Genomic DNA, 57671 nt, shown 5'->3' with positions numbered 1-57671 from the left:
TGGAAAAGCCGGCGACAAAATACCGTTGGGAGAGGCTACGCTGGAGTGGTCATTCAACCAGGACGGTGAAGCCCTGCCCGGCCTGGTCGAAAAGCGCGATCAACATATGGACGTCAGCACCAACGAGAAACGTAATCAACGTGCTGACTTAAAGGCCCTGGCCAAGCCACAGGCCGGCGTCGATGCACTGAAAGGCAAATTTCCAGAGCAGACACGCCCGCTGCCCGGCGTCGTGGATAAAAAGGCAGCGGGGCCGAAATAGAGCCACATCTCAAAATACCTGCAATTTTGAGGAACCCTGATGGCCCAGAAGTGTCTCTTTTTACCAGCCCGGTCTCTACCGGGCTGTGATGCTCAACGGAATAATTAAGTTATTCCTAAAGAAATATTGATAAGTTCAAGGGCGAACGATGGTTCCGAATGACTCGTTCCGCAATCGCTGAAAATCCTGGAACGGAGCGTTATCGAGCTGAAGATTTTTAGCCCCCGATAGCGGCAGCATCGAGTGTTTTTGCCTGAATCTGCGCGAATAGCATGGGGCAAGAATGATACGGACGCCGAACGAACCGGAACCGCTGAAGGCTAGGGTTGCCGCGTAATTTTTGCCGTTTGGTTGGGTATTGAAATACCCAAAGCAAACTTTCGCAAACTCATCAATAAACTTCTTGTGAATATGAAAACATTGCAAAAAACTATCCTCGTTGTATTTATGTCAATTGCACTGGTTCTGACAAATTATGCCGTCTTCGCGGAGGTTGATGTTCCTGTTTCCACAACCAAAGAAGATGGAAATAAAGTTGTTACCGGAGTAACTGTAAACAAGAGCCCGAAAGCCAGCTCATCACCATTGACCGGCGGCTGGATTGAATCAAAAAAAGAAGATTCGTCACGTAAATTAAATGTTAATAAAGATGGAACCGTATCTATCAGTGCGCAGCAAGGCCAATATTCAGGTTCGGTTAAACATTCGCCGGATACCGGGAATTCACTAAAGCTCGGGGTGGGCAGCGAGCACGATAAACTCTCCGGCTCTTTCAGCCATTCCTTAGACACCGGACATAGCTCATACGGTGTAGGTGTCGGTCATGACAAGTATTCAGGTTCAGTTACACATTCCCCAAGCACTGGTGATAGTTCACTAGGGGTTGGCGTTGGCAGTGAATTTGGTAAATTCTCAGGTTCCGTCAGCCACTCTTCAGACACTGGCAGCTCTTATGGCATTGGCTGGAAAGCGGCCTGGTAGCAAAGATTAAACGGCTTATATTCGTTCAATGTCAGCCCTGAATAAGGTTGACGGTCATGCAGGCTGGGTTGGAGCCTTAGAAAACCCAGCGGTAGGCTGGGTTGCTAAACCCAGCATTTCGAAGCCGCCCATGCCGGGTTTCCGCTAAAGCTCCAACCCAGCCTACCATGCTGGATTTGGTAACCAGCCTGTCACGCTAAAAGAAAACGGAATCTTCCAACGGGCAAAATGCCCGCTTTCAAAAGGTAATTTTCTCTTTCTGGCCCGACGCCCGCCCAGTAGCATGCAGCTTCACCCTCACAGCCTGTACAGCCAGCGGTGAAGCTTATGAATGCGCTTTAGCTAAACCGAACAGTTGCCGGGGTGAGGATTGCACTTCAAATAAGGAGAACCGCTATGAGCAATTACCTTTTTAATGACAAAAACATCGCGTGGCAGCAACTCGGCGAATTTGAGAATTTTCGTTATTCGATTCTGAATATCGATAAAGACAACAAAACTGTCGACGTCATTTTCAAATTTGAACCTCATAACCCGATAGTCCTGCACCGGCATTGCGCGTTAAATCACCTTTTTGTGATTCACGGCGAACATCGGCTTTATTATGCCAATGGCGAATTAAAAGCCATCCGCGCCGTCGGCAGCTATACTGTCAGCCAGCCGGATCCGGTGCCTCACAGAGAATGCGGCGGCGATGAAGGTGCAATTGTGCTGTTCAGCATCCGTGGAACCGAAGGCGTGATGTATGAAATTCTCGATGACGAAGAAAACAGCATTGCTGCATTGGGCATGCAGGATTTTATCGGTTTATATGAAGTGGCCAACAACCAGGCTGTAAGCGCATAAACAGCCCGTGTCTGACTGACAACCCCGGCATGAACAGTTCTAAATGCCGGGTTTATCGCCCCCATCTCTACTTATCTCGAGCAAGTTCCTCGGTACGATTTCATCGGCACAAATCAATAACGTTTACCTCAGTGCTCCGATTGGGCTATGCTTACCCCCGGCCCATATTTCTTTTCCAAATACAAGGGTTTGAAATATCCAACCAAACATAAACCAATACCACAAAAATATAATAAAGAGGAGCTTAACATGGCAAAGAGTTTCATAGATCAATTGCTTGAAATGGTAGGCCTAAAAACGTCCGGGGCGCATGGTCAATACAGCCCATCTGCATACAGAAATGAACAGCAGCCGAAAATTCCGGAAGACGGCTCGACGGGTGTCGCCAGATACCTGGCTAAACAGCAGCAGGAAGAAGCGGCTGAAGCCGCCAAAGTGACCGGCGTTGCAAGATACCTGGCAAAAATGCAGCAGGAAGATCAGGAAAAAGCGGCAGCGGAGGCAGCCGCACTTGCCAAGATGACAGGTGTGGCAAGGTATCTGGCCAAACGGGAAGAAGAAACGGCAGCCGCCCCTGGCGACGACAAGACCGAATCCACAGAACCCGCTAATGCGCCGAAGCGGCCGACGGGTGTTGAGAAATATCTGTCCAGACAGAAAGAAGACATGATAACCGCTCCTGGCGGCGGTAAAACAGAAACCGCGGAACCCGCAAATACACCGAAGCAGCCGACAGGTGTAGAAAAATATCTGGCTAAACAACAAAGCGCGCCATCCGACAAGCCTCAACCGGAATCGGTCCAACAAGAAGCCAAGGCAAAAGTAACAGAGCAGAAATCTGTTGTCGAACAACAGAAACCTGTTGCCGAAGAGAAGAAAGCGCAACCGGAACAGGCACCTGAAAAAAAACCAGCGCCCGCTGCCAAAAAACCGGACAAAGTCATCGACTTGGCTAAGGATGCCACGCAATGCCAGTCGACCACTTCGAAAAGCACGCAATGCAGACGCAAAACCAACCTGGAAATACTCGATATAACCATCGATCGCCAAAAGTACCGATTTGCTGCCTGCAGCCAGCATCACAGTGATGCATTCGTGCCTTTTGCAGAGCTTCTTCAGGAAGGTTAAGCGAAGCTTTTCGCCTCATCCCGGCAATCGAGCGGCAAAACCCAGAAGCGAAGGACCTCTCCGGCCCGATGCTCATCTGGGGGCCCGACTCGATATGCTGAACGTAAGGAAGCGCATCCAATGCGGCCGATGTGCCGCCCTCCGACCGCGTTCCTTTCGACTGCGCTCAGGACAGTCCTTACGTCGGCAGCATCCTGCGGCTTGCGCATTTATCGAGTTAGGCGGCGATAACACGCGTTCGTCTTTCCCGATAAATGCTGGCGTTAACTGTTTATGGTCTTTTGAGATCGCCGGCTGCGCCCTGACCTTTCCCATGGACGGGACTTGTCATTCGCTTTGTCATATTGAAAACGGCTGTGGCGAGGAAAATGAGAAGGCCCTTCGGATTTACATCATGATGACATTCACAACTATTAAACGTACTGCGAAATGGATTCTTATAGCGCTATGCATCCCGTCAAATGTCTTTGCAGAAATTGCACCGGACCAGCTTGCGGCTGCTGCAATTGAGAGAACTGCGCATAAAGTGGTTTATGACGGCCGGTACTTTCGGATACCGTACCCCGGGGGAGATGTTCCCGAAGGAATCGGCGTCTGCACAGATGAAGTCATCCGGAGCTATCGCAAGCTGGGGATTGATCTGCAAGTTCTCGTACATAAGGACATGGCTGCAAATTTCAGCGCTTACCCCTCGAAGAGACTATGGGGCCTGACGCGGCCGGATCCGAACATCGACCATCGCCGAGTTCCAAATCTGCAAGCTTTTTTCAAGCGTCACGGACAAACACTGCCTGTCTCAGACAAGGCGGAGACTTATAAGCCAGGGGATATCGTTACCTGGATGCTTCCGGGCAACCTGCCTCATATCGGGATCGTCACGGGTGAAATGGCTATAGCTGCAAAACGGCCGCTTGTGGTACACAACATTGGGCAGGGGCCGCGGTTGGAAGATGTCCTGTTTGCCTATCCTGTTACCGGACACTATCGCTATTTGCCGGATAAACGCGGCAACTCGCTGCAGGCCAGACGGTAATTTTTTAAAAATCGGAAATCGCCGGTATTGAACCAAGATCACGCTGCGCCCCCTCTACCTTCCCTGGCTGAATCCGATTTCCCCATTCCGGCAATCAGGATGCATCAGCCAAGGCAGGAAGGATACGGCGAAGTCTTAAATACACTGCCAGGTACGTTAATACGCCTGACAGCGCAAATAACGCACACATCAAAAACACATTGCCGTAGCCTAAGGAGTTGCCAAGAATGGATGCGGCGGCGTTTGGGCCGACGATCTGTCCCAGACCTTGAGCGCACGGTATCAAGGAGGCAAAAGCGCCTGAATGATCGGCATTGGCGACAAAAGCCATCTGATAAACGTCAATGAAGATCCACAAGAGATTGAACGAAAGCATGCTGATGATCAGTTTGGGCGTATCGATGCCTCCGTGCAGCATGCCCACGATTGCAGTCATTGCCAAAAGCGCCATCAGCAAAGGACGAGCCAGTCCAAAGCGGTTGCTTATCAAGGTAGCCAGCAGACAGCCCGCTACACTGCACAATGAACCCCATACCAATAATCTGCTGATGAGTTCGTCGGCTATCGCAGCATCGCGGGCCGCCAGTTCAATATAGGTCCAGTAGCCTCCGATGTTGATATAGGTGAGGAAGATCGCGGCCAGGCAAAGCCAGACGATGTAGGCAGGGACATGACGATGCTCGAAATGACGGCGGCCGCTGCTTTCCTCGACATCCACTTCGACATCCAAGGGTTTGTCTTCTGCATGAACAGGAATCCACCGCAAGCCTAAAAGCCCCGCCATAAATCCGCCTACAAATACGTAGTGAATCCCGTTCATGGATAATTGCGGCAAAACCTGGAGTTCCAGCGCCTGGGAAAAGGCAAATGCGAACAGCATCATGTTATAAGCGCGAGCCGGCTTTGATGTAGCGCCCAGATTGGCGACTGCGACCGACGTATATATGCCGCTGCCGATGCCGGCCAGGATTCTCAAATAAAGCACCGGCTCGAAATGCGTGTAGCGCGTACACAATAAATTGCCCAAGATCGCCAAGGCCGCGCCGATTAAAGCCAGAACGCGCCGGTTTGCGTTCGCCATGAAAAACGAAGCAAGCGCCGCGCCGGCCGCCAATCCTCCAAGGTCGGCGCTTGCGAGCCATCCTACTTCAACTTCAGAAAAACCGAGTAAATGCACCCGGGCAGTGCTGATAACAGGAATGGCGACCAGGACGCCATAGCCTACCAGCGTCATGTATAAGGAAATTGAAATTGAGTGCCAGCTATCGTAGGGGGTATGGGCGTGTTTTAGAGTCGAATGCATGGTTTTCACGGCGTTTTGGGGTTCTGTCGCAAATATTGAATGGGTTCAAGTCACGCTTATCTTACGGGCAAGCTGTCGTGCTTAAGGCATAAACCGCTTGCAAGCCGGCACATTCTATCAGCTGTCCTTTTCGCATCCTATGCGCTACTTCAATCTCATCCGGATAGCGCTGCCTGACAAACTTTGTGCGCCGTTATCTTTTAATCAAATAGCGCGGCGGCTCTGTCGGCCAGGTCCCCCGAAGCCTGGTTTTCCCTTGCTCAAAGGTTAGCCAGGAATAGCGTGCGAGATGGGGCAGCCGTTTGCCGGCAATCTCAAGCGAAGAGCGAGCTTTTTCATCCTGATCATGAACTGAAACCGCGAGAACATGCCTGGCGGGATGATTGACCATCCACACCTGAATGTCGCCTCCGGAAACAACGGCTGGCCGTGGAGGCAGTTTGCTGCGCGACAGCCAGGCATCGACTTCTTGTGACCCGCCCAAAACGATGACAAACTTGTCCTGCGTTGCCTGCTGTTCCGATACTTTTTCTACCTCGCCTTCAGCGAAGGCTTTTGTAAATGACAGCGCGGCCGCCGCCAGTTTATCGTTCAGGGCCAGCAAGGCCAGATGCCTGCTTGCAACAACATCCCGGAGAATAGGCGGGGATTCTTCCGGGGCGAGGGCGCGCCAAACCGTGAATTCAGGATCGATTGACAGCGCGAGCGACTCCGCTTCAGGCGTCAGGGTCGCTTTAAATACCTGGCCGCTGAGGTCCAGAGAAAAGTCTTCATGCGATTTGGCGGAATAAACCCGCACAGGAAGGCGCACTTTATTTTCCGGCAACGTCTGGCCGATAGCCAGATGTAATGCTTTCCCGTCAAAAAACGCCGAGTCCAATGAATACAAAGAGGCGCCGGTCTGCTCAAGCCACTGCGCAAAAAAGCCTGACAGATCTTCGCCCGAACTCTTTTCAAACGCCTGCCTCAGGTCCTTAAAGCCGGCCGCTTTAAACCGATGCTGAAGCCAGAATTGGCGCAGGGCCGCATAAAAGCTCTCTTGGCCGATCCGGTCCCGCAGAGCAAGAAACAGCATGGCCGCCTTGCCGTAACCGACATTTGCCGAGGCGACATAATGCCGGGATTGAAAGGCGGACAACGGCCGCTCTTCGCCGGCCGGGATCGCCTGTCTGTCCCGCAGCCAGCCGTAGCGCATATCCTTCGCCGCTTCGGAACCTGCATCCTCTTTAAAGGCATAGTCGGCCATAAAAGTCGTAAGGCCTTCCGACCAGTTGCCATCGACAGGATCGACGAACACGCCATTGCCCCACCAGTTATGCAGAACCTCATGGCCCAGCGAAGTCGCCTTGATGAACGGCAGTTTGAGCACATCGCGCCCGAGATAAGTCAGTGACTGCATGCCAAGCCCTGCCGGCAATGGACTGGAAACGATGCTGAAATGGCTGTAGGGATACGCGCCGATCTGGCTTGCATAACGCTGCAGATAGTTCTTTGACGCATCAAGATAACCATCCGCGAGTTCGGCGATATCGGGATGAAAATAGGTTCGCAAAGCAATAGGAGCGGTATCGGTCGAAACGACACGCTCCTTCAGGGCGTAAGGCCCGATCATGAGATCGATGCCTTCAACCGGGTGATCCATGGTGAACAGGGCTGTGCGGCTATCTCCCTTTAACGCCTCGCGGCTTGGGGTGCCGGGCGCCACCGCTATCTGGCCTGCAGGAGTCTGGACGGCAAGCTTATAACTGAAAAACGCTCCCGGCTCCGGATACCAACCGCTCCCGGCCGGCAAATAACTGCCCTCCTTCGAAGCCACTGGTAATAATGGTGCGAGTGCATCGCGATATTCCTGAGAATTCAGTTTCAGGAGGCGTCCGTGATAGCGGATCTTCAATTTATGCGCCGAAAATTGCCTGGGCAGCGTAAGCTCAAAGCGCGGCTGATTGGCACTCCCGATGTTGCGCGCAAGCGCCGCAACCTCATCCGCTTCGGCGGAATCAAGCTCCAATCCGGGAGCAAGCCCGAATACATACTTTTCGCTGGCCTCTAATTTAAGCTCGGCCTCGGCAGAGAACTCATTTATGTCCGGATTAATTTTTACCGAAAGATCGATCTCCGGCACGGCTGCCAGAGACGAAAAGGCCGTACAAGCAAGCATTACGCAACAAAGGATTGAGAATCTGTTCATATCTGCTTTGCCGGCAACTTTGAAACGGACATTAAGAAACCTGCAAAATGTGTAGGCTGGGTCGGAGCCTTAGCGGAAACCCGGCTTTGGCGGCTCCGAAACGCTGGATTTAGCACCCCAGCCTACAGTGTTATTACATTTACTCCTGCTTGGCGAGTTGCGCCATACGATCGGCGCGCTGGCCAGGTTCAGGATGAGAAGACAGAATGGAATGCTGACCTCCGCTCAATTCGGCCAGCTTGCGCAGCGCACTCTCTGCGGCTCTCAGATCGCCGCCTGTTTTACGCATGAACTGCAACCCGTAGTCGTCCGAATCCGTTTCCTGGCTCTGGGAGTATTGAGCGTTCAGGACAGATTCCAACAGCCCGCCCAATTCGGAGGAAACAAGAGAGCCGACGGCTGTTCCGCTCGCGGCCGCGCCTTTGCGGGCAGCGCTTAGAGCCAGGGCGGTACGCATTTCTTTTGCGGCGTGGCCGTTTTTGACATGACCTATTTCATGACCAATAACAAACAGCAACTCTTCGTCAGTCATCAGATCCATCAGCGCACTGTAGACACGCACCGAGCCGTCTGCCGTCGCATTGGCATTAACGCTGTCGCTGAGATAAGCCTTGAAGTTGATATCCAGGCCATCATACTTGCGGAATTTGTCGGTCAATTTGGCGAGCCTCTGCGCATACTCGCTCGATGCAGGCGCGACTGTTTCCTTGGATTGTTCTTCATACAACCGCATTTGCCGGGAAGATTCTTTCACTTCTTCCTCCGTCAAAGTTGCAGCCTTCCCCAGATCGGACACCGCCCCCATGGCGGCATCGACATTAACGCCGCCGATGTTGCCCACTTGGACTCCGGGTAAGCCTTGCCCCCCACAGGCAGTTAATAACAAGCATGTTCCAGCTATTCCAATGACTCGATTCATTTTTATTTTCCTTGTTTATTCCATTGATCGATTCTGAATATCAAGCAATTAACATTGCTTTCAGACTAAACTCGATTATTTATAAAAAACGGGCGATCCTTGTTTAACTCTTTGAGTTAATGAACACCACGCCAATAACGCTTCAGAAGAAGCTAAACGAGGTGGCCTGCAGCCTACTTAACAAAATAGCACATCAGGCACCCTAACGGATTCTATCATGGGGAAGGCTCTTTGACGACACTCAGCCTTTTCCAAAAAGGCAATCGCACCCTATCTCACTTTTTTCCGACAATGGGCTCTGCGCGGTGCCCCTGATTGTGCAGCTTCTGCCGCACATAATTGCCATCACTGTAAAAGGCAAAAAAAAGCCCCGGTTAAGGGGCTCAATAGATAGGTCTAAGGAGAGCAATGATTAATGCAATTCTGCTTGATCATGTAAAAGATATAGTATCGGGGAAGCTAATTTTCAACTGCAGATTAAAAATATTTTTTGTGCCCCACTCCCGGCAAAGGATTGCGCCATCAAAATTTGCACACATTTACGTATTAACGGATGCGATGAAAGGGAAACGAAATCCCGCGCAATATGTCAATTTGATAGCTTGCTAAATTTCAGGACGGCTTCGAAATGCCGGGTTTAGCAACCCCAGCCTGCCCGCTAACCGGATAGAACACTGGAGAAAAATCTATGAACCACGCCTTTAAGATATTTACTCTATGCGCAATGGCGCTAAGTGTCCCCGTCACCGCAAGCGCGGAATTGCTGGCGCTGCTCAATTACGAGAGCAAGGTTGGCCGGCCAAACCGGCACGAAGGTATTGCCGTCATAGACGTCGACCCGAATTCGCCGAACTTTAACAAGATTATCAAAGATACCCCGCTGCCCCCGGATTTCGTGGCGCACCATATCTTTTACAACAGGGATATGACCAAGGCTTATGTCACTTCGCTCGGACGCTCCGAACTCTACATCTATGACGTAGCGAAATTTCCCGATTCGAAAACGATCGTGCCGGTTCCGGACTGCAAGGTCGGGGAGGACCTCACCTTCTCGGCCGACAAGAAGCGCTGGTTCCTGAGCTGCATGGGCTCCAGCAACATTATCGTGGGTGACGCCCAGACCGACAAACCCATAGCAACCGTCGACAGCGGCGACTCCACCGATAAATTCATCAAATATCCGCACGGCATCATGCTGAACGACGAGCTGGACCGGCTATTCGTCACCAGCACGGTAAACCCGAACGACCCCAAAGACGCTGGCGAGACCGTTACGGTCATCGAGACATCGACACAGAAAATTCTTTCCACGCATAAACTCTCGACCAAGCCGTCACCTTCGGGAGAAGCGCCCGTTGAGATTCTCTTTGCGCCGGATCAAAATCCTCCGATGGCCTACATCGACAATATGTACGGCGGCACGCTCTGGACCGCGACCTGGCGTCCTCAATCCAGAGATTTCGCTTTTCATCAGGTATTCGATTTTGTCGGCACCGGCCAAAGCCTGCCGTTGGAAATGGGCTTCAATGACAAAGGCGACCGTCTTTTCGTCACCACGGCCAAGCCGGGCGCTTTCAATATCTTCGACATCGCCGAGCCTTACGAGCCGAAGCTCCTTGCGACCATTCCGACCGCAGGAGGCGCCCACCACTTCGTCTTTTCGCCTGATAACCGCTACGCCTTCGTCCAAAACAGCTTCATCAATCTTCCGGAGATGGACGATGGCTCTGTCAGCGTCATCGATATGAGTCGAAATAAAGTGGTCGCGACGATTGACGTCCTGAAAAAGGCCGGGCTGACGCCGAACTGCATCATCGCCATGCCGAGCTGGCATAAACATGTCCAATAAAGAACCGCAGCTCTGTAGATACGTATCGCGCACCTTTTGAAGTTTGGTTCATCGAAAAACTTTGAAAATGGTACGTGATACGTACGAGACTGTGAAAGTATTCGTTTTTTAAAATTTTAACCACAATATATTGTGCATTTTATATTTGCATATAACAGCATATAGACGTCAAAGAGAAAAATTTTGAATACTTTCACAGCCTCGTACCCTACATTGGATTTTGTCTGTCTGATTTATGGGACGCGCCAGAACGCGGCACTTCGACTAACGGTACGAACGCGACATCAAGAATTTCCCGAGTTTCGATTTCCCCATCCGGTTTTTTCTCCACGACCATCAGCTCCTGAGCGCTGTAAGGCTGGCCCAAAGGGATGACCAAACGGGCGCCTGTTCGCAATTGATCAATCAGGGCTTGAGGGATATGCGGCGCCGCGGCGGTGACTATGATGCCGTCATAAGGCGCATGCTCCGGCCAGCCCAGGTTTCCGTCGCCGGCCCGGATCTCTACGTTGCTATAGCCCAACTCACGCAGATGGGCGCGCGCCATTGTCGCCAGATCCTCAATGACTTCAATGCTGTAGACCTGCCTGACCAATTCGGAAAGAATCGCAGCCTGATAGCCCGAGCCTGTACCAATTTCCAGCACAACATCGGAGGGCTTGGTATTCAACAAATCGCTCATCAAAGCGACAATGTAGGGCTGTGATATCGTCTGCCCAAAACCTATCGGTACGGGGCCATTCTGGTAGGCGTACTCGCGCAAGGCATCGGGTATGAATTTGTGCCTTGGCACATGCCTTATGGCGGCCATGACACGATCGCTCAATGCTGCCTTACCGATCATATTGCGGGTTAGCTTGACCTCCCATTCAATATCCGACAGCATTTGCTGCATCTCTCTCATCGTCATGCCCTCGCTATTTTACTCATCAATGCAACCGCCAATGTCGGTTCATAGCGTCCTGCCAGCAGCCCTTGTTGAGAGGGAATACGCGCCATCCAGGTCATTTTAAGCTGTATCTTGACAAGAATGGCGCGGCTTATGTACCGGCTATCGAAATCTGAAATAACAAAGACGCTTATACCGCATTATTGAAAGCCACATAATTCGAATGACTACTTATGCGGTTATCTTAGGTTCAATAGATTTTGATGGAGAGAAACAATTCAAAAACCGGCTGATGAGAAATGCAATTTCAAAGTGACTTGATTATGGAAAGTAATTTCCCTTGATCAGGGAAATTTGCAAGGCATCGAAAATTTCGTTTTTAATGTTCAGGGGCAGACTAAGTTAATTTGCTTTATGCAGTAACGGTTAAAAATCGAAATCAAGGTCAAAATCATCAAACTCGCCTAGCTGTTCTTTCAATCTTTTTTTCTCCCAATACATTTCAATTTTTCTTCGCGCGGCCATCTTCTTGGCTACCTTGTCATTTTCTGCCGGCATCATGATGTAATCTTCACTTAAATCGAAATCTTCGATATCAAGGTCAATTTCACCTTTGGCGTCGCTACTAGCCTCGGGTTCCGGCGCAGATTGATCCTGGGCGGCGTCCTCTAAAAGAGCTTTATCTGATTCAGCTTGAGATGCTTTCATATTCATTTTTCAATCGACCATAAAAAAATTGTTATTCAGTGTCTGCAACAATGCTTGAAACGCAAAATTATACAAACATCATGTTAAAAATGTTACTCGACCAGGAGCCGATCATTGCAGTCTGAGGCAATGACTCAATGCGATATAAACATAACGTAACTGAAGACTCTGAGGTACTTACGTTCGAGTGGCGGTACTTATATCGCATTTGTGCGCGCAACATAATTAGTAAATGTACTTAAGTCAATACCCTTCTCTTTATCGTCAAGGCGCAAATGAACAGATGCGTTATTAAATCTCATAAAGAGCAATATGGAAATAAAAAAATGTCCGGTGATAGATGCCTGTCAATCGGAGTCCAATATTTCAAGACCCGGTACCATCTTGACCGCAATAGCTGCTCAAGGATCAGATCATGGAATTTCCAGACACCATTCCTCCCCTCTTGATTGAGTTTGCCCTGACTGTGGCATTCTCTTTTGTAGTCGGCCTGGAATTTCGCCGTTATCAGCGCATGAATCAGTATAAATTCCATTTTGGCAGCACACGAACTTTTGTTCTGATCGGCTTGTTGGGATTCATTCTGTATACCATCGATGCTACGCATGTTTTGTTCGGCTACGGCCTGCTTCTGCTCGGAAGCATGCTGCTGATCTATTACTGGCGGTTATCCTTGAAAGGGATGCTGTCGCTGTTCAGTGCTTTGCTTGCGCTGCTGATTTATCTGACAGGGCCTATCGTCAGCCTTTTCCCCAGCTGGTTTCTGATACTTTTTATCGTCTTGCTGATTTTAATGCTCGGCGAGAAGCCGTTGATCCATCGTATTTCCGATAAACTGGCCAATGAGGAAATCGTAACGCTGGCCAAATTCCTGATCATTTCCGGCGTCATTCTGCCGCTGCTGCCCAACGAGCCCATCGCGCCGATGATGCCCGTTACTTATGACAAAGTCTGGCTGGCGGTGATCATCGTGTCCGGATTCTCTTACTTAAGCTACCTGATCAATACTTATTTTTTCAAGAGCCGCAGCCTGATGATAACCGGTATTTTGAGCGGTCTTTATTCCAGCACCGTCGCCACCGTTGTTATCGGACGCCGCGCTCATCATCTGGCGGAGGCCGCTCCCTTTGTCTCATCGGCGCTGATTATGGCAACGGCCATGATGTATATCCGGCTGCTGGCCATTATTTTTCTTTTTGCCCCTGCTGCCGGCCAGCGCCTGCTGGCTCCGTTTCTTGCAGCCATTCTGTTGTCTATCTGCACCGTTTTCGCCTTGTTCCGCTTCAAGGATGATTTATCGCAGCCCTCCGCTGCGGGCACTATTGAGCATCCGCTGGAGTTATCGACTGCCATTGTGTTCGCATTGTCGTTTATGATGTTTGCCGCCATCACGCAATACGTAACCAGCAACTATGGCGGCCGCGGGCTGAATTTTCTGGCTATCGTTGTCGGTTTTACCGATATCGATCCTTTTATTCTGTCGCTGCTGAGCGGCGAATTCACCGTATCCGCTTCGGCCATTGTTTCCGCCGTGATATTGGCCAGCGGCAGTAATAATCTGCTGAAGGCGATTTATGCTGTCGTGCTTGCCCGCAACCGCTCGGTTACGGCAGCGGCGGCCTGGCTGATGTTTTTATTCGCGGCTTCGATTTTATATGCATTTAAGATTAATGCCTGATGTGATACATGGACAGCTTGTTATTCACTTTTCCCCGAGTTCTATGCATAGCCTTACCAGCCGATAATAAAACGGCTGTTATTAAGAGAAACTCTTTTAAATATTATGGCTATAGACAAGCTTATCGCTATGACCAAGGGTACCGTGATCACGAAGCCCAAAAATCCCGGAAGGAAATTGTAGCGTTGAAAAACTGATAAATAATCAAAAGAATAAAGTATCCAGGGATGCAGGAAATAAATGGCAAAACTCGCCGCTGATATATACTTTAAAAAAGGTATGTTTTTATGATCAAATTTCTGTGTTACCGATAACAGAAAAAAACACATCAGTATTTTCTGGATAATCATTAAATCAATCCCCTCATAAGAAAACATCGTTTCCTTATGAAAATTTCCATATTTATCATAGATCAGAATTTGTGCCACTGATATCAAAACAACAGAGAATCCCAAAACCAAGCTCTTTCCTTCCAAAAACTTAAATACTCGAGCTCTTTCTATAGAGCAGATAATGCCCAACATGTAAACAGGAATAAAATAAATCACGGAATGCAGGTGCGATAAATTATAAGATGGGCGATGAATCAAGCTGGAAATGCCTAATAGAAAAATAAACAGCCCTACCTGAGTCTTCATAGGCAACTGTATCTGCTTAATGAATAGTGGGGAGAGAGCAAAAATAATCATTATGAAAGGTATATACCAATAAGCATCCAAGATACTTCCCATCCACCAGTACTGAATGAACAGTTTTATATATTGATGCCAGTTATTTAAATGATCAGTGATAAAAACTTCAGCATAAGGCGGGCGATCCAAATAAAAAACAAAACATATAATGCCGGTTAGAGTGAATAAGGTATACGGCAATAAAACATATTTCACTTTTTTCAATATGAATTGTTTATATTGAAATTTGAAGTAAAAAACATGATGAAAAAAGAAACCGGAAATAAAAACAAAAAAAGTGGTGCCGCCTGTTACTAAGTTGGCAAACACTTTTTCATAAAACGTTTCCAAGCCCCAGTAGACACAAGAATGGCCGGCAACGATAAACATAATGGCCAGACCTCTGAAATAATCGAATGAATTTAAGTGCATATTTTTTGCCAAGTGAGAGAGTAGTAAGTGGCAGCCGCCCGAATAAGTCCAACAACATCCTGGAAAATTTGAAGTAACTAACCCAGCGCTCAATTGCCCTTGCAGGAACAGTCTGTTGATTTTTCGGAACTGCTTCAGCTTTATTATCACCAGCCGGCCAATGCTTCTGGGTTTACTTCAAATCTTCAAAGGCAGCCGCCAATTGCCCAGAAGCCATCATGGCGTCGAGCTCGGCCTGAATTTCAGCCGTCAACAGTTCAAGATGATTCAGTCTGATTTCAGTGTTGGAGCGCGAAGAATCCAGCAGTTCCAGAAGGCCGGATCGTCCCAGACGATAAGCATCTTCAGCCATCTGCTTTAGAGTCGGCAGTGGCGCGACGACATCGCGCTCGAATTTGGCCAGTGTTGCCCTACGACTGGCGACCACCTCGACAGCGCGTTCCAGTTCCTGGCGCGTTGAAGACAAAAGCAGTTCCCGCTTGAGCAGCGCCGCATGCTTTTCGGCCGAGGCCCGGGCCATGCCGCCTTGTCCTCGGTCGAATAGCGGCACATCCACAGACAGGCCCGAAAAAACCGCATTCCCATAGGGCTGGTCGGTAAAAGCCGTGCCGAGCATCAGTGAGGGAATGGGCCATCGTTCACGCTTGGCCCGTTCAAGTCCTGAATCGGCGGCAATAATCTCCCTGCGCGCGCTTTCCAGTTCAGGATTGGCCTGCTCGGCCTGTGACCAAAGCGTATCGACATCGGCTTTTATGCCTATCGGTTTCAGTACGCCTTCGGCCTGCGGTTTCCAATTCGGAAATCCCAATAACACGCCGAGTTCGCCCGCCGTGCTGGCATTATCGGTACGCGCGCTTTCCAGCTTCGCTTTCAGGTTCAGGACCTCCTGAGTGATGCGCATGACGTCGTAACGGCTGGCAGTGCCGGCATTTTCTTTACCGGTAATGATGTTCTGCATCCGTTCCAGCTCCTGATCAGCTTCTTCCAATACCGCCAAACGTTGCTGCCCAGTCAGCAATTGCACAAACAGCCGCCAGGTTTCGCGGATCAGGCGATTGTATTCGGCTTCGACATTGGCTTCGGTAACCTCGACCTGCCTTTCCGCAGATTCCCTGCGCGCACCGCGCTGGCCGGCCAGCAGCATAGGTACCTCGACGGTAATGTTCTGTTGCGAGGGCCCATCGAACTGGGTATTCCTTTGCCCGCCCGCCTGATCGTAACGACCATAGCTGATTTTGGGATTGGGCAGCACGCTTGCCGCTACAACTTCGGCTTGCGCCGCCTCAATCTGGCTGCGCGCAACCGCATAGCGCGGGCTTTTTTCCCTGACCACCTGCAACAACTGGCGAATAGACACTACATTAGGCAAGCCCTGATTTGTCGCCGGCTCTTCAGAAAAAGCGAACGGACTGTTCAACAGCATCACGAGCACCGCACCCACCCTGGCCTGTGCCCTGATTGTTTTCATGTTTAAATAATACTTCTTCATTCTTATTGTTTATTTAATAATTCGTCGGCCTCTTCAGGCGTTAACATCTGTTTTGAAGTCACTAGCGTGTAGATAACCGGCAATACGAACATGGCCACCAGGAACGTGGTCAACATGCCGCCGACAATCACGACCGCAAACGGGCGTTGCGTTTCACTGCCGATGCTGGTGGACAGCGCCATCGGCAACAAGCCCAGCAAAGCCAGCAATGAGGCCATCAAGACCGGGCGCAAACGCAGTATTGCCCCTTCCCTGACCGCTGACATCAACTCGGCGCCCCCACGCCGCATTTCTTCTGTCGCACTGATCACCAGCAAGCCCATTAAACAGACCTGTCCCAGCAAGGCAATAAAGCCGATCGCGGCACTGACCGACAGCGGGATGCCGGTCAGCAATAAGGCGAACACGCCGCCGGTCATCGCAAACGGCGTTACAATCAATATCGCCGCCGCGCTGCGCGCCGATTGCAGTGCGCTGTACAGCAAGCCCAGCACGATCAGCACCGCGATAGGCACCACCACGCCGAGCCGCGCCATAGCGCGCTGCTGATTTTCAAACTCGCCGCCCCAGACCAGGAAATGCCCTTCCGGCACTTTGACTTTTGTTGAGACTAGATCCATCGCTTCATGGACAACCGAGCCCAAATCGCGGCCTTCAACATTGAACTTGAGCGCCATATAACGGCTGTTGGCTTCGCGCTCAATAGAAGTCCGTCCGCGCGCGACTTCGATAGCGGCCAGATCATGCAGAGGTATATAGGCGCCCGATGGACTGGCAATGTTGAGGCTGCCGATTTTTTCCGCGTCGCCCCGCTCGGTTGCCGGCAGTATCAGCCGCACAGGCACAGGCCGCTCGGCCTGCCACAGTTCCGAGACCACCTTGCCGGCCATGCCGATTTCAATGGTGTTCTGCGCGCTGTCTATATCAAAGCCGTTGCGGGCCAGTGCAGAACGGTCCAGGTTGACCTGCAGCTGCGGCACGCGCGATTCCCGGTAAAGATCCAGATCAATGACGCCGGAAATATCGGCCAATACAGATTTGACGTCTTCCAGTGCGCTGCGCATTATTTCAAGGTCGGGACCGTAGATTTTCAGCACCACTTTGCCGCGCACGCCGCTGACCGCTTCTTCGACGTTGTCTTTAATCGGTTGCGAGAAGTTAAACCGCACGCCGGGTATTTCCTCCAGCGAGGTGCGCATGGCATCGACCAGCTTTTCCTTGTCCCAGCCTTCCCGCCATTGCTCATGATGTTTGAGATGGACGAAGGTTTCACTCATGTTGACGCCTTCGTTGTCCGTCCCGTCCTCGGAGCGGCCCTGCTGACTCAGGATGCCCTTGACTTCGGGAAACTGCAGCAGCCGGCGGCGCATATCCAGCAAGATTTCCTGGCCTTTTTCCAGCGAAACGCTCGCCGGCATCTCAACGAAGACATGGATATCGCCCTCGTCCAGTTCCGGTAAAAATTCCGTACCCAGCCCAGTGCCCGCAATAGCCCCGGCCAGCAACAATCCGCCGGCCGCCGACAGCACCACGCTCCGTTGGCGCAACGCGTAATCCAGCAGCCGCGCATACCGCTGCCGCAGCCGCTCCAAAAAGCGGGGCTCTTCAATCAAAGCGTGTTTAGGCTGGATAAACGTCGCGCACAGCGCCGGCACTAGAAACAGCGCAAATATCAGACCGCCGGACAAGGCGAAGCTGTAAGTCATCGCCAGCGGCCTGAATATCCGCCCTTCCACCCGCTCCAGCGTAAACACCGGAATCAAGGCGGCGATAATGATCAGCATCGCGAAAAACGCCGGCTTGGCAACATCGACAGCCGCATCGGCGATCAAATGCAGCATCTCCCGGCGCGTCTGCGGTTTGCGGTGCGAAGCCTGGTGAATGACGTTTTCAATCAACACCACGGCGCCATCCAGAATGATGCCGAAATCAATCGCGCCCATAGAGATCAGGTTGGCCGGCATACCCAACTGGTAAAGCCCCAGGAAAGCGACCAACAGGGACAATGGAATCACGGTCGCGACAATCAGCGAACCGCGGATGCTGCGCAAAAACAGCCAGACAACGCCCACGACCAGAATGAAGCCGTGCAGCAAATTGTCAAAAACGGTATGCAGGGTGCTGCTCACCAGATCAGCGCGATCGAGAAACGGCTCTATGCGCATGCCGGTCGGCAGGATGCGCGCATTCAGCTCATCCACCTTGCTGTGCAGGGCATCGAGTACCCGCGAAGGATTCTGGCCGCGCCGCAGCAGAACCATGCCTTCAACCACGTCCTTCTTTTCATCCAAGCCCACAGTCCCTCTGCGCGGCGTGTAAGCCTGGACCAGACGCGCCGCATCGCCCACCGTGACGGGCGTACCGTCCTTGTTTTTCAGCACGATTTTTTTGATGTCCTCCGGCGAGAGCAGATTTCCTATGCCGCGCACGATCATTTCCTGATCGCCGTAACTGAGAAAACCTGCGCCGACGTTGCGGTTGGATCTTTCAACGGCCTTGCCCACTTCCTCCAGCGTCAGGCCCAGCGATTCAACGCGGGCCGGGTCGATTTCGATATGGATTTCCTTGTAATAGCCGCCAAAGGTCAGCACATCGGCAACGCCGGGTATCTGGCGCAGGGTGCGCGAAACGTTCCATTCCATTTCTGAGCGCAGTTCGTAAAGCGAATGGCGATCGCTGACCAGCGTGAATTTATAAATCTCGCCCAAAGGCGTGTAATCGGGCGCCAATACCGGCGTTACCATCTCCGGCAATTCGGCGCCGGAAATACGTTGGGAAATTTCCGTCCGTGAATGGAAACTGTCGACATGATCTTCAAAAGTAATGGTGATCAGGGACAAGCCGAACAGACTCTGGCTGCGCATTTGAATCATGTCCGGCGTACCGTTCAGCACCCGTTCCAGGGGCACCGTCACTTGCCGCTCGACTTCTTCCGGCGCATAGCCGGGCATCAAAGTGATCACAGTCACCTGGGTATTGGTCACATCCGGGTAAGCCTCAATGGGCGTTTCCAAAAAAGCGTGTATGCCAAAAACAGTAATCACCAGCGCCGTTACAATAACGGCAAGGCGTCTGTGCACGCAGTGTTCGATCAAGGGACGCAACATGGCGACTGTCTCCTACAACAACATGGCTGCTGCAGAATCAAGCAGCAGCGTACCTGATGTCACTACCCGCTCGCCCTCGCCGATTCCTTCAAGCACCGGAACCCGGCCGTCCCGCGCCTGCCCGACAGTTACATTGCGCGGCTCGAACATGCCTTCGGCCGTTTCCACATAAACCACTGTTTGTTGTTGATCTTTGATCAGTACGGCCGTGGTCGGCAGTACAATCCGATGAGGCCCTGCCGCCTCTATCGACGCTCTGGCAAACATGCCGGGTTTGAGGATTGAATTGGCATCATCGAGCTCGATATAAACCGCACCGCGGCGCAGGTCGGCCTGCATGGCGGCGCTGACAGCGGCAACACGGCCGGATACCTGGCCAGACTGTGCGCTTGTCTGCACCATGACCTTGACCCCTTTTTCTATCAGCGGCAAATCGCTGTCGAACACATCCGCCACAACCCACAATGCTCCAGGTTCTCCTAGCTCAAACAGCACAGCGCCCGCTTCCACGGCGGCCCCTATTGAGGCATTGACCCGCAATACCACCCCGTCAACCGGAGCCCGTAAAACGATGGATTGGCCTGCGCCGCTGCCGAGCAGTTGCATCGCTTGCGCACTGCGCTCATAGTCCGCTCGCGCCTGTCGCAGCTGAATTTCCGCTTCAGCGCGCTCGACTTCCAGGCCAACGCCGCTTTTTTGCATGATGACCTGACGCCTGGCGCGGTCCTCCGCCCGTTGCAGTTCTGCTTTTGCATGGGCAAGATCAGCGCGCATTTGCGCCGCTTCAGAGCTGTCCAAGGTCGCCAAGGCAGTGCCCGCCTTAACACGATCTCCGACTTGTACGTTGATCTTGCCGAGGCGACCAGCGACGACAGCGCCTACTGTCGATAATGCCTTGGAACGAAACTCCACCCGGGCCGGAGCTTGCACCTTGGCGGTAAAAGCTTGCGGAGCGACGGCTGCCACCGTTATGTAGGGACGAGACTCTAGCGGAATCGAAATTTCTTTCCGCTTGCCGATGTTTTGCAAGCCGGATGATTCATTTTGGGAGGAATGAGCACTGTCTGTTGAAGCGGCTAGCGACTGTCTGTGATCTTTTTCTTCAGTAGCTGGCGTTTTACAACCGGTAAGCAACAGAACTGAAATAAAGATAATAGATAAATATTCGAGCATTATTTTGTATGTATCTGGTGAAGATCATACAAATTAATCAAAAACTGTGCCAATCAAACAAAAATTAGGGCACGTTTCGTTATGTCAGCGCAAATAGAATTCAACCATATGAATTTATTTAACAAATATTTTTAATCGATGAATACAATTCACTTTAATAGTCGCTGTCTCCGATACTTAAAAGTGATTGCAGCAAGCACGAGTGTTGCGATAAAGTACAATGCTGTGGAATATTTCAACAGTTCATTTTCATGCGCATTTCTACAAAGCTTACCTTGTCTTTAACATCCATTGGCTTGCTGATATTTATCGGTTATGGATTTCATCATCTTTCGATTGAGCAAAAAGATCTAACTCGTGTTACCAGACTACAAACGAAATTACTCGGCAAGAGTCTGCAAATCGCCATTGAAAATGCCATGCGGGATAAGCAGTTTGCTGATATCACAGAACTGCTGAAAGGGCTTGAGCATGTTGAGCCGGACCTGAAATTACGGGTTTATGATAAAACCGGCAGGGTTTTTCCGGAGCCTCTCAGCAACTCCTACGCAAGCGATTTCCAGGAAAGATTGCATGTCGCCTTGAAAAACGATGAGAGTAATCAGTTTTTTTATCCGGAAAAGGTTCCCGAATACATTACTCTGCTTCTGCCCTTACAGAATATGCAAGGAGAAAAGGTCGGCAAACTGGTCTTTATACGTGCTTTGCGCGAAATGCGCCGCGACCTTGAAGTGACTAAGCGCAACCTGGCGTTTTCCACGCTTGCTTTTATTTTGATTGCCGCACCGCTCAGCGGATTTATCTATTTGGTTTATATCGGTTGGCCTTTGAGAAGGCTGGAGAACGGCATGAAACAAATACGAGATGGAAACTTCTCGCCACTCCCCCTTGGTAATCAGGAAGATGAAATTGGCGTCCTGTTGAAAACATTCAATACCATGGCGGCAGAACTGGCCAGTGCTCGACAAGAACTTAAAGAGGAAGCGCAATCGCGTCGTCAGGTTCAAGCGGCCTTTCAGGAAGCGGATAAACTGATCACCATAGGCCAGTTATCAGCCGGTCTGGCACATGAAATCGGCTCGCCGCTGCAAGTGTTAAAAGGCCGCGCCGAACAACTGTTGCTCCGTCCAGATCAATCCGAAGAAGTTATTCGTCATGCACGGATACTGGTCTCCCAATCCGAACGTATAACCCATATCGTTCAGCAATTGCTTGAGTTTACCCGTCGTCGCCCCCCACATTACAATTATATTGATCTGTGTGAGCCTATAAGCGCAGTGCTGAATCTATTAGAATACGAAGCTCATAAAAAACAGGTCAGCCTCAACTTCGAAGCCACAGCAGACCTGCCGTTGATTTACGCTGATAGTGACGGCATCCAGCAGATTGTCTTAAACCTGATTACAAATGCCTTGTCTGCGACCGATCCGGGAGGGCAAATCGATGTGCTTATCCAGCCACACCAATTTAGCTCTAGTTCTTATAGTAGTGAAACTGTCGAAGCAGTGCAGGTCATCGTCAGGGACAACGGCTGCGGCATGACTCCGGAAACACTAGAACACTTATTTGATCCATTTTTTACTACGCGTCATGGACAAGGCGGTGTGGGGCTTGGACTCGCCGTTGCCCGCAGTATTGTCATAGCTCATCATGGCGGCATCAAGGCCCAAAGCTCACTCAATCAAGGCAGTACCATTTCCGTTATTTTACCTGTGGATAAACGCTATCATGGCACCGACTAATCAAACTATGCAAAGAAATAAACAATTGCTGATCATTGATGATGACAGCAACGTTGTCGAGTATTTGGTGGAAGTGCTCGCTGCCAGCGGTTACAGGATAAGCGGTGAAATCGATCCCCAGAGCGCATTGCGGCGCCTGGAAACCGAGCATTTTGATTTGGTCATCAGCGACGTGGAAATGCCGGGGATGCGCGGCCTGGATCTGATGTCAGCCATTCATGCCCGGAAACCGGGACAGTTGGTTCTGTTGATTACAGCTTTCGGCAGTATTGACCTGGGCGTGCGCAGCCTGCAGGCGGGCGCCTGCGGTTTTGTCACCAAACCGTTTTCCATAAACGACTTGACTTCCGCCATTGAACGCGCCTTTAGGGATCGGCAAATGCGCCGAGAGGTCGTGCGAATTACAACGCCGGATGAAAAGTTAGCGTCTCGAGAACTGGTTGCAGAAAGTCAGAAGATGCAAAAAATCCTGCAACTTGCCAATCGAGCAGCACGAATCGATTTGCCCGTTCTGCTGACTGGCGAAAGCGGGGTTGGCAAAGGCGCTTTGGCACGGTTTATTCACGATCATAGCTCACGTTGCGATGGTCCGTTTCTTCAAGTCAATTGCGCCGCATTGCCGTTTACTTTAGTGGAAAGCGAATTGTTTGGCGTGCGCAAAGGCGCTTATACCGATGCCAAGGAAAATCGTTTGGGATTGTTTGTTGAAGCTAAAGGCGGCACACTGTTTCTGGATGAAATTGCAGAAATGCCGCTGGCGATCCAGCCTAAACTGCTGCAGGTGCTTGAAACAGGCAAGGTAAGGCCTGTGGGAGCCGGTAGCGAAATCGCCACCGATGTCCGCATTATCGCCGCCACTAATCAACCCATCGAAAAAGCTCTGCAAAATGGACTGATGCGCTCAGACCTTTATTACAGGCTCAATGTGATCCGCTTGGATATTCCGCCCTTAAGAGAGCGCTCAGCCGACCTGGACCAGTTAGTCAATCATTTATTGCAAAGTGCCCAAACAAAACTGAAAAGACAAATTCATGGCATCTCCATCGAAGCCATGAGATGGATTCGCGCTTACTCCTGGCCCGGGAACGTACGTGAATTGGCTAATACACTGGAAAGAGCTGTTGCTTTGGCCGAGCATGATTCGATCCTGCTGGAAGACCTGGCTCAGGCAACTCAGTTACCGATTGATGACAGTCTTTTAACCAAGGCCGCAAATCAGGCAATGACATTGGCGGAATTGGAAGTGGCTTATATCCGTCGCATCCTGGAAATGACTCAGGACAATAAAGTGCAAGCGGCTAAAATTTTGGGCATTGACCGCGGCACACTTTATAGAAAGTTGGGGGATCCAAATTAATACTACAATTGTAACGTGAATTAAGAGCTGGTCCGTGAAAAATTCCAGAAAAATAGAGCCGCCGCGAGTTTGCCGAAGACGTGCACCATCAGTCCATTGTAAGAACGTATTTTACTGGCACATTCGATACCTGTTTTTTTCTTCAATCCAGGCAAATAACGCCTCAATCGGCTGGCGAACGCGAGAAACTGCGGTGGACAGCCATTGATCCTGCGACTCCAGATAGCGCAGCCCTTGTTGTTTTTTAACCGGTGTCAAGACAGTCAGGTTCTGGGCTTGTCTGACAGCTTCGGCATCGGGCCGTGTTGATAAGTTTTGTCGCCGTACCGTTCCAAATCATTCAAGTGGACGAATTTGATCCAGTACCTTGCCATCATGAGCACTGGCACCTGTCATATCGATATATTCTGGCATGGGCAATGCACCCGTTTGACGGCTGCCGATCACCTGCACTGCACACCATAATAGTACAGCTTCTTGATGGCGCAATAGTCCATGTCCACCAGCCCTTGGCCACGCGGGCTTTAAAACAAAGCCCCTGCTTGGCCAAGGCCACGGGAAAGGAATCGATCAGCCAAGCTTGCGGGCGCCTGCTCTTGCTGGATGGTTTCCAGCAAGGGAGCAAATGCCGATCCACAGAGTCATAAATACCCTTGATTGTTCTATGCTTGTCCATCACCCCGAACAGGTAAACGGCGATGACTTCATTATCGGTAAAGCTTAAATCCGCGCAATTACTCATTATTTAGCTGTAAACCCACCGCTTGTCCTGATAATGCTTGCAAACATAGAGATAAATCGTTATTAATCGGTCTTGCCAGTTCATGCGTCACTTTAGATGGATTGAGGGGGAGTGGCGTCTTCCTCAGTAGTTTAACGTTAGCAGTGAACCGGCTTCTATTCAGCTCTTAATTCGCATTGTAATATTAGCTCAGAATTGACAGACATGGCATTAAGGTGAAAAAGTTTTCTTTTCAACCATTACGAGGAAAAGGTCATGAAAGACAATCTTAAAACATTAATAGATTATGTGCTGATCGGCGTAGCCGGCTTTCTCCCTATCGCCTTAGTGTTCCAGATTATCCTCTATGTCGAACACTTATTGAGAGATTTTGTGCTGCTGGTCCATGGCCGCTATGAAAATCCGCTTGTGACTGTCGCTTTATTTATTGTGGCCATAGCGTTACTGGCTTATTTCGGCAAACTGCTCAAGCATGACAGGGCGCATGTTTTATATTATCTGGAAGGCCTTATCCAACGTATTCCGATTATCGGCACCATTTACCGAGTCATAAAAAAACTAATACAGCAGTTTTTCACGACTCAAGAAGCGCAAGTACGTGAAATAGTCTACGTGGAATATCCCAAAGACGGCATGTGGGTACCGGCTTATGTGACTAATCGCATAAACGACAGCTACATCTTATATATCCCCACTTCGCCCAATCCCACTTCCGGTTTTACCGTTATGGTCCATAAGTCCAAGATCGTCAAATCGGCTATGAACATCGGCGAGGTTTCGAGTTTCGTCATCAGTGTCGGCGTCGACTACGCCAGGCCCAACGAAGTGCAGACGCTGTACAAATAATCAGAAACGTGACAATTGGGCGAGAGTTTTTGGGGCTCCTCAAAAATCTCAAACTAAGAAGTCGCAGCCGTAGCTCATAGAGCCGAGTAGAGTTGAATGCACCATGACGATCAGATCAATAAGCATCCTGATACTCGACGAACGTCTGATCGGATTCAATGATCGGCTTTTTTCGGCCATGACTTCCGACAGTATAGATGAAGGAAATAAATCACAGTCATGCTTCTGATTTATTTCATGTTCATTACTTAAAGGGTATTTGCACTAACGTTGAGAACCGGCGGTCCATAGTCTTGTCTCAATGAATCAAAGCTCGTGAAGTGCTTCCATCTGATTAAGCCCGAACGAATCCGCGCGATGTTTTTTGCCAGCAAAAAACCAGTCACTAAGGGGTAGATATGAACAAAAATGCTAAATCGCTTGAACGCATTAATTGGCATAGCCTGCCGGCTTATCAGGTTATCGAGCGACTGCAAACCTCTCAGGACGGCCTGTCCGACCGTGATGCGCAAAAGCGTCTGCGAAGGTTCGGCGCCAATCGCCTGCCGCCGCCGAAAGCCCGCGGCACTCTGTTGCGCTTTCTGGCCCAATTTCATAATCTGCTGATTTACGTGCTGATTTCGGCAGGCATCGTCACGGCGCTGCTCGATCACTGGGTCGATACCTATGTTATTGCCGCTGTAGTCGTGCTCAACGCCATCATCGGCTTCGTACAGGAAGGCAAGGCCGAAAAGGCGCTGGATGCGATCCGGCACATGCTGGCACCGCGCGCGACAGTCATCCGCAACGGCCAGCGAGCCGGCGTGTCGGCCAAGGATCTGGTTCCGGGCGATATCGTGATGCTCGAACCGGGCGATAAAGTCCCGGCCGATTTGCGCCTGATCGCTGCCAAGGGCTTGCAGATCCAGGAAGCCATATTGACGGGCGAATCGGTTGCCGTAGAAAAATCGGTGGATCCGATTCAGGAACAGGCCGACCTTGGCGACCGCTTTTCGATGGCCTACTCGGGCACTCTGGTCGCGGCCGGGCATGGCAAGGCCGTCGTCGTCGAAACCGGTAGCAATACCGAGATCGGCCGCATCAGCGGCATGCTGTCGCGCATCCAGGAGCTGACCACGCCGCTGCTGAAGCAGATCGCGATATTTTCGCGCTGGCTGACACTGGCGATCCTGCTGATCGCGGGCGGCGTGTTCGCGTTCGGCCTGTTGGTCCGTGGCGAGGACCCCTCCGAGATGTTCATGACCGTGGTCGGCCTGGCGGTCGCCGCCATTCCCGAGGGCCTGCCGGCCATCCTGACCGTCACGCTGGCTATTGGTGTGCAGCGCATGGCGTCGCGCAACGCCATCATCCGCCGCCTGCCGGCTGTCGAAACCTTGGGCGCCGTCTCGATCATCTGCTCGGACAAGACCGGCACCTTGACCCGCAATGAGATGACCGTACGCTCGATCGTCACCTCGTCCGAGATGTACGAAACCAGTGGTGTAGGTTATGAGCCATCGGGCGCCTTTTTCTCAGGCGGCAGCCGAGTTGCACCGGATCAACGCCCCGCTCTCGAGAAGGCCCTGCAGGTCGGCGCCTTATGCAATGATTCGGCGCTACGTCAAAAAAACGGCTCATGGGTTGCGGGCGGCGATCCGATGGAAAGCGCGCTGCTGGTGGCTGGGCTCAAAGCCGATATTGATCCGGTTGAAGTGCATCGCAACTATCCCCGTACCGATGTGATTCCGTTCGATGCCCAGCACCGCTTCATGGCGACCTTGAATCATGATCACGAAGGGCATGGTTTTATCAGCGCCAAAGGCGCACCGGAGCGCCTGATCGAGCTGTGCCAATTGCAGCGCGAGGGCGATGCGGAAGTGCCGATTAATGCCCGCTATTGGACCGGCTGGATAGACGAGATCGCCTCGCAGGGGCAACGCGTACTGGCCATTGCTTATAAACCGGTCGAGGCGGACAAGACCGAACTGAATTTTTCTGACCTTGATAGCGGCCTGGTCCTGCTCGGTTTGGTCGGCCTGATCGACCCGCCCCGTGAGGAAGCGATTGCGGCCATCAAGGAATGCCAAAGCGCCGGCATACACATCAAGATGATCACGGGCGACCATGCTGCCACGGCCAGCGCGATTGCCGCACAGCTGCATCTGGCTAACGACAAGGACGTCATGACCGGCCAGGACCTCTCGGCGGTCGACGACCCAACCTTGATCGACGTGGCCGCGCGCGTCGATGTCTTCGCGCGCACCTCGCCGGAGGACAAGCTGCGACTGGTTACGGCGCTGCAGGCCACCGGCAGCGTCGTGGCCATGACCGGTGACGGCGTCAACGATTCCCCGGCGCTGAAACGGGCCGATGTCGGCATCGCCATGGGCCGGACCGGCACCGAGGCCGCCAAGGAGGCGGCTGAAATGGTGCTGGCCGACGACAATTTCGTCTCGGTTGCCCAGGCCGTGCGCGAAGGCCGCACCGTCTACGACAACCTGAAAAAAGCCATTCTGTTCCTGCTGCCCATCAACGGCGGCGAATCGCTCAGCATCATTGCAACAGTCCTGGCCGGCCTGACACTGCCGATTACGCCGCTGCAGATCCTCTGGGTAAACATGGTCAGTTCCGTGGCGTTAGCCATGGCACTGGCGTTTGAACCAGCCGAGCCCAACGTCATGCAGCGCCCACCCCGGCCCAGAAAGGAAGCCATTCTGTCGGTTTTTCTAATCTGGCGCATCGTGCTCGTGTCCGTACTGTTCCTGATCGGCATTTACGGCATGTTTCTGTGGACCCAGCAGCACGGCTCGACGTTGGAGGAAGCGCGCACCTATGCCGTCAACACGCTGGTCATGCTCGAAATATTCTATTTGCTGAATGTGCGCTATTTGAGCGGATCATCGCTGTCGTTCCGGCGATTGTTCGGCTCCAGGGCAGTATGGATCGCAATTCTGATCGTCATCACACTCCAGACCATTTTTACGTATGTACCGTTCATGGAGCGATTTTTCGATACGCGTCCAGTCGACTTCGTGCATGGCATGGAAATATTCGGTGTTAGTTTCGCGCTGTTTTTGATCCTTGAATTCGAAAAGCTGATCCGCCAACTGCTTGCCAAGCGTTGATAGTTAAATCACTCAGACTGGATTAACTGACTGTAAAACGGCGCTAAATGCATTTACCGATCCACTGCTTCCCCAAGTACAGAAGCATTTGCTAGGCGGCGCAAAAGAAAGTAATTTGCCGTCGGATGCGACATCTGCAGGATTGCCGATTTGCACGACATAGTGGTCTATCAAGACGAAAAACAGGGATGTTTTTCGCGAAACCGATTAAATCAAACTATCGTAGCAGCAACACCTTAATTAAACTGATCTCAATTCAACTAACGGCATAACATCGGTTCATTTGTGTTTATAAGAAAATCATCAAAAATCCCGCGCACCGTCTGGACGCTGGGTTATGTCAGCCTGTTCATGGATTTGTCTTCGGAACTGGTGCACAGCATATTGCCGGTGTTTCTGGTTACTGTGCTGGGCGCAAATGCATTGACCGTCGGCTTTATCGAAGGCATTGCCGAGGCGACTGCGCTGATCGTCAAAATATTTTCAGGCGCATTAAGTGATTTTTTCGGCCGCCGGAAATGGCTTATCCTGGCCGGTTATGGCATGGCGGCGCTTACCAAGCCTTTGTTTCCTCTCGCAAGTTCCGTGGAAACGGTCTTTACGGCGCGATTCCTGGACAGAATCGGCAAGGGCGTTCGGGGCGCTCCGCGCGACGCCCTGATTGCCGATGTGGCGCCTTCAGACATCCGCGGCGCCTGTTTCGGCCTTCGCCAATCCATGGATACAGTAGGCGCGTTTCTCGGCCCTCTTGCTGCCATAGTGTTGCTGTATCTTTACCACGACGACATGAAGGCGGCATTGTGGTTTGCCGTTGTGCCCGCGGCAATCACGATTGTTTTAATTATGGCCGGCGTAAAGGAACCCGCTGCGAAAGCCGGACCGCACCAGTTCCGCTCGCCCTTGCGGCTGGCTTTTCTTAAGGATTTCTCCAGACACTACTGGTGGATTGTTGTCATAGGCGCCGTCTTTACGCTGACCCGGTTCAGCGAGGCTTTTCTGGTACTGCGGGCTGAGCAAACAGGCTTGTCCGTCACCTGGATTCCCTTGGTCATGGTCGTGATGAACCTGTTCTATGCCCTGTCGGCTTATCCCGCAGGCGTTTTATCGGACCATGTGAGCAAGAAGTACTTGCTGGCCGCGGGTCTTATCTTGCTGGCTTTGGCGGATTTAGCACTGGCTCGGGGCCATTCGGTTCTGGTCGTCATGTGCGGCGTGGCTTTATGGGGACTGCATATGGGATTTACGCAAGGCATTCTGGCGGCCATGGTTGCCGCCGCCACGCATCAGGAGCTGAAAGGCACGGCGTTCGGGCTGTTCAATTTCGTAACCGGCCTGTTTATGCTGCTGGCCAGCGTCATTGCCGGCTGGCTGTGGGACCGTTATGGCGCGGATATGACATTCTATGCCGGTGCAGCGTTTTCAATGCTGGCATTGTTGCTGCTGATGTTTCATAAAAACCATAAACGGGCAACAACTTAAACTCGAAACAACGTTCAGCTTTACCGTGTATAGCAGGTTGATTAACTGATGTTACGCATGGACTGTTTTTACCCTGCTTGTCTCGCTGGCGGCAGGTTCTCATTCAACTCACCGGATTTCGTCGCATGAATCGTCATGCACGCATAGGTGCGAATTCACTTGTGCCCCTTGCGGGTATTCGCACTGCCTGCCTATCTCAGATTGCCCCGGGTCGAATGAATTCGACCCTACAGTTTACCGTCGCGCTGAAGGTGCTTTTTAAGTCCGCCTCAATTCAACTGATACGTAACACCAGTGATTAAAACAAGGTTTGTTCATCCACGCTTTTCGCCAGCGCTTGCAGTTCGGCAGAAATTACCATCGGATACTCGGGTATGTCAGAAAGTCGGCGTAATGCCTCTGGCAACCGGCTTAACTGTCTTTTGGCATATTCCCTGGATTCCATCAGCGAAGGTTGCGTCGTCACGATTCGTCCGCCCTGCATGACCGGTTGCAGTAATGGCTCTCCTGTGCATGGCGCGTTTTCAACCGTCACGGTATCGCCGCACATGAAGCCATTGTCATCATAATTACGATAAACCTGTTTACGCCCGGGCCAGGTTGCCTTGCCTTCCGAGCGTTTGCGCCTGGCGATGCCTGCATATTCCTGCAATTTATAAGCGCAGTCGAAATAAGGCGCATCGGCCGAGGTATCCAGGTGCGTGCCGATGCCGAAACCGTCTATCGGCGCTTGCTGCGCCGTCAATGCTTCAAGCTTGTATTCATCAACACTGCCGCTGGCAAAAATGGTGGCCTGCTGAAGGCCGCCTTGGTCGAGAATCCTTCTGACCTTTTTGGCGTGTTCGGCCAAATCGCCGCTATCGATGCGCACGCCTTTAATTTTTATGCCTTGCGATTGCAGCGTATCGGCCAGATCGACAACTTTCTGCGCAGCCGCCTCGGTATCGTAAGTGTCGATCAACAGCACGACATTATCGGGATTGGCCTTTGCGAAATCGATAAAAGCCTCGCTTTCACTGCGGTATGTCTGTACGAAGGAATGCGCCATCGTGCCATGAATCGGAATGTCGAAATACATGCCGGCATTCACCGTCGCAGTACCGCCGAAGCCGGCCAGATAACTGGCCCGTGCCGCCAGCAGCGCAGCCTCGCCGCCATGAGCGCGGCGCATGCCGAAATCAACCAGCAGTTTGTCCGGCGCGATCAATACCGAGCGCGCGGCCTTGGAAGCAATCAGGGTCTGGAAATGGAGCAGATTGATGAGCCTGCTTTCGACCAGCTGCGCTTCCGGCAGCGGCGCGGTAATGCGCAAAATCGGCTCATGTGGAAAAAATACGGTGCCTTCGGGCATTGCATGCACATCGCCGGTAAATCTGAAGGCGGCGAGCCGATCAAGCACAGCCGGCTTGAACTGTCCTGTACTGGCGAGCCAGTCAATTTCATTTGAGGAGAATTGCAGATCCTGGAGATAAATCAAAGCCTGGGCAAGCCCCGCCGCGACCATATAGCCGCGGGCCTTGGGCAGTTTCCGGACAAAAAACTCGAAGACTGCGAGTTCTTCCCTGTTCTGTTCGTAATAACCCTGCAGCATGGTCAACTGATAGAGATCAGTCAGCAATGCACTGCCGGAGATCATGGAATCATGGATAAGGTAATGAGTTTAGCGCCCTTTTGAATCATTTCGTCGATGGCCTTTTGACCATCCTGGGGCTGAACATTAATGGCCCGCACGGCATCGGTCAGCAAGAAGACTTGATAGTTCAGAGCCAGCGCATCGCGCACTGTGTTCAAAACGCAATAATCGGTGGCAAGCCCGCCGACGAACAGACGTCTGGCGCCGACGCTGTCGATCTGCTGTTTGCAGACAGGCGTCTCGAAGGCCGAATAACCGTCGCGCTCAACTTCAGTTCCTGCCGAGATAATCTGTACGGAAGCCGGAAGATGCAGGGCGGCCGGGAATTCCGCGCCCTTAGTGCCGATAACGCAGTGCTCAGGCCACGGCCCGCCCTGCTCAATAAAGGAACTGTGATTTTTCGGATGCCAATCGCGCGTTGCGAATATGGGCAGCCCACGACGGGCAAATCGCTCAATATAACCGTTCAGGGCCGGCATCACCTGTTCCCCGCCAGGCACCGGCAGACTGCCGCCAGGCAAAAAATCGTTTTGCAGGTCCACTATGACCAGGGCATCGCCTTCAGACAAATTGATTTTTTCATATCCGCTGTATGTGCTGGTCATAAATCACCGGCGGCGACACCATGGCCTCAGCAGAGCGATTAGGTTGGGCATGGCAACCATCGCAATTACCCGAACCGGGCATATCAAAAGTTCTACCGTCAATCAGATTAACATTCTGCGGCATGTTCGTCCGGGCTTGCGTAACGGCTTCAGGCGCGTCGACACTAAAAGCGTCAACACCAAATTTGACAGTCAGGATTCCCCCAAATAACAGCAGAACGGATAAGACGATTTTTTTTATATTCATAATCGATCGATTTGGTTTGTGGCTTTATCAGTAGAGTTAACAAAGTAAAAATGCCAATGAATTTTTCTAGCCATGATAACGCCCGTCACTGTTCTGTCCCTGGGTGAGATTAGAATCCTGAAAACTCATTTTCATTTATGCTGAATTTATATCGAAAAGCATTTATCCGGTAAATCAGTACAAAAACTTATATGAGTTGACTTGTTGCAGATATTGAAACGGGTTCGCTAGATTCAATCAATCTGAAAAGTGCATTGGGTGCTTTCCAGTTCATCGGTGCAAATAAACCGATGATGGTGGTTTTGCACCTTCGCTTTTTTAATCAAGCCACCGTCCGATAAATTAGTAAATCAATATTTTTCCTAACAAATCATAAGGTTAAGTTTAACCATATAATTGGCATGATAAGTGCTTTCTCAGTGTTCTGAATACACAAATTTTTAACATTGTGAGGACTTAACCATGATCAAGACTTCGCTGTCGGCATTACCTAAAACCGGGCTGGCCGGCTTGAAAGAGCACTGGCGCAGCGATTTGCTGTCCGGGTTTCTGGTATTTCTTATTGCCTTGCCATTATGCCTGGGCATCTCGATGGCATCCGGGTTCCCGCCTTCGGCCGGGATTATTACAGCCATTATCGGCGGCATGCTGGTTTCGCGCATCAACGGTTCATACGTGACAATCAACGGACCGGCCGCCGGCTTGATCGTCGTGGTTCTGGGCGCTGTGCAGACGCTGGGAGAAGGCGATGCGATGGCCGGCTACCGCTATACGCTGGCGGCGATCGTCGTGGCCAGCGTGCTGCAGATTCTGATGGGTGTCTTTAAGACCGGCCGCCTCAGTTCCTTTTTTCCGGCATCGGTCGTGCACGGCATGCTGGCCGCGATCGGCATCATCATCATGACCAAACAGATCCACGTCATGCTCGGCGTGACGCCTGAGGATGGCAGTCTGTTTTCGACCATGGCGCAGATTCCGCATAGCCTGCTGCACCCTAATCCGGAAATTGCCCTGATCGGCCTGACTGGACTGATCATTCTGGTCATCTGGTCGCTGTTGAAAAATCCTACGCTGAAAATGATTCCGGCGCCCATTCTCGTCGTGCTGGCCGGCATGGGTCTGGGCCGTTATTTCGACTTGAATCACGAGCATATGTATCTGTTTTTGCCGGATGCGCCTTTCATAGACCATCATGAGGCAACAGTCGGACCAAGATTTCTGGTGGCGATATCCGACAATTTCATGTCCAGCTTTTACTTTCCCGATTTTTCCAAGTTTATGACGGCTGAATTCTGGGAGGCCGTGGTCAGCATCAGCCTGGTAGGCAGCCTCGAAAGCCTGCTGAGTGCGGTTGCGGTAGACAAACTGGACCCTTATAAACGCCATTCCGATCTGGACCGCGACTTGACGGCGGTAGGCATTGGCAATCTGATCGCCGGCCTGATCGGCGGCATGCCGATGATCGCCGAGATCGTGCGCAGCTCCGCCAACGTCAACAACGGCGCCAAAACCGGCTGGGCCAATTTTTTTCACGGCGCCTTGCTGTTGCTGTTCGTCGTGCTTTTCCCGCGCCTGATCCACAGCATTCCCTTGGCGGCCCTGGCGTCCTTGCTGGTTTATACCGGTTTTCGCCTGGCCTCGCCCAAGGAATTCGCCAAAGTCATGGGCATCGGAAAAGAACAGTTCTTTATTTTTATGGTCACAATAATCGGAGTTCTGGCGACCGATTTATTGATCGGCGTTGCCATCGGCATTATGGTCAAACTGACCATTCATGTTTTGCGCGGGGTCTGGCTCAAGAATCTGTTTAAAATTCATTTTGACATTGATCGGCCAAATAACGATACCGTTGTGGTCAAACTGACAGGTTCGGCAATTTTTTCCAACTTCCTGCCGCTGAAAAAAGCGCTGGCTACGCTGGAACCGGGCAAAACCGTTGTTTTTGATCTATCGGACGGCTATCTGATCGATCATACCGTCATGGAATTCATTCATGACTACATGCACAACTACGAAGCGCACGGCGGCCATTGCCGGCAAATAGGCAGGGCTTCGGAAAAGTTCTCGGATCACGCGCTGGCCGCGCGATTAATGACGGCCGACGAAAGGAAAAACTAAATCTTAGCCTTTTAGCACCAAAGAATGGGCGATCAACCGATCGCCCTGCCCTGAATCGCTTTACGGAGAATTGAATGATTCTTGTACTGGCTTACTGCTCCATCCTGTTTAGCTTCGTCTCCTGCCTGCCGGCGCTGCTCATCCATCAGCGCCACCATATCAATCTCCTGGCGCTTAGCCGGCGTTGGGGGATTGACGACCTGGAAGATCCGCGTATCCCGATTCTGGTGCGGCAAGCCGTATTCGGCTTGCTGGGGCTGTCGGGATTTTTTGCTGTACTGGCCGGTTTGGGCGCGCTGATCAGCAGTGAAATATTTACCGACAAGATCGGTCTCGGCCTGCCCTGGCTACCCTGGCAGGTGCGTTTCGACAATCTTTCGGGCTTCTTCTTTTTAATCATCGGCATTGCCGTCAGCGCCGTCAGCATTTACGGCCCCGGCTATGTCACGACCTTCGAAGAAGACAAACACCCGTTTGCCGTCCTGAGTTTGTTCAGCGGCCTTTTCATTGCCGGCATGCTGCTGGTGCTGTTGGCCGATGACGCCTTCTTTTTCATGATCGCCTGGGAACTGATGTCGGTCGCCAGTTACTTTCTGGTGGCGTTTCAGCATGACAATCCGGCCAACCGGCGCGCGGCTTTTCTTTATCTGCTGATGGCGGAAATCGGGGCGCTGGCCATTATTCTGGGTTTCGGCGTACTGGCCAGCTTTGCCGACGGCTTTACTTTCGATGCCTTGCGCGAGGCCCGGCTGTCAACGGCTTGGGCCAGCATCGCATTCGTGCTGGCATTGCTGGGCTTTGGCATGAAAGCAGGGCTTGTGCCCATACACGTCTGGCTGCCGGAAGCGCATCCGGTGGCGCCGTCGCACATTTCCGCCTTGATGAGCGGCGTGATGCTGAAAGTGGCCTTGTACGGCCTGATCCGGTTCTGCTTTGACCTGATCGGCGAGGTGCACTGGCAATGGGGACTGGTGCTGATGATAGTGGGCACATTGTCGGCCCTCGGCGGCATTTTGTACGCCATGATGCAGACCAATTTAAAGCGGCTGCTGGCCTACAGTTCGGTAGAGAATATCGGCATTATCTTTATGGTGCTGGGCCTGTCGATGATTTTCATGGCGCAGAATCATCCTCAACTGGCGGCTCTGGGTTTTCTGGCGGCGCTGTTCCACGCTTTCAACCATGCATTATTCAAGAATCTGCTGTTCCTGGGTGCGGGCATTATTCATCACCAAACGCATGAATTGAATATCGACCTGATGGGCGGCCTGATCAAACGCATGCCGAAAACCAGCATGCTGTTTCTGATCGGCTTCATGAGCATTTCGTCGTTGCCGCTGTTTAACGGCTTTGTATCGGAATGGCTCGCTTTTCAAACGGCGCTGCAGGTCGATGTCATCGACAATGGCGTTTTGCGCAGCCTGATTCCGGTCGCGGCCGCCGCTTTGGCACTGACCGCAGCCCTGGCGGCGGCCTGCTTCGTCAACGTCTTCGGCATCATGTTTCTGGGGCTGCCCCGCTCGCGGCATTCCGATAAAGCACAGGAAATTACTGATAAAGGCATGTTGATAGGGCCTGCCCTGCTGGCCAGCCTGTGCTTTCTGTTCGGCATCTTTCCCGGCCTGATGATCGGCCTGATCAATAACATTGCAAAGCAAGTGCTGGGGGCGTCTTTACCAGACGGCGCCAGACTGAGCTGGCTGCATCTGGCACCGGTTTCCGCTGAGCAGGCATCCTATTCAGCGCCTTTGGTTCTGGCCGGGGCCCTGATCGCAGCCGGCATCTGTTTCCGCTATCTGCGCCGCAGCCCTGCGACGGTCATGCGCCGAGCCGAAACCTGGGACTGCGGCTTCGGCGGCCTGACGCCGCGCATGCAGTACAGTTCCAGCGCCTTCACGATGCCGTTCAGGCGTATTTTCGCCAAAGTCTGGATTATCGATGAACAGATCAGGAAAGACAGCCAGGGCGCCATGAATCAGGACATCGCCGCTATCCATTATTCCCTGCAAATTCACGACCACAGCTGGCCGCGGCTGTATCAGCCGATTGAGCGGGCCGTCAACAGGACGGCCAAGCTGATCGGGCGCATCCAGACCGGCAATATCCGGACTTATCTGGGCTATTCGTTTGTTACCTTAATCATTATGTTATGGATCATCAGTTAATGAATTGGTTATTGGCAGTTTTTCAAACTATTTTGTTTGTTGCGCTGGCGCCCCTGCTGGCTGGCTGGATCAAAAAATGCAAATGCCGCATGCAAAACCGCAAGGCGCCGTCCTTATTCCAGCCTTACCGGGACTTGCTCAAGCTGACGCGCAAGCAGCCGGTGGTCTCGGATCAGGCCTCCTGGATCTTCACGACCTCCCCGTACATCATATTCTCGGCCATGGTGCTGGCCGCCAGCATCGTGCCGCTGATCGCCGTCGATCTGCCCACCTCGGCCAACGCCGATGTTATCGTGCTGATCGGTTTTTTTTCCTTTGCCCGTTTTTTTCTGGCATTGGCCGGCCTGGACATCGGCACGGCCTTCGGCGGCATGGGCTCATCGCGCGAAATGACGATATCATCGATGGCGGAGCCGGCCATGCTGATGAGTATTTTTGCGCTGACCATGTCCGCCTCCACGACTAATCTATCGTTCGCTATCGATCATGTGCTCGATGAAGGTCTGGTCTTGCGCCCTTCATTCATCTTCGCGCTGCTGTCGCTGATGCTGGTCGCGATTGCCGAAACCGGGCGCATCCCGGTCGATAACCCGGCGACGCATTTGGAGCTGACCATGATCCATGAAGCCATGATTCTGGAATACAGCGGCCGCCACCTGGCGCTGATCGAATGGGCCAGCCAGTTGAAACTGATGCTGTACGGCGTACTGATTGCCAACATCTTTTTTCCCTGGGGCATTGCCAAGACAATGATGCCTGCGGATTTGAGTTACGGTTTATTGGCTATCCTGGGCAAATTGGCCTTGCTGTCGATTCTGCTGGCGTTATCGGAAACGCTATTCGCCAAAATGCGCCTGTTTCGCGTGCAGGAATACCTCAGCTTTGCTTACTTGCTAGGCTTGCTGGGCATGTTGAGCCATATCATTCTGGAGGGCGCTCGCTGATGAATATCGGGCAATTGGACTTTTATACGCAGGCCGTCTTATCACTGGCGGCATTGGTTGGGCTCACGTCTTTTCTGATGCTGGGCCAGGGCCGAGTACTGCGGCTGATTTTCGTGTTCGCCGTGCAGGGTTTTCTGCTGGCTTTGACTACGGCTGTGGCCGCCTATAGTGTGAGTATCCATCATCTTTATATTTCCGCCGTGCTGACGCTGGTCCTCAAGGTGTTTTTTATCCCGTGGATGCTGCGCCGCTTAGTGCTGCAAATGGACATGCACCGCGATGTTGAGGCGTTAAAAAATAATTCTGCGGTGATGCTGGGCGGCGCCAGCCTGATGGTATTCAGCTATTACATACTGCACCCTATCGTGCAAACGTCTTCTCTGGTCATGCTGAATGCGCTGGCCGTCAGTTTGTCCGTAATGTTGTTGGGCATGCTGTTGATGATCTCGCACCGGCAGGCGGTCGCTCATGTGGTTGGTTTCATGTCGATAGAAAACGGCTTGTTTTTTGCCGCCGTTGTCGCCACGCATGGCATGCCGATGGTCGTCGAACTGGGCGTGGCGTTCGATGTGCTGATCGCGGCCGTGCTGTTCGGCATCTTTTTCTTTCATATCCGCACCAGTATCGATTCGCTCGATGTCGACAAGCTGAACCGCCTGAGCGAGGTGGAAAAATGATCGCCGCCTATCTGGTGCTTTTGATTCCACTGCTCGGCATGGCCTTTTTTGCATTGGCAGGGCACAGGGCCGATTCAGGCCTGTGGAATATCCGATTAAACGCCGTCAATCTGGTTGCCACTATCTGGCTGGCCATTAATGTGTTGCGTGAGGGTACAATCCTCTCGTCCGGCAAAGCGTTTTTGATCGATCCGTTCAATGTCTACCTGATCGTGCTGACCGCTTTCGTCGGCCTGACCACGGCCATTTTTTCCGCACCTTATATGGAGCACGAGAAGGAGATAGGCCGGCTCAACGATGCGCGCCTGAAGCTTTACCATGCCATGTACCAGGGCTTCATGCTGTCGATGTATCTGGTGTTGATGACCAACAACATGGGCATTTTGTGGGTCGCGATGGAAGGCGCGACGTTGGCGACGGTGCTGCTGGTCAGCCTGTACCGCACGCCTGAATCGGTGGAGGCGGCCTGGAAATATTTCATCCTCTGCGGCGTCGGCATCGCGCAGGCGCTGTTCGGCACGATTTTGCTGTATTATGCGGCCGAGCAAATAGGCAGCGAAGAAAACGCCCTGCTCTGGTCGGTGCTTTATGAAAACGCCGACAAGCTGAACCCCGAAGTGCTTAAAATCGCGTTCGTGTTCCTGCTGATCGGCTACGGCACCAAGATCGGCCTCGTGCCGCTGCATAATTGGCTGCCCGACGCCCATTCCGAAGGCCCGACACCGATGTCGGCGGTTTTATCCGGACTTCTGCTCAACGATGCGCTCTATGCTGTCGTGCGCAACAAAATGCTGGTTGACGGCGCCAGCCATTCCGATATGGCCGGTTTCCTGATGATGGGATTCGGCCTGCTGTCTTTCCTGGTCGGCGCCTTGTTCCTGCACCGGCAAAAAGACATCAAAAGGCTGTTCAGTTACTCCTCGATCGAACACATGGGCATGATGACGTTCGCTTTCGGTATCGGCGGCCCCTTGGCGACTTTTGCGGCTTTGCTGCATATGACCGTGCATTCCCTGACCAAGTCGGCGATTTTCGTGACGGTCGGTCATGCGTCGCAGCTCGCCGGCACGCAAAGCATGGAAAAAATACGCGGCTTGATCAAAACCCAGCCGGAAATCGGCTGGGGCCTGCTGATCGGCACGGTCTCGATTGCCGGCTTCCCGCCTTTCGGCGTCTTCACCAGCGAGTTTCTGGTGCTGCTGGCCACGATGCACAGTTATCCGTGGCTGGCGCCGTTGCTATTGCTGGGCGTCGGCATCGCCTTTGCGGGCCTGTTTCGGCATATCCAGCCGATCGTCTACGGCGACAAGCCCGAAGGCCAGCAGCCGATAAAAGCCAACCTGTGGCCGGTCATGATTCATTTGGGATTGGTGCTCTGGCTGGGCCTGGCGATTCCGGGCTTCCTGGCTGACTGGTTTTCACAGGCGACGGTATTGATCTCAGGGAGTGCACCGTTATGATTCATTCAAATTCCAGCTGGAAGACCGATTTTTTAAAGCAGGCCAACGAGGCCGGCCTCTCAATTGAACAGCTCGCCATTGGCCCGCTGAGCCTGTGGCAGATCGTCAGCAGCGATTGGCAACGGTTTGCGGAACTGGCCGTTCAGCACGATCTGCGCTGGGCGGCCGGCTGGGCGGAGCAGGAACAGGAATGGTTTCTGATCAATGCCTGTTTCGAGAAGCAAGGCCGCCATGTCCTGCTACGGACCCGAGTCCACAACCCGAAACCGGAACTGCCTGCTCAGGCCGCAGTTTATCCGGCCGCCAGCCGTAGCGAGCGCCATACGCAGGATATGTTCGGCCTGAATTTCGTGGGCCATCCGGACAACCGTCCCTGGATCCGGCACAAGGCCTGGCCCAAAAACAGCTATCCGTTGCGCAAGGACTTTCCTGTTCAGGGCGAGCCGGAAGCCGTTACGCCGCCTGATCGGGATTATCCGTTCGTCAAGGCCTACGGCGCGGGCGTTTATGAAATTCCGGTCGGGCCTGTCCACGCCGGCATTATCGAGCCCGGCCATTTCCGCTTTCAGGCCGTGGGCGAAACCATCCTGAATCTGGAAGAGCGCCTCGGCTATGTGCACAAGGGCATCGAAAAAATCGCCGAAGGCCGGACGCCTGAACAATTGGCCCGCCTGGTCGGACGGATTTCGGGCGATACCACGGTCGGGCATTGCTGGGCGGCCTGCATGGCGATGGAACAGGCCGCCGGCGTTGACATTCCGCCGCGCGCAACCCTGATACGCGGCATTCTGGCCGAGCGCGAACGGGTCGCCAATCATTTGGGCGACATGGGCGCGATCTGCAATGACGTCGGTTTCGCCTTTGCCCAAATGCAGTTCACGCGCCTGCGGGAACTGTGGCTGCGAACCAATGCGCAACTGTTCGGCCACCGTCTGTTGATGGACCGTATTGTGCCGGGCGGCGTGGCTTGTGATCTGCCCGAACAGGCAGGCGTCGCGATCAAACGGGAGATAGCGCACCTGAAAGTCGAATTTGGCGAAATCCTGCCGGCTTTGGACCTGAATTCATCCCTGGAAGACAGGCTCTACACCGCGGGCTTCCTGTCCGAAGACATCGCCGCCGCTCTCGGCACGCTGGGTTATGTCGGCCGGGCCAGCGGGCAGGATTTCGATGTGCGCCGCGATGCGCCTTATGCGCCTTATGACCGACTGACTGTCAAGGTGCCGGTGGAAACGCAAGGCGATATCGCCTCGCGCTTCTGGGTCAGATACAAGGAAATCAGCGTTGCCCTGAAACTGATAGGACAATTCATCGACCTGCTGGCGCCGGGCGAACTGCGCAGCGTCTGGCAAACACCTGAGGAAGGCCGTGAAGGTCTGGGCATCGTCGAAGGCTGGCGCGGCGAAATCATCGCTTATGTCCGTTTTGACGCCGGCAATACCGTCGCCCGCTTCTATCCGCGCGACCCTAGCCTGCTGAACTGGCCGGCGCTGGAAAAACTCGTGCTGGACAACATCGTGCCGGATTTTCCGGTCTGCAACAAATCCGTGAACGGCTCCTATTCTGGACATGACTTGTAGGAAAAATACATGCTGAGACTGTTTAAAAAAATTCTGGCAACCGGCGTGGTCACCGAACGGGTTAAAGCGCCGAAAGATGACGAGCTCGAACAGCTCGGCATCGAGATCAAAAGACATATCGACCGAAAATTCGCCGGCAGTATCGCGATCAGAGAAGTCGATGCCGGTTCCTGTAACGGTTGCGAGCTGGAGATCCATGCGCTCAATAATCCCTTCTATGACATAGAGCGCTTCGGCATTCATTTCGTCGCCTCGCCCCGGCATGCCGACGTGCTGCTCGTGACCGGCCCGGTTTCGCGGCATATGCAGACTGCGCTGCTGCGCACTTATGAGGCAACGCCCGACCCGAAATGGGTTATCGCGGCCGGGGATTGCGCCGCCTGCGGCGGTGAGTTCGGGGTTTCCTACGCTTGTTGCGGCGCGGTATCCAATGTCATCCCCGTGGATATGGTGATTCCGGGTTGCCCACCGACTCCGTTGGCATTAGTGAAGGGATTGTTGGGTTTGATTAAAAAATGATTTTACGGCTGGAATACAACTGACAAACAAACTTCCGGACTCTCGAACTGAAATAAATTCAAATAACTGCATTATGTTTAAGAAAATAATAAAGACATCGGCTATTACAGCATTATTCTTGGGCTCTATCACCGCATCATCAACAGCCTTGGCAGTGGACGAGCTGTTCCAGGATGCGGGCAGTTGGTTACAGATCGTCGGCGAAGGCAGCCTTAAGGCGGTAGATCCACGCCTGGAGAAAGAGCGCATCTGGCTGGAAGGCCAATCCCGCTTTGACGATAACTGGAATCATTGGTATCAAGGCATGGTGCGCGCAGCATTGGGCTATTCGCTCAGTGACCGCGCAACGATTTGGGCGGGCTATACCTGGTTGCCCACCCAAAATGTCGGCAAGTCCTATATTTCCCAGCAGGATATATGGCCGGCATTCCGCTATAACTTACCCACCCGCGCCGGCACGCTCACCTTAAGGACTATGTTCGAAACTAATTTCCTACAAGGCGAGGATGTCCGTTTTCGCCCGCGCCAGATGATACGATTCTTGCATCCGCTGGAGTTTGAACCACGCTTAAGCTTGATTGCCTGGGATGAGTTCTTCATTCGTATTAACTCAACAAAATCCGGAGGCCAGTCCGGCTTCGATCAGAACCGTGCATTTGCGGGGCTTGGCTGGACATTTAATAAAAGTTTTCGCGCCGAAGCGGGATATCTTAATCAGTATCTGGATGATGCAACCCATACCAATAACACGATGCACCATTTAATTATCGGTTCACTGTATATCAATTTTTAATCCCGGATCTGCGTTTCAGGGCAATGGGTGCATGTAGAAATAGGATAAATTCCATATTTTATTTTCCAAACACCATCCCAGGCTCAACAATGGTACACGATAGCCTTTAGGACATAGCCGCTCACTCTATTTGAGTTTTCAATCAGCCGGTATAATCCCTCATGGTGCGGCTCGGCATAGCTGGACGGCGCCCTTTGTCCTTAACAAAAATAAAACACAAAGTTAAACAATGAAGAAATTAAAAATGAGGCTGGTTTTACCCCTACTGATGAGCCTGACGCTCTCGGATCAGGTAACCGCCAAGACAGCCGAAGATTTTCAGACCTGGGGCAATATCACGGCCACGGGCAGCTTGGGCGTCCTCAATCCCGAACTGAAGAGCTTCAAATATTGGCTCGAAGGCCAAGGCCGATTCGGAGAGGATACTTCACGTTTCTCGCAAGGCATGCTGCGTACGGGCCTTGGTTATGCGCTGAACGACAATACCAGCGTCTGGCTAGGCTACGCCTTCATTCCTACAGAGGAACCTTTCACGGTCACGCCGGTTGACGAGCATCGTATCTGGCAGCAATTACTGTGGAGCGAGAAATTTTCGTTCGGCACGATTACCAGCCGCAGCCGCTTCGAGCAGCGCTTCGTGCAGAACGGCGAGGATGTCGGCTGGCGTTTCCGGCAATTGTTGAAGCTGTCGGCGCCGTTGCCCTTCGCGACCGATTTCAGCCTGGTGCTTACGGATGAGTACTTCGCCAATCTCAACCGTACCGATTGGGGCGCCGACGACGGCTTTGACCAGAACCGCGTGTTTGGGGGTGTCGGCTACAATTTCAATAAAAACACAAGAACGGAGATCGGTTATATGAACCAATACATCCGCAAGGCCGTCGGACCTGACAGGATGAGTCATATCCTGTCTGTTAATTTGTATTTGAATTATTGACGCAAATGACGCAAGGTAAAGCTTTTCAACCTCTATCTTGCGTCCTGGCCCCTATTCCGAATGAAATCACTCTTTTATCGTCCTGTCCAACTGCGCGGCTTGGCGTTTCTGGGGCTGCTTTTGCTGGCGCTGGCCATATTAGGCGGCATGATCTGGCGCAATCTGCACCGTTTTGAAACCGTTTTATCGTATGTCACCTATTCTCATCGCATTCAGAATGTATCGGTAGGCTTGCAGCAATCGCTGATCGAATACCTGACCGGAGCAGTGCCGGTTGTACCGCCCGAAGCCTTGTCCAGAACCCTGGAGGAAATGGACGCGTTAATGACCGATAACCGTCATTTATCGGAAAAAACCCGGCAAAGCCTGGAGACGGTCAGAAATCTGCTGAGCGATGTAGGCGAACTGGATCAATTGGAAAAAAACACGCGTCTGATCAAAGCGCTCAAGGTCATGAGCGATACGCTCGAGAACGAGTCACTGCAACGCGAATATTTGCTGGAAAACATCAGCCGCACTACGGAAACCGAACTTTACCTGGCGTTGGTCATCCTGGCCTGGACCCTGATAGTGGCCGTGCTGTTTCTACATAGCCGCATCCTGCACCCGCTCAATGATTTGAAGCAACTCCTGCAACGGCTGACGGAAGAAAATTACACGCCGATCACGACCGACCATCTTGATCCATTGCTGCTGCCGGTGTTCAATAGTTATAACGAAATGGTCAAGCATCTGGCGGAACTGGAGGAAGTCAAACGCCTGCATGCCCAGTCTCTGCAGCAGGAAGTCAAACTGGCCACGCAGGCCCTGCTGGAGCAGCAATTGAGTCTGGCGCGTGCGGAACGGCTGGCGGCGATAGGCGAAGTGGCGGCGGAACTGGCGCATGAAATACGCAACCCGCTGGCCGGCATTCAGATCGCGTTCAGTAATCTCCGCCGCGAAATTCAGGCATCCGACCAGCAGGAAAGGCTGGATATGATCAGCGAAGAACTGAAGCGTCTGGCCCGGCTGCTCAACGAGATGCTGGACCAGAGCCGGCACTTGCCGGAGCCGGCGACCGAGTTCGATGCGGCCTCGCTGATCCGCGATCTGGTCACGTTGACCCGCTATCAGATTGCCGAAACCGTGCGCCTGGAAATCGACGCGCCCTGCCCGCTGCCGGTGCAGTTGCCCGAGAGCGGGCTGCGCCAGGCGCTGCTGAACCTGATCCTGAATGCGGCCGAGGCGCTGGAAAGCGAACCGGGGGTGGTCAGCATCAAAGCGCGCAAGGATGCGCAAGGACTCCATATCGATGTCATAGACAACGGTCATGGCTTTTCAGAAGATATACTGAACTATGGCATTCGCCCGTTCCGTACCAGCCGCCAACGTGGAACCGGACTGGGTCTGGCTATGGTTCAACGCTTTGTCAAAGATATGGGCGGCAGCATCAGACTCACCAATTACCAGCCCCATGGTGCCTGTGTGTCTATCGTTCTGCCGAATAGCCACCTTGCCGGAGATCAATCCTGATGGAAACCCTGCTGATTATCGAGGACGAAAAACTGTTGGGCTCGGAGCTATCACGCCACTATCGGCAATCCGACTGGGAAGTCATGTTGGCAACCTCGCTGGCCGAAGCCGAGGAATTATTGCTTAGGGATGAGATGGAGCCTTTGCTGATCCTGTCCGATATGAATCTGCCGGACGGCAATGCACTGGATTTCATGGAAAAGATGAAAAAAAACGTCAGCTATGCCGAATGGCTGTTTCTGACTGGCTACGGCAGCGTGCCGGATTCGGTCCGGGCCTTGCGTTTGGGCGCTTATGACTTTCTGGAAAAGCCCTGCGATCTGGATCGACTCGATCTGGTCGTCAACAGCGCGGCCCGCAGCGCGGCGATACAACGCCGGGTTATTGATCAGACACGGCAGGAACATAGGCGCTATTCGCCGGAAGCCTATGTCGGATCGAGCCGCCAGGCGCGCAATGTTCGGGAATTGCTGATGCGCCTGACCAAAGTTCCTTTCAGCGCCCTGATCATAGGCGGCGAGACAGGCACCGGCAAAGGGCTGGTGGCACGCATCCTGCATTATGGCGGCGCCAGGGCGCGGCACCCGATGATCGAAGTCAATTGCGCCGCCCTGCCGCGTGAGCTGCTGGAATCGGAATTGTTCGGTCACGAACCTGGAGCCTTTACCGGCGCCTCGGGACGTCACCGCGGCCTGCTGGAGCAAGCCGACGGCGGCACGCTGTTCATGGATGAAATCGGCGAAATGCCGCTTGATTTACAGGCCAAGCTGCTGAAAGCGATCGAGGACCATAAAGTGCGGCGCTTGGGCGGCGAGAAGGAAATCACGGTCGACGTCCAGATTATCGCGGCCAGCAATCAGGATCTCGAACAGATGATACGGGATGGCAATTTCCGCAGCGATCTTTACCACCGCCTGAACGTATTCCGCGTAATGCTGCCCCCTTTGCGCGAAGCCAGGGAAGATCTGGACGAGCTGGTGCCGCTGTTCGTCGCCGAATACAACGCCAAGGCCGGCCGCCATGTCAAAGAGATTCCAGAACAGGTCTGGGATAAATTGCGCGCCCATTACTGGCCCGGCAATGTCCGCGAACTGCGCAACGTCATCGAACGTTGCGTGCTGTTTGCAGACGGTCCGGTTCTTCCGGTCCAGTGGCTGCAATTGCCCGGCCAGGAAAGCACGGCTTCGGAAGACACGGCTTCCGGATCGAAAGACAGGATTTGTTTACCATTGGACGGCAGCATGGCGCTGGAAGACATGGATCGCTTCATTATCAAGACCGCCCTGGAACGGGCCGACAACAATCTGGCCGCTGCAACCCGGGCATTGGGCACTACCCGGGAAACGCTGCGCTACCGGGTACGCAAATATAATCTTAAAACGACGGATTGATTTAAGATTTGGCTAAAAAATAACTTTCCTGTTGAGCGATAAAATCAGCATTTATGCAGAGACGAATGTATTTTTCAAAAGCCAGGGAAATCATTTCCCACCGCATCCTAAATTGATATCGGTTGTGGCTTCGTGGTTACTATCTGTAAACAAGAAGGCAATACCGGCAGCGTTGTTTTAGAGGATCCGATTCCGAAGAAAAATTTCCTCTGAAACTCAGGAGCTTTCTGGGGAGAACTCTACCTACGGGTTAATTTATCTATGAAATTGATTAACGTCCTTGTTTATTGGAGCGTTATTAAGTCCACTATTGGAACTGGTTATCAGCTAACTCCCCGGAATCCGTTATGAGCCAATTCTTTTTTAACAATTCTATGATTGCTGCCTTATCCATTTTATTATCTCAATTTCAAGCTCCTGGATCCTGCTCCATATTTTTCTGATTTTGGAAGGCCGAGTGCTCTGAACTTTGATTTCATTAGGCACTAAAAACCTGCCCTTTTTACAATGAAGGCAGCCGTTCAATTCAGAACTAATGACTAATCTTCGCTTGAGCTAGCCATGCCCATAGCGTGGCGTTATTCTTAACGGCTTGAGGACAGGCTTGTGCCGCGGGTCAATTATGCGTTGGATATAGTCAAGCATATCGGGCTGATTATCCCCTTTTAAAAACATAGGATTAACAGCAACCGGGACAGCTCTGACTTTACCGGTTTCCTTGTCTAAAACTTCAACGGTTATCAATGACACGTCTTAATCTCCTGCAAGGTTGTAACCCGGATCGGGCAAGTATTTACAGCGGTCTATTCTGAGCTTCAGTATGATTTACTATGAATTTAATTCAATTAGGACTAATACTTAAGCGCTAATACTTATTAATTGAGCGTAACTGATTTTATTAGTTGAATCGGTACGATCGTGTTGACTTTCAAACCAGGCAACGGCACGTGCCTCAATGGCGAAAAATGATTGTTCATCCAACTGTCGAGTCTTTTCTGGCCTGCTGCATTTATGACGCCCCGTTGGATGCGTTTTAATCAAATAGACGGCAGTTGCACGGTTAACGATCTGCTCGTGCAGGTGGCGTCAAACCCGACTCGAAACCCACCGAATAACGCTTCTATGAACGGCAGGACATTCGGGTAAACGCCAACCTTTTGATAACAGTTGCTTGTTGACTTAAGAAGCTAACGGGAACGCTGGATGCCATCCCAAGAATAATTCAGAAAAAGCATAACGGCATTGGAATGACTCGTTCCCACATTGATATTCCGCAAATTCTGGAGATTTTGCAGATCCTGACCCTGCTGGTAATCCTGCCAGCTGTAAACATAGCTGCCCTTGAGCTGCCAGTTTCTCGTGGGCTCCCAGGCAATGCCTGCGACCGTTGTGAAGTAGGTGCGATCAAATTGGCTGCCTGTCGACTGGCCGCCGCCGATTGATTGGTTATTTGAGAAATTTCCCGAGAGATCCAGCAAAAGATGTTGGGTGAAACGATAAGAATAATTGGCAACGATGTTGTGATTTTGCAGCGTTTGACCGAGGGAGCTAGGGTCAATAGAGTTGGAATAGCCGGCAGAGAACTTAGTCAGCTTGCCGTCATAGGTTAAATTGATATTGGCGTTACTGCCCAAGGATATTGAGGAATTCTGTTCCTGCGAAACGCTACCGAAATTCTGTCCCACGCCGTCAACCCATACAGGTCCTCCGCCCACACTAAATGACCAGTTTTTATCGATTTCATAATTGCCCCCGAGCACAAAGCCAAACAGATTTTGAGTCGTTGCACCTTGAGCCGATATGCCAAATCCAGTGTATTCGATGTTGGAATAAAAGAGATTTCCAGTTAAGGTAAGTCGTCGGCTCCACTCATGACTCTCGCCCAGACTAACGGCGTAAGTCTCATTGCCGCTGAAATTCAGTGAACCTTGGTTATTGAAGGCAACGCCGACAAATGAATTGCTATAGCTTGTCTTGGAGTAAGAGCCAATCAGGCTCAACTTGTCGCGCTCTGTCCACTGCCAGGCCCACGAAGGTTCTACCCGATACTCTTCAGACTGACTATTAGGCACAAGCAATCCTGTGTCTGTAATTTGCTGGGCATAGGAGCAGCTGACACTGTAACCGCCACTTAAACCATAAACGCTGCGCTTGGTCTTATATTGGTTGTTAAGGCGTAGATTATAGTTATCGCAATCCCAGTTCGAATCATCATATCGGCGAATATCACCCAGCCCTTCAAATGCGATATCCAATACCTCCGTTTTTCGGCTGGCTTGCAGACTGGGCCTCAAAACGTATCCGGCAACAGAGTCCTTGCGAATAGTATTCAATGATATATTGTCATTGTACTCAAGCTGTTGCCCCAGGTCCCCTTTTACTTCCCATTCGGCGGCGGCTACGTCTTTTCCAAAACCAATGCAGGCCAGCGCGAGCATGGCCATTTTTCGTCTGTAGTACATGCTTTCCTTTTAAAATTGTTCATGGCGCCACGATAGTATCGCCGCTTTGCAATAAAATATTCGATTCTATATTTTCGCCGTCTTCAACATCGCCGTACTCAAAAGGCAAGGACTTGGCTCGACCATCTGCTTCGCGCCTCAATACGATAATGCTGTTTTTCTTGGCAAATTCTGTCAGGCCACCGGCCATGCTCAAGGCTTGCATTACATCCGTAGGCCTTGTCATCACGAATGCCCCCGGATGGGCGACCTCGCCGGTCACATAAATCATGTTGCCCGTTGCGGCGAGTAACCTGACGTTTACTTCGGAGTCCGGAATAAATTGTTTAAGGCGTTCCCGTAGTAAACTGACTAACTCCTCAGTCGTTTTACCGGCAGCGGCGACATGGCCGACCAGAGGAAAAGAGATTGTGCCGTCCGGTAGCACCACTACATCCTGTTTTAACTTTTCCTCTTCCCAGACGGTAATTTGCAGCTTATCGCCCGGATTGAGGCGATAATTGCTATCCGCCTGAGCAAAAGCCTGACCAGGCAGCCAAAGCATGCAACCCAAAAAGAAAGCTAAAAGACTGCCTCTATAATTTGGAAATATCAAACTTCTCAAGGTGAATGTATTCATTTGCTCGCTCTCCAAAAACACTACGTTAACTTATCAATATGTATTGACCACTAAACTGAATTTGAAAAACCCCAAACTACCAACCAATGAAAAATCAGCATTTAAGCCTCTCACCCAATCATAACAACTTTTTCTCTTCCAGGGCTCGAGGCACTTCCTGTATTTTTCCAATGTACATTTTAATTGCAGCTCTAACTTCAGCCATAAGCTTATCATTTTTCAAAGGAGGGGCGTTATTTCTTTCCAGTGATTTATTGAATGAATATTTCATGACATTTCTACCCGGCTCTTTAAATTGGCAACTGGCCATTGAAGCTGTAGCAGCAGGGCTGCGGAGTGCCAAAGGCGTGCAATCGGCGCAAAACGGAATTCTGATGAAAATAGTCGGCAGATTGAAAAAGTCACGGTTTTATTACGGAAAAATTTACTCCGCAGAAGGAATAAAATGCGTGTAAGCCGATTTCCCCCTATCAATGAACTGCTCCCCTTTCCAATCATATACATCATTTCAATACCATCGATTTTTTATAATTTTGCTGATGAAACGCTAATCCTGATCAGCAATATTATTCAGACTGCGGCAGCGCTTTGCAGCCTCCGGTTTCATCATTTTTTATGACCATAAAGACCATTTCGCCTGTGTCAGGACAAAAACGGCAATCAATGCGTTGGTCGTCATATGGGCAATGACGGCGTCGCCAAGCTGCCCGCGACGATATAGAGCCAGGGCATAACCCATTCCGGCCAAGATTCCGGCAACCCAGCGTTCATGCATTAATCCGAAAAGTACGGAGGTAGCCATGAATGAAAACCATGAGAACTGCCCAAGCGGCACATTTTCAAAGTCTTTCGCGGTTAATTTGCGAATCAAGTAACCGCGGAAGGCAAGCTCCTCAGCCAAGGGCACCGCGATTGCCGACCCAATCACGCGAAAAGCCAGCCAGATCACAGCCGATCCGCTCGTGAGCTCCGCCAAGCCCTGTGATAATGCAGTCTTGCTGCTGTCAGCGTCGGGCTCCAGCAACATCCAGATCAGGAACACTGCAGTGCCGATTAACAGCGCCTGCCAGGACCAACTCCAGCCGAGGCCTTTATAGGCATCGCGGAAGTAGTAAAGCGCCACCGCGATAGCCACCACGCGGACAGGATATAGTCTATCAAAGCCGCTGGAAAAGGCTGACGACACCATTGAAGCCGCCATCAAAGCCAATAACGGAACAAGCAGAGCCGCAGCAAGAGGCTTGCCGGTTCCAACAACTGGAAAGCCTGAGTTGGCAATGGTAAAGAACTGCATCCTGTTAGACAAAGCAATCGCACCGATAGCAATTAAAGTGAAGGCTATCCAGCCGGCCTGGGCGTGAAAGCCTTGTAGCGCCACTTCAGAAGAGAAGGACGCGCCGATCGCAATCAACATGGCAATACGTACGGCATTGGCCAACCAGATGAATAATATGCCTAGAGGAAAAAGCCAAAAGGCTTGCGGGAAACGCAGTGCCTTACGGAATAGCCAAAGATAAATAGCAAGAAATAAGGTAATTAGGGCAATCCCTTCCAGACCTGAGCAAGGATAAAAGATTTCAACCTGAAAAGAGGCTGTACCTAGCAAGAATTTTTCCGGCTCATAGACGAGGGGCTGATAGACGAGGTCGTCATAAATCCAGCTGAGCAGTGTATGGACGAGCTGCATGGTAGGTATGGACAAAGAGTTCCAGAATTCTTCTTGACCTAAGAATCCTTCTCTTCGATTGAGCACTCTTATGGTCTGCCAAGCACCTACTCCCAGCATGCCTCCCATTAGCAATGCTGTATATTCCTGAATGATCAGCCGCAGCCAGAACCGCCCTGGAGCCAGAGCGAGCAGCCACAGCAGCAAAGTTGCGCTCAACAATGTAAACCAAACTGCAACCCAGAATGCCGTGAGCCGAGCGGGATTGACCGGCGTTGTAAATAGGAATGCAGTAACAACTGCGAACGCAAAAAAAGTGAAAATGTGGAATGCTAACCAAATTGGCCAATGATACTCGCTCGACTGCTCCCGTAAACTGCCAAGCATGACCTTAATCCGCGGACTGAAGATAAGGAGATTGGCGCAGACGATCCAAAGGCCAAGCTGCCAAATCTTGTTCGAAGAATGGAACAGCCGAACTGACCAGCTAACCTCAGTCTCCAGGAGTGGCGGCATTTCATGCCGGATCGTTATCGCCATGAATTCGAACGCCAGAATTGCCAGAAGCAATGACCAGCGAATTGCTAATCGTTTTGAGGTTGCTATGGTGCAAAATTGTGTTACATATTCAGTCATCATTCGGCAAAGGTGAGAAAGAGCGGATCAGCATAAGTAGTATGCTGATCCGGTTTTAATGCTATAGATCAGGAAATGTTAACCCGTCGAGACCGAGTCCTTTCGCCCGCCAACAATAAAATACCGGTTAGCAAAGCGATCGCACTGGTTCCGGATGCGGCATCAATTTCTGGAGCAACGCCTCTTACTACACTACCTGTGGATGTAGAACCATTTGTAACACCACCTGAAGGTGTAGATCCATAAGATTGCTTTGACTCATAATTCCCAACCTGCCACATCTTATTACGCCAAGCATGTATTTTACGCTGTAAAGTGCTTAGCTTATGTACAAGTGTCGATCGAGAGAACCAATCCGATTTACCATTGTTTGTTTTGCTGTCTTCGTCAGCCCAGGCGTTGCCTGTAGTTAAGAACACAACCGCTATACCCGCTAATAACATTTGTCGAATATTCATATAAACTCCTTCGCTTGCTTTCTCATTTATTAATAAAAGACCAAACTACTTTCGTTTATAGATAAAGCCATAAACCATCGAATGAAATTAACGATAGGGCATTCGACTCCTAGTCGTTTCACTTCTAAATCTTTTCTAATGATCGCGTTTCATTTCATGCCTTTGTTTTTGAATTGCTGCTGCTGAATTGAGCCGCAACATTTCAAAATTTTGAGCAATACCATGCACTATTTTTTCCATTATTTTCTAGCAGTCTAAGTTAGCCGCCTAACTACTATGATACATCGCTCGCAACTCATTATTCTTTATCCTGCTCAACCTTACAATGAGTATCAACACTTAAGTAATTTACGTAATAACCTGATTTACGGCGACTCAAAAGCAACAACGATGTATATGTCCACCTCCGCCTGGTTTTAGAATTTTAATGGCCCGGTACAGTTAGCGGGCGCAAACAGGAAGAGATATTTTTCATCTACTTTTTGACTTGATTGAAACATTACAAAATAGCAATACCGATTTCATTAGCCTTCTTATATCGGATGGCTCTATGACAAAAGCTGTTCCAGCCGCACGACTTGCCGCTAAATAGCGTTCCTGATCAGCTAAAATATTTGCCAAATGGGACCATTTTGCAGCTAATCGCCTGTTGGCAATCGTATGAGCTTCCGGATGGACATCTTCGGTCCGAGCTTTGATATTGGAAAAGACTGTTATTAAACTTTGGAGACATTCTTCCCGCTCAGGACCGGTCTGATTCACATGAAAGCGTCTTTTCAGAAAAGGCTCAGGAATATAATGAAAGCGCATTTTCATGGAAGCCCTGCTGAACCAGTCTTCATCCTCTCCAAAGCATAAATTCTCATCAAAGAACCCTACTTCCAAAAATGCACTCTTCCTGCAAAGCAAAGTTCCTAGGTGAAAATATCGTCCCGCGGCTACATCGAGGACGGGGTCGAGCACATAGCCCGAAGTATCGCAACGAGGCCATGTTACACTTTTGCATTGTTTAAGAAATTCCCGATCCTCTTCACGGTCAACAAACCATTCCACCTCTTGAAAGCTCAGAATATCATCACCTAATACCCTATTTATCTGAGCGTTGAGTTTGCCGGGAGACCAAAGGTCATCACTGTCCAGGAAGGCAAGCAGTTCGCCGCTACTTTCCCGAACGCCGCGGTTCCGTGCAGCACTGACGCCACGATTTTCCTGATATATGTAACGAATAACATTCATGTACGGCTTAAGCACATCCTGTGTGCCATCTGTTGATCCGTCATCCACAACAATAATTTCAAGATCATCAATATTTTGATCTAGTACGCTGTTAACGGCTTCAGCGATAAACTTACGACGATTAAATGTAGGAATTATGACCGTAATATATTTTTTACTTTGCATAATAGTGGTTTCTTTTGGGTTTCTGATTGTTCGACTGATGTTCTGCAGTCTGCATTTTTTGCAATTCAAAATAGGCCTTCTAATTGCCCTTATATCTGATCTTCAAGCATTCCAGCTTGAAGATCAGATATAGATGACCAAACACAGGGTTGTTCTGCATGATCACCATGCGGGTTGGAGATTTTGCCAACCATTGGCCTCCAAGGACTTATGTAATTCTTCGACTTGCCATCGTTGCTGGCAAATCGACCTGTTAGCCACCGCATCTTAAATCACTGCACACCAGATTCAGCAAGCCGGTGCTGCCGTCTTTATTTGCAGACCCACCGCACGAAAAGCACTTCCTGCTCGAAGCCCATCAGCCAACCGTGCCATGCCAGCACATGATCCCGCCCTCATCCGTCTATGCTTTCTCCTGAATCCTATCATCAGAAATCAGACAGCCGGCCTCGCGCTCAAGCTGTCGCACCGTCGATTTGACCTCCCGCCATAAATCTTTCAAGGTATAGTCTCGCTCCGATAAAAACCTCGTCAATTAATCATGATTTACTTCGCCGTTCAGCATTGCTGGCAAACCTATTGCTGTCGCATAGCTGGTGTGGCTGATTAAATAATCGGTGCATGACTCAAGCTCATCAATTAAAACAATTTCTACCGTGAAATATTACAACCTCCAGAGTTTAACGCCTTGTGGCACCCTATCTCTCTCAAGCTTGGCTTTAATATCTATCACTATGCCTATTTCATCATGTAATAAACCTAACAAATAAGACCAATCCTTATCTAAAAAGTAATCATGCGGTACAGCTAACAGCACGGCATGAGCGGGTTTCAGTTCATCTTCTGATGATAATTTAACCCCATATTCTTCCATTATTTCATTTGAATCCGACAGGGGATCGAACACCTGCACATGAATGCCGTAGGTTTGCAATTCTCTATAAATATCAATGACTCGTGTGTTTCTTATATCGGGAACATTCTCTTTAAACGTAAAGCCTAAAATAGTGACTACGCTGCCTCTGACGCACTTTTCGGCTTTGATTAATTCCTTTACCGTCTGAGCGGCTATGAAGTTTCCCATACTGTCATTAATACTGCGCCCGGACAGGATGACTTGTGGCGTATAGCCTAAAGTTGCCGATTTATAAGTAAGATAATAAGGGTCAACGCCTATGCAGTGTCCTCCCACCAGTCCGGGATCGAATGGCAAAAAATTCCATTTTGTTGATGCCGCCGCCAAAACATCTCTTGTATCAATATCCATTTTATTGAAAATCAAAGCCAGCTCGTTCATTAATGAGATATTTAAGTCCCTTTGAGTATTTTCAATCACCTTGGCTGCTTCCGCGACTTTGATCGTAGCGGCTTTATGTACACCAGCCGTAACCACGGATTCATAAACAGACGCTACAGTTTCCAGCGTTTCAGGCGTATCTCCCGATACTACTTTAGTAATAGTCTTAAATGTATGTAGTCTATCGCCGGGATTAATTCGCTCAGGCGAGTACCCGACATTAAAATCGATACCCCATATCAATCCCGATTCCTGTTCCAGAACAGGAATGCAATCTTCCTCTGTAGCGCCCGGATAGACTGTTGATTCATAAACAACAATATCACCTTTTTTAAGTTGTTTACCTACAGTTCTTGAGGCCTTGATTACCGGCCTCAGATCCGGCTGTTTGGCTTTATTGACCGGCGTAGGCACCGCAATAATATGAAAATCCGCCTTTTTTAAGTCTTCAGCATTACAGGTATATAAAATATTGGCTTTCGCCAATTCTTCCACATCTACTTCATTGGTGCGCTCAATGCCTTTTTTGAGCTCTTCAATGCGTATCGAATTGATATCGAATCCGATAACCTGTTGATTTTTACCAAATTCGACTGCAACCGGCAATCCGACATAACCTAAACCAACTACTGATATTTTTCTGTTATGCATACGTACCTCCAATTTTGTAAAAATCTCTATACCATTCAACAAAATTATTAACCCCAGTTTCCAATAAAGCGGCGGGCTTATAGCCCAAATCATTTACTAGCGTTTAATTGCGCAAATCGACCGTTTAATTTTCATCATAATCAATTGATATTACATAACTTTTTCTTGAAAAACATAAAATCTGTTAATGCAATTAAACACTAGATAACTGATGTTACGCACGGGCGGTTTCATCCCGTTTGCCGCGCTGAGCACCGCAGTTTTTAGCGGCGGTAGGCTGGGTTGCTAAACCCAGCATTTCGGCCGCCTCTGCCGGGTTTCCGCTAAAGCTCCAACCCAGCCTACACAGGCTGTTAAAAGCAAGCAACTCGCCTTCGGGTGCAAATCTCAACTAAATGCGTAACATCAGCTAGATAAGAAACATCCGGATAAGTATCGGGGACATCTCCAGGCCGAAGAGATAAAAATTCGTTATAGCCTCCTTTTCCAAACATTTTTAAGTTTTTCAATGAAAACCAATAAATTGACGGGATTATTATTGCCCCTGTTATAGAGGCGAAAGGGAATCCGGTTTGTGCTCGGATCCAGTTTATCTCCAGACCAGTCCGTATTTTCCTGTGCCGGTCTATCAATGGCACTGGCTATCCCTCAGCAATGTTATCCCTACAAGTAAAGTCCCATCGGTAATTCTCATAACCTCAATCCGTATACTATAAAAAACGCAAACCCGTAGTCGGCAACCTATAAAAATGACTGTAGATATGAGCCATCAGTTCATTCGCTTTTTTTACTCGTCACATACTGCGAAGCAGGGTGATCGAGATTGTTATTGGTGGAGAAGAGCATTTTGGTATTTGCGCCATAAACAGGATTGGAAGAGATATAAACCAAATGCTCAAATTTATGTCGGCATTCTTCCAAATATATTCATAAGCCCTACCAAATTCAATCCACATAGGTATGCGGATAAATCAATGAACGCCTTGTTCCCGACTGAGCCGCTGGAGGCCTGATTTTTTGCGCCTTTTCTTGCAAAAGAGATTTTTTATCGCTTGTTTATCGGCGACTTCAAATTTTAAAAATTTAAAACACTTACTATTAGGCTTTTATTTGAATATCTCCTCGGGATCCAGTAAGAGCCGAATAAAAAGCTTCGTCCGCAAGGCGAAAGACCGGCTTTGTATTTCTTCAAGCCTTCGCTTGAATACGGCATAGATGACCATAAACACAGGGTTATTCTGTATGATCACCGTGTAAATTTGGAGATTTCGCCAATCCGGCATTGGCTTTCAGGGATTTATGAAGTTCTTCGACTTACCGCCGCTTCTGACAGATCATTGCGACCTGTTGGCCATCTCACTTTTAATCACTGCCCACCAAATTCAACAAACCCGTGCTGCCGTCTTGGTTGGTAAAATCCAGCCGTATACCACTTGTTTATCCGCTAAGTCCAGAGACTTTATCCGTCCAAAGCGCCCTTGTTTCTGGTCTTCCCAGTTGAGCATCATCAGCCTCGTGGCTTTCAGCTCAGTCATGAGGATTCTTACTTTGGCAAAGAGTGGATTGACCCGTCACATGATACCTGCCGATAAGCCCTACCAATATTGTCAATCTCTTTGTTCCAGCCGGAGATCCCTATAGCGCGTCTGTTGCTTCTAAAAACTTGCCAATGCCTCACGCTCATTGTCATCAAGCACCTCTCAGTCATTTGCAGCTTTTCATGCAATCTCTCATCCCACTCTCTGGCATGAAATGGATTCTCTTGATTAGGTCAGTCAGACATTCACTTGATTTCCCGAGCTATAGTCAATTGTGGTGTATAGAGAATCAAGCGGCGTCCTGCTGTTGATCTCCAGTTTGTTTAATGCCGTTGACGAATTTCACGCCGGTGATGACCTCGGCTAACTGTTGATAGCCTCTTAAGCGCAGCCACTTTTTCTGGGCCGTTTCCATCAATTTGAACGCCATCGCCAA

At 51.0% G+C, this 57671-nt stretch carries 45 protein-coding genes and 1 pseudogene (1 of these 46 running past the window's edge); 25 read left to right on the top strand and 21 right to left on the bottom strand.

What is annotated here, in order from left to right:
- The 5 genes from V2P20_RS05920 to V2P20_RS05900 form a co-directional block, all read left to right on the top strand.
- Positions 1 to 262: the 3' end of an OBAP family protein gene (locus V2P20_RS05920; protein WP_331817078.1), read on the top strand. 521 nt of this gene lie to the left of the window's left edge; only the last 262 of its 783 coding nucleotides appear in the window; its start codon lies off the left edge, out of view; it ends in the stop codon at positions 260 to 262.
- A 351-nt stretch (positions 263 to 613) separates the two neighbouring features.
- Positions 614 to 1243, top strand: a complete 630-nt coding sequence (locus V2P20_RS05915) for a hypothetical protein (RefSeq protein ID WP_331817076.1) — start codon at positions 614 to 616, stop codon at positions 1241 to 1243.
- A gap of 396 nt (positions 1244 to 1639) precedes the next feature.
- Positions 1640 to 2089: a regulator gene (locus V2P20_RS05910; RefSeq protein ID WP_331817074.1), complete on the top strand. Its 450-nt coding sequence runs from the start codon at positions 1640 to 1642 to the stop codon at positions 2087 to 2089.
- Between the two features lie 249 nt (positions 2090 to 2338).
- Complete coding sequence (locus tag V2P20_RS05905) at positions 2339 to 3217, top strand: hypothetical protein (RefSeq protein ID WP_331817072.1); 879 nt, start codon at positions 2339 to 2341, stop codon at positions 3215 to 3217.
- 394 nt (positions 3218 to 3611) lie between these two features.
- Positions 3612 to 4250 (top strand): DUF1287 domain-containing protein, encoded by a 639-nt coding sequence (locus V2P20_RS05900; protein WP_331817070.1) that lies wholly within the window; start codon positions 3612 to 3614, stop codon positions 4248 to 4250.
- 94 nt (positions 4251 to 4344) lie between these two features.
- Here the strand turns inward: V2P20_RS05900 and V2P20_RS05895 are convergent, their stop codons facing one another.
- The 3 genes from V2P20_RS05895 to V2P20_RS05885 all read right to left on the bottom strand — a co-directional run bounded on the left by V2P20_RS05895 (position 4345) and on the right by V2P20_RS05885 (position 8582).
- Positions 4345 to 5553 (bottom strand): MFS transporter, encoded by a 1209-nt coding sequence (locus tag V2P20_RS05895; RefSeq protein ID WP_331817068.1) that lies wholly within the window; start codon positions 5551 to 5553, stop codon positions 4345 to 4347.
- A 193-nt stretch (positions 5554 to 5746) separates the two neighbouring features.
- Positions 5747 to 7741 carry a M1 family aminopeptidase gene (locus V2P20_RS05890; protein ID WP_331817066.1) on the bottom strand — a complete coding sequence of 665 codons (1995 nt, stop codon included), beginning with the start codon at positions 7739 to 7741 and terminating at the stop codon, positions 5747 to 5749.
- A 139-nt stretch (positions 7742 to 7880) separates the two neighbouring features.
- A complete protein-coding gene (locus tag V2P20_RS05885; protein WP_331817064.1) occupies positions 7881 to 8582 on the bottom strand; it encodes a M48 family metalloprotease in 702 nt (233 codons plus the stop codon).
- A 766-nt stretch (positions 8583 to 9348) separates the two neighbouring features.
- On the opposite strand from V2P20_RS05885, the gene V2P20_RS05880 reads away from it, so the two are divergent.
- Entirely contained in the window at positions 9349 to 10509 is a 1161-nt protein-coding gene (locus V2P20_RS05880; RefSeq protein WP_331817062.1) for a YncE family protein, read from the top strand.
- A gap of 208 nt (positions 10510 to 10717) precedes the next feature.
- Here V2P20_RS05880 and V2P20_RS05875 read toward each other — a convergent pair whose 3' ends face one another.
- Together V2P20_RS05875 and V2P20_RS05870 are read right to left on the bottom strand one after the other, a co-directional pair.
- Positions 10718 to 11419 carry a protein-L-isoaspartate(D-aspartate) O-methyltransferase gene (locus tag V2P20_RS05875; RefSeq protein ID WP_331817060.1) on the bottom strand — a complete coding sequence of 234 codons (702 nt, stop codon included), beginning with the start codon at positions 11417 to 11419 and terminating at the stop codon, positions 10718 to 10720.
- Positions 11420 to 11824: 405 nt separating this feature from the next.
- Positions 11825 to 12106, bottom strand: a complete 282-nt coding sequence (locus V2P20_RS05870) for a hypothetical protein (protein ID WP_331817058.1) — start codon at positions 12104 to 12106, stop codon at positions 11825 to 11827.
- A gap of 415 nt (positions 12107 to 12521) precedes the next feature.
- Between V2P20_RS05870 and V2P20_RS05865 the strand changes: the two genes are divergently transcribed.
- The gene (locus V2P20_RS05865; protein ID WP_331817056.1) at positions 12522 to 13784 is read left to right on the top strand and encodes a DUF4010 domain-containing protein; all 1263 of its coding nucleotides are present in this window, start codon (positions 12522 to 12524) and stop codon (positions 13782 to 13784) included.
- Positions 13785 to 13837: 53 nt separating this feature from the next.
- On the opposite strand, the gene V2P20_RS05860 is transcribed toward V2P20_RS05865, so the two are convergent.
- The 4 genes from V2P20_RS05860 to V2P20_RS05845 all read right to left on the bottom strand — a co-directional run bounded on the left by V2P20_RS05860 (position 13838) and on the right by V2P20_RS05845 (position 20656).
- Complete coding sequence (locus V2P20_RS05860) at positions 13838 to 14980, bottom strand: acyltransferase (RefSeq protein ID WP_331817054.1); 1143 nt, start codon at positions 14978 to 14980, stop codon at positions 13838 to 13840.
- A gap of 79 nt (positions 14981 to 15059) precedes the next feature.
- Positions 15060 to 16355 (bottom strand): TolC family protein, encoded by a 1296-nt coding sequence (locus V2P20_RS05855; RefSeq protein WP_331817052.1) that lies wholly within the window; start codon positions 16353 to 16355, stop codon positions 15060 to 15062.
- A gap of 23 nt (positions 16356 to 16378) precedes the next feature.
- Positions 16379 to 19483, bottom strand: a complete 3105-nt coding sequence (locus V2P20_RS05850; protein ID WP_331817050.1) for a CusA/CzcA family heavy metal efflux RND transporter — start codon at positions 19481 to 19483, stop codon at positions 16379 to 16381.
- A 12-nt stretch (positions 19484 to 19495) separates the two neighbouring features.
- A complete protein-coding gene (locus V2P20_RS05845; protein WP_331817048.1) occupies positions 19496 to 20656 on the bottom strand; it encodes an efflux RND transporter periplasmic adaptor subunit in 1161 nt (386 codons plus the stop codon).
- A gap of 251 nt (positions 20657 to 20907) precedes the next feature.
- On the opposite strand from V2P20_RS05845, the gene V2P20_RS05840 reads away from it, so the two are divergent.
- Both V2P20_RS05840 and V2P20_RS05835 read left to right on the top strand, forming a co-directional pair.
- Positions 20908 to 22398, top strand: coding sequence for an ATP-binding protein (locus V2P20_RS05840; protein WP_331817046.1), 1491 nt, complete (start codon positions 20908 to 20910; stop codon positions 22396 to 22398).
- Complete coding sequence (locus V2P20_RS05835) at positions 22385 to 23755, top strand: sigma-54 dependent transcriptional regulator (RefSeq protein WP_331817044.1); 1371 nt, start codon at positions 22385 to 22387, stop codon at positions 23753 to 23755. Before V2P20_RS05840 ends, V2P20_RS05835 begins: the two co-directional genes overlap by 14 nt.
- 336 nt (positions 23756 to 24091) lie before the next feature.
- Here V2P20_RS05835 and V2P20_RS05830 read toward each other — a convergent pair whose 3' ends face one another.
- Positions 24092 to 24244 carry a hypothetical protein gene (locus V2P20_RS05830; RefSeq protein ID WP_331817042.1) on the bottom strand — a complete coding sequence of 51 codons (153 nt, stop codon included), beginning with the start codon at positions 24242 to 24244 and terminating at the stop codon, positions 24092 to 24094.
- A 508-nt stretch (positions 24245 to 24752) separates the two neighbouring features.
- On the opposite strand from V2P20_RS05830, the gene V2P20_RS05825 reads away from it, so the two are divergent.
- The 3 genes from V2P20_RS05825 to V2P20_RS05815 all read left to right on the top strand — a co-directional run bounded on the left by V2P20_RS05825 (position 24753) and on the right by V2P20_RS05815 (position 29926).
- Entirely contained in the window at positions 24753 to 25343 is a 591-nt protein-coding gene (locus tag V2P20_RS05825) for a DUF502 domain-containing protein (RefSeq protein WP_331817040.1), read from the top strand.
- A 398-nt stretch (positions 25344 to 25741) separates the two neighbouring features.
- A complete protein-coding gene (locus tag V2P20_RS05820) occupies positions 25742 to 28447 on the top strand; it encodes a cation-transporting P-type ATPase (RefSeq protein WP_331817038.1) in 2706 nt (901 codons plus the stop codon).
- A 285-nt stretch (positions 28448 to 28732) separates the two neighbouring features.
- Positions 28733 to 29926, top strand: a complete 1194-nt coding sequence (locus V2P20_RS05815; protein ID WP_331817036.1) for an MFS transporter — start codon at positions 28733 to 28735, stop codon at positions 29924 to 29926.
- A gap of 298 nt (positions 29927 to 30224) precedes the next feature.
- On the opposite strand, the gene V2P20_RS05810 is transcribed toward V2P20_RS05815, so the two are convergent.
- The gene (locus V2P20_RS05810; protein ID WP_331817034.1) at positions 30225 to 31562 is read right to left on the bottom strand and encodes a nicotinate phosphoribosyltransferase; all 1338 of its coding nucleotides are present in this window, start codon (positions 31560 to 31562) and stop codon (positions 30225 to 30227) included.
- Positions 31559 to 32164: an isochorismatase family protein gene (locus V2P20_RS05805; RefSeq protein WP_331817032.1), complete on the bottom strand. Its 606-nt coding sequence runs from the start codon at positions 32162 to 32164 to the stop codon at positions 31559 to 31561. The genes V2P20_RS05810 and V2P20_RS05805 overlap by 4 nt, the downstream gene beginning before the upstream one ends.
- Positions 32165 to 32213: 49 nt before the next feature.
- Here V2P20_RS05805 and V2P20_RS05800 point away from each other — a divergent pair, with 49 nt between their 5' ends.
- The 12 genes from V2P20_RS05800 to V2P20_RS05745 all read left to right on the top strand — a co-directional run bounded on the left by V2P20_RS05800 (position 32214) and on the right by V2P20_RS05745 (position 46507).
- Positions 32214 to 32375 (top strand): hypothetical protein, encoded by a 162-nt coding sequence (locus V2P20_RS05800; protein WP_331817030.1) that lies wholly within the window; start codon positions 32214 to 32216, stop codon positions 32373 to 32375.
- A 498-nt stretch (positions 32376 to 32873) separates the two neighbouring features.
- On the top strand, positions 32874 to 34529 hold the full coding sequence (locus tag V2P20_RS05795; protein WP_331817028.1) for a SulP family inorganic anion transporter: 1656 nt from the start codon (positions 32874 to 32876) through the stop codon (positions 34527 to 34529).
- 74 nt (positions 34530 to 34603) lie between these two features.
- On the top strand, positions 34604 to 36694 hold the full coding sequence (gene hyfB, locus V2P20_RS05790; protein ID WP_331817026.1) for a hydrogenase 4 subunit B: 2091 nt from the start codon (positions 34604 to 34606) through the stop codon (positions 36692 to 36694).
- The gene (locus V2P20_RS05785; RefSeq protein ID WP_331817024.1) at positions 36694 to 37638 is read left to right on the top strand and encodes an NADH-quinone oxidoreductase subunit H; all 945 of its coding nucleotides are present in this window, start codon (positions 36694 to 36696) and stop codon (positions 37636 to 37638) included. The genes hyfB and V2P20_RS05785 overlap by 1 nt, the downstream gene beginning before the upstream one ends.
- On the top strand, positions 37638 to 38315 hold the full coding sequence (locus tag V2P20_RS05780) for a formate hydrogenlyase (RefSeq protein ID WP_331817022.1): 678 nt from the start codon (positions 37638 to 37640) through the stop codon (positions 38313 to 38315). Before V2P20_RS05785 ends, V2P20_RS05780 begins: the two co-directional genes overlap by 1 nt.
- Positions 38312 to 39775, top strand: coding sequence for a hydrogenase 4 subunit F (locus V2P20_RS05775; protein WP_331817020.1), 1464 nt, complete (start codon positions 38312 to 38314; stop codon positions 39773 to 39775). The genes V2P20_RS05780 and V2P20_RS05775 overlap by 4 nt, the downstream gene beginning before the upstream one ends.
- Positions 39772 to 41355 carry an NADH-quinone oxidoreductase subunit C gene (locus V2P20_RS05770; protein WP_331817018.1) on the top strand — a complete coding sequence of 528 codons (1584 nt, stop codon included), beginning with the start codon at positions 39772 to 39774 and terminating at the stop codon, positions 41353 to 41355. Before V2P20_RS05775 ends, V2P20_RS05770 begins: the two co-directional genes overlap by 4 nt.
- A 9-nt stretch (positions 41356 to 41364) precedes the next feature.
- Positions 41365 to 41874 (top strand): NADH-quinone oxidoreductase subunit B family protein, encoded by a 510-nt coding sequence (locus V2P20_RS05765; RefSeq protein ID WP_331817016.1) that lies wholly within the window; start codon positions 41365 to 41367, stop codon positions 41872 to 41874.
- Positions 41875 to 41992: 118 nt separating this feature from the next.
- Positions 41993 to 42667, top strand: a complete 675-nt coding sequence (locus V2P20_RS05760; RefSeq protein WP_331817014.1) for a DUF2490 domain-containing protein — start codon at positions 41993 to 41995, stop codon at positions 42665 to 42667.
- A 229-nt stretch (positions 42668 to 42896) separates the two neighbouring features.
- Positions 42897 to 43604, top strand: coding sequence for a DUF2490 domain-containing protein (locus V2P20_RS05755; protein WP_331817012.1), 708 nt, complete (start codon positions 42897 to 42899; stop codon positions 43602 to 43604).
- Between the two features lie 60 nt (positions 43605 to 43664).
- Positions 43665 to 45116, top strand: a complete 1452-nt coding sequence (locus V2P20_RS05750) for an ATP-binding protein (protein ID WP_331817010.1) — start codon at positions 43665 to 43667, stop codon at positions 45114 to 45116.
- Positions 45113 to 46507: a sigma-54 dependent transcriptional regulator gene (locus V2P20_RS05745; protein ID WP_331817111.1), complete on the top strand. Its 1395-nt coding sequence runs from the start codon at positions 45113 to 45115 to the stop codon at positions 46505 to 46507. The genes V2P20_RS05750 and V2P20_RS05745 overlap by 4 nt, the downstream gene beginning before the upstream one ends.
- Positions 46508 to 47062: 555 nt before the next feature.
- Here V2P20_RS05745 and V2P20_RS05740 read toward each other — a convergent pair.
- The 3 genes from V2P20_RS05740 to V2P20_RS05730 all read right to left on the bottom strand — a co-directional run bounded on the left by V2P20_RS05740 (position 47063) and on the right by V2P20_RS05730 (position 49588).
- Positions 47063 to 47257: a hypothetical protein gene (locus tag V2P20_RS05740; RefSeq protein ID WP_331817008.1), complete on the bottom strand. Its 195-nt coding sequence runs from the start codon at positions 47255 to 47257 to the stop codon at positions 47063 to 47065.
- Positions 47258 to 47694: 437 nt separating this feature from the next.
- A complete protein-coding gene (locus V2P20_RS05735) occupies positions 47695 to 48969 on the bottom strand; it encodes a hypothetical protein (protein ID WP_331817006.1) in 1275 nt (424 codons plus the stop codon).
- 19 nt (positions 48970 to 48988) lie between these two features.
- The gene (locus tag V2P20_RS05730; RefSeq protein ID WP_331817004.1) at positions 48989 to 49588 is read right to left on the bottom strand and encodes a polysaccharide biosynthesis/export family protein; all 600 of its coding nucleotides are present in this window, start codon (positions 49586 to 49588) and stop codon (positions 48989 to 48991) included.
- Positions 49589 to 49758: 170 nt separating this feature from the next.
- Here V2P20_RS05730 and V2P20_RS05725 point away from each other — a divergent pair, with 170 nt between their 5' ends.
- Entirely contained in the window at positions 49759 to 50043 is a 285-nt protein-coding gene (locus tag V2P20_RS05725; RefSeq protein ID WP_331817003.1) for a hypothetical protein, read from the top strand.
- 158 nt (positions 50044 to 50201) lie between these two features.
- On the opposite strand, the gene xrtE is transcribed toward V2P20_RS05725, so the two are convergent.
- From xrtE to V2P20_RS05695, 6 genes and pseudogenes are all read right to left on the bottom strand, one after another.
- A complete protein-coding gene (gene xrtE, locus V2P20_RS05720) occupies positions 50202 to 51893 on the bottom strand; it encodes an exosortase E/protease, VPEID-CTERM system (protein ID WP_331817002.1) in 1692 nt (563 codons plus the stop codon).
- 65 nt (positions 51894 to 51958) lie between these two features.
- A complete protein-coding gene (locus V2P20_RS05715; protein ID WP_331817000.1) occupies positions 51959 to 52348 on the bottom strand; it encodes a VPEID-CTERM sorting domain-containing protein in 390 nt (129 codons plus the stop codon).
- A 471-nt stretch (positions 52349 to 52819) separates the two neighbouring features.
- Positions 52820 to 53749, bottom strand: coding sequence for a glycosyltransferase family A protein (locus V2P20_RS05710; RefSeq protein WP_331816998.1), 930 nt, complete (start codon positions 53747 to 53749; stop codon positions 52820 to 52822).
- A 664-nt stretch (positions 53750 to 54413) separates the two neighbouring features.
- A complete protein-coding gene (locus V2P20_RS05705) occupies positions 54414 to 55697 on the bottom strand; it encodes a nucleotide sugar dehydrogenase (RefSeq protein ID WP_331816996.1) in 1284 nt (427 codons plus the stop codon).
- A 1382-nt stretch (positions 55698 to 57079) separates the two neighbouring features.
- Positions 57080 to 57232: a hypothetical protein gene (locus tag V2P20_RS05700; RefSeq protein ID WP_331816994.1), complete on the bottom strand. Its 153-nt coding sequence runs from the start codon at positions 57230 to 57232 to the stop codon at positions 57080 to 57082.
- A gap of 292 nt (positions 57233 to 57524) precedes the next feature.
- Positions 57525 to 57671 (bottom strand): annotated as a pseudogene (locus V2P20_RS05695) (IS256 family transposase); the annotation flags it as partial.

Origin of the sequence: Methylobacter sp. Wu1 (assembly GCF_036553575.1) — a bacterium.
Classification (GTDB): Bacteria; Pseudomonadota; Gammaproteobacteria; order Methylococcales; family Methylomonadaceae; genus Methylobacter.
This window is presented reverse-complemented; position numbering and strand designations above follow the sequence as displayed.

Excerpts from the sequence above, each read along its gene's own strand:
- V2P20_RS05900 (WP_331817070.1), top strand. The coding sequence starts at position 3,612 with ATGATGACATTCACAACTATTAAACGTACTGCGAAATGGATTCTTATA.
- V2P20_RS05810 (WP_331817034.1), bottom strand. The coding sequence starts at position 31,562 with ATGATCTCCGGCAGTGCATTGCTGACTGATCTCTATCAGTTGACCATG.
- V2P20_RS05875 (WP_331817060.1), bottom strand. The coding sequence starts at position 11,419 with ATGACGATGAGAGAGATGCAGCAAATGCTGTCGGATATTGAATGGGAG.
- V2P20_RS05795 (WP_331817028.1), top strand. The coding sequence starts at position 32,874 with ATGATCAAGACTTCGCTGTCGGCATTACCTAAAACCGGGCTGGCCGGC.
- V2P20_RS05845 (WP_331817048.1), bottom strand. The coding sequence starts at position 20,656 with ATGCTCGAATATTTATCTATTATCTTTATTTCAGTTCTGTTGCTTACC.
- V2P20_RS05750 (WP_331817010.1), top strand. The coding sequence starts at position 43,665 with ATGAAATCACTCTTTTATCGTCCTGTCCAACTGCGCGGCTTGGCGTTT.
- V2P20_RS05755 (WP_331817012.1), top strand. The coding sequence starts at position 42,897 with ATGAAGAAATTAAAAATGAGGCTGGTTTTACCCCTACTGATGAGCCTG.
- V2P20_RS05840 (WP_331817046.1), top strand. The coding sequence starts at position 20,908 with ATGCGCATTTCTACAAAGCTTACCTTGTCTTTAACATCCATTGGCTTG.
- V2P20_RS05865 (WP_331817056.1), top strand. The coding sequence starts at position 12,522 with ATGGAATTTCCAGACACCATTCCTCCCCTCTTGATTGAGTTTGCCCTG.
- V2P20_RS05910 (WP_331817074.1), top strand. The coding sequence starts at position 1,640 with ATGAGCAATTACCTTTTTAATGACAAAAACATCGCGTGGCAGCAACTC.
- V2P20_RS05725 (WP_331817003.1), top strand. The coding sequence starts at position 49,759 with ATGTACATTTTAATTGCAGCTCTAACTTCAGCCATAAGCTTATCATTT.
- V2P20_RS05880 (WP_331817062.1), top strand. The coding sequence starts at position 9,349 with ATGAACCACGCCTTTAAGATATTTACTCTATGCGCAATGGCGCTAAGT.
- xrtE (WP_331817002.1), bottom strand. The coding sequence starts at position 51,893 with ATGATGACTGAATATGTAACACAATTTTGCACCATAGCAACCTCAAAA.
- V2P20_RS05870 (WP_331817058.1), bottom strand. The coding sequence starts at position 12,106 with ATGAAAGCATCTCAAGCTGAATCAGATAAAGCTCTTTTAGAGGACGCC.
- V2P20_RS05735 (WP_331817006.1), bottom strand. The coding sequence starts at position 48,969 with ATGTACTACAGACGAAAAATGGCCATGCTCGCGCTGGCCTGCATTGGT.
- V2P20_RS05820 (WP_331817038.1), top strand. The coding sequence starts at position 25,742 with ATGAACAAAAATGCTAAATCGCTTGAACGCATTAATTGGCATAGCCTG.
- V2P20_RS05705 (WP_331816996.1), bottom strand. The coding sequence starts at position 55,697 with ATGCATAACAGAAAAATATCAGTAGTTGGTTTAGGTTATGTCGGATTG.
- V2P20_RS05825 (WP_331817040.1), top strand. The coding sequence starts at position 24,753 with ATGAAAGACAATCTTAAAACATTAATAGATTATGTGCTGATCGGCGTA.
- V2P20_RS05805 (WP_331817032.1), bottom strand. The coding sequence starts at position 32,164 with ATGACCAGCACATACAGCGGATATGAAAAAATCAATTTGTCTGAAGGC.
- V2P20_RS05775 (WP_331817020.1), top strand. The coding sequence starts at position 38,312 with ATGATCGCCGCCTATCTGGTGCTTTTGATTCCACTGCTCGGCATGGCC.
- V2P20_RS05770 (WP_331817018.1), top strand. The coding sequence starts at position 39,772 with ATGATTCATTCAAATTCCAGCTGGAAGACCGATTTTTTAAAGCAGGCC.
- hyfB (WP_331817026.1), top strand. The coding sequence starts at position 34,604 with ATGATTCTTGTACTGGCTTACTGCTCCATCCTGTTTAGCTTCGTCTCC.
- V2P20_RS05890 (WP_331817066.1), bottom strand. The coding sequence starts at position 7,741 with ATGAACAGATTCTCAATCCTTTGTTGCGTAATGCTTGCTTGTACGGCC.
- V2P20_RS05835 (WP_331817044.1), top strand. The coding sequence starts at position 22,385 with ATGGCACCGACTAATCAAACTATGCAAAGAAATAAACAATTGCTGATC.
- V2P20_RS05730 (WP_331817004.1), bottom strand. The coding sequence starts at position 49,588 with ATGAATACATTCACCTTGAGAAGTTTGATATTTCCAAATTATAGAGGC.
- V2P20_RS05780 (WP_331817022.1), top strand. The coding sequence starts at position 37,638 with ATGAATATCGGGCAATTGGACTTTTATACGCAGGCCGTCTTATCACTG.
- V2P20_RS05895 (WP_331817068.1), bottom strand. The coding sequence starts at position 5,553 with ATGCATTCGACTCTAAAACACGCCCATACCCCCTACGATAGCTGGCAC.
- V2P20_RS05710 (WP_331816998.1), bottom strand. The coding sequence starts at position 53,749 with ATGCAAAGTAAAAAATATATTACGGTCATAATTCCTACATTTAATCGT.
- V2P20_RS05700 (WP_331816994.1), bottom strand. The coding sequence starts at position 57,232 with ATGACTGAGCTGAAAGCCACGAGGCTGATGATGCTCAACTGGGAAGAC.
- V2P20_RS05905 (WP_331817072.1), top strand. The coding sequence starts at position 2,339 with ATGGCAAAGAGTTTCATAGATCAATTGCTTGAAATGGTAGGCCTAAAA.
- V2P20_RS05800 (WP_331817030.1), top strand. The coding sequence starts at position 32,214 with ATGGCAACCATCGCAATTACCCGAACCGGGCATATCAAAAGTTCTACC.
- V2P20_RS05855 (WP_331817052.1), bottom strand. The coding sequence starts at position 16,355 with ATGAAAACAATCAGGGCACAGGCCAGGGTGGGTGCGGTGCTCGTGATG.
- V2P20_RS05765 (WP_331817016.1), top strand. The coding sequence starts at position 41,365 with ATGCTGAGACTGTTTAAAAAAATTCTGGCAACCGGCGTGGTCACCGAA.
- V2P20_RS05850 (WP_331817050.1), bottom strand. The coding sequence starts at position 19,483 with ATGTTGCGTCCCTTGATCGAACACTGCGTGCACAGACGCCTTGCCGTT.
- V2P20_RS05715 (WP_331817000.1), bottom strand. The coding sequence starts at position 52,348 with ATGAATATTCGACAAATGTTATTAGCGGGTATAGCGGTTGTGTTCTTA.
- V2P20_RS05785 (WP_331817024.1), top strand. The coding sequence starts at position 36,694 with ATGAATTGGTTATTGGCAGTTTTTCAAACTATTTTGTTTGTTGCGCTG.